Source organism: Marinobacter sp. SS21, assembly GCF_028369065.1.
In the GTDB taxonomy this organism is placed as follows: Bacteria; Pseudomonadota; Gammaproteobacteria; order Pseudomonadales; family Oleiphilaceae; genus Marinobacter.
The window spans coordinates 229416-285010 of the sequence record NZ_JAQNDA010000003.1 but is presented as its reverse complement, the minus strand read 5'-3'; the positions used below and the strand labels follow the sequence as shown (position 1 = coordinate 285010).

58 protein-coding genes (1 of these 58 only partly in view) are annotated in these 55595 nt (G+C 58.6%); 25 read left to right on the top strand and 33 right to left on the bottom strand.

Annotated features, from left to right (window positions below):
- Window positions 1-138: 138 nt before the first annotated feature.
- From ccoP to ccoN, 4 genes are read right to left on the bottom strand one after another with little or no spacing between them, the layout of a single operon-like run.
- Window positions 139-1029, bottom strand: coding sequence for a cytochrome-c oxidase, cbb3-type subunit III (gene ccoP, locus N6L25_RS05770; protein ID WP_271978801.1), 891 nt, complete (start codon window positions 1027-1029; stop codon window positions 139-141).
- Window positions 1026-1211, bottom strand: coding sequence for a cbb3-type cytochrome oxidase subunit 3 (locus N6L25_RS05765; RefSeq protein WP_271978800.1), 186 nt, complete (start codon window positions 1209-1211; stop codon window positions 1026-1028). The genes ccoP and N6L25_RS05765 overlap by 4 nt, the downstream gene beginning before the upstream one ends.
- Window positions 1212-1216: 5 nt before the next feature.
- Entirely contained in the window at window positions 1217-1825 is a 609-nt protein-coding gene (ccoO, locus tag N6L25_RS05760) for a cytochrome-c oxidase, cbb3-type subunit II (protein ID WP_271978799.1), read from the bottom strand.
- Window positions 1826-1842: 17 nt separating this feature from the next.
- On the bottom strand, window positions 1843-3273 hold the full coding sequence (ccoN, locus tag N6L25_RS05755) for a cytochrome-c oxidase, cbb3-type subunit I (protein ID WP_271978798.1): 1431 nt from the start codon (window positions 3271-3273) through the stop codon (window positions 1843-1845).
- Window positions 3274-3571: 298 nt separating this feature from the next.
- Between ccoN and N6L25_RS05750 the strand changes: the two genes are divergently transcribed.
- Complete coding sequence (locus N6L25_RS05750) at window positions 3572-4237, top strand: alpha/beta family hydrolase (protein ID WP_271978797.1); 666 nt, start codon at window positions 3572-3574, stop codon at window positions 4235-4237.
- Here N6L25_RS05750 and N6L25_RS05745 read toward each other — a convergent pair.
- Both N6L25_RS05745 and N6L25_RS05740 read right to left on the bottom strand, forming a co-directional pair.
- A complete protein-coding gene (locus N6L25_RS05745) occupies window positions 4234-6081 on the bottom strand; it encodes a sensor domain-containing diguanylate cyclase (RefSeq protein WP_271978795.1) in 1848 nt (615 codons plus the stop codon). The genes N6L25_RS05750 and N6L25_RS05745 overlap by 4 nt on opposite strands.
- Before the next feature lie 234 nt (window positions 6082-6315).
- On the bottom strand, window positions 6316-6606 hold the full coding sequence (locus N6L25_RS05740; protein ID WP_271978794.1) for an antibiotic biosynthesis monooxygenase family protein: 291 nt from the start codon (window positions 6604-6606) through the stop codon (window positions 6316-6318).
- 125 nt (window positions 6607-6731) lie between these two features.
- On the opposite strand from N6L25_RS05740, the gene tusA reads away from it, so the two are divergent.
- Window positions 6732-6971 carry a sulfurtransferase TusA gene (tusA, locus tag N6L25_RS05735; protein WP_271978793.1) on the top strand — a complete coding sequence of 80 codons (240 nt, stop codon included), beginning with the start codon at window positions 6732-6734 and terminating at the stop codon, window positions 6969-6971.
- On the opposite strand, the gene dsbD is transcribed toward tusA, so the two are convergent.
- Complete coding sequence (dsbD, locus tag N6L25_RS05730) at window positions 6952-8820, bottom strand: protein-disulfide reductase DsbD (RefSeq protein ID WP_271978792.1); 1869 nt, start codon at window positions 8818-8820, stop codon at window positions 6952-6954. The genes tusA and dsbD overlap by 20 nt on opposite strands.
- 166 nt (window positions 8821-8986) lie before the next feature.
- On the opposite strand from dsbD, the gene N6L25_RS05725 reads away from it, so the two are divergent.
- From N6L25_RS05725 to pdxB, 3 genes are read left to right on the top strand one after another with little or no spacing between them, the layout of a single operon-like run.
- Window positions 8987-9517: an elongation factor P hydroxylase gene (locus tag N6L25_RS05725; RefSeq protein WP_271978791.1), complete on the top strand. Its 531-nt coding sequence runs from the start codon at window positions 8987-8989 to the stop codon at window positions 9515-9517.
- Between the two features lie 22 nt (window positions 9518-9539).
- Window positions 9540-10886 carry a DEAD/DEAH box helicase gene (locus tag N6L25_RS05720; protein WP_271978790.1) on the top strand — a complete coding sequence of 449 codons (1347 nt, stop codon included), beginning with the start codon at window positions 9540-9542 and terminating at the stop codon, window positions 10884-10886.
- 17 nt (window positions 10887-10903) lie between these two features.
- Window positions 10904-12049, top strand: coding sequence for a 4-phosphoerythronate dehydrogenase PdxB (gene pdxB / locus N6L25_RS05715; RefSeq protein WP_271978789.1), 1146 nt, complete (start codon window positions 10904-10906; stop codon window positions 12047-12049).
- Window positions 12050-12075: 26 nt separating this feature from the next.
- Here the strand turns inward: pdxB and N6L25_RS05710 are convergent, their stop codons facing one another.
- The 4 genes from N6L25_RS05710 to N6L25_RS05695 all read right to left on the bottom strand — a co-directional run bounded on the left by N6L25_RS05710 (window position 12076) and on the right by N6L25_RS05695 (window position 15187).
- Window positions 12076-12255 carry a PA1571 family protein gene (locus N6L25_RS05710; RefSeq protein ID WP_334312385.1) on the bottom strand — a complete coding sequence of 60 codons (180 nt, stop codon included), beginning with the start codon at window positions 12253-12255 and terminating at the stop codon, window positions 12076-12078.
- A 227-nt stretch (window positions 12256-12482) separates the two neighbouring features.
- Window positions 12483-13364 (bottom strand): protease HtpX, encoded by an 882-nt coding sequence (gene htpX, locus N6L25_RS05705; protein WP_271978787.1) that lies wholly within the window; start codon window positions 13362-13364, stop codon window positions 12483-12485.
- Window positions 13365-13472: 108 nt separating this feature from the next.
- The gene (locus N6L25_RS05700; RefSeq protein WP_271978786.1) at window positions 13473-13961 is read right to left on the bottom strand and encodes a hypothetical protein; all 489 of its coding nucleotides are present in this window, start codon (window positions 13959-13961) and stop codon (window positions 13473-13475) included.
- An 11-nt stretch (window positions 13962-13972) separates the two neighbouring features.
- A complete protein-coding gene (locus N6L25_RS05695) occupies window positions 13973-15187 on the bottom strand; it encodes a pyridoxal phosphate-dependent aminotransferase (RefSeq protein ID WP_271978785.1) in 1215 nt (404 codons plus the stop codon).
- Between the two features lie 298 nt (window positions 15188-15485).
- Between N6L25_RS05695 and N6L25_RS05690 the strand changes: the two genes are divergently transcribed.
- Together N6L25_RS05690 and N6L25_RS05685 are read left to right on the top strand one after the other, a co-directional pair.
- On the top strand, window positions 15486-15971 hold the full coding sequence (locus tag N6L25_RS05690) for a glutathione peroxidase (RefSeq protein WP_271978784.1): 486 nt from the start codon (window positions 15486-15488) through the stop codon (window positions 15969-15971).
- A 5-nt stretch (window positions 15972-15976) separates the two neighbouring features.
- The gene (locus tag N6L25_RS05685) at window positions 15977-16450 is read left to right on the top strand and encodes a MarR family winged helix-turn-helix transcriptional regulator (RefSeq protein ID WP_271978783.1); all 474 of its coding nucleotides are present in this window, start codon (window positions 15977-15979) and stop codon (window positions 16448-16450) included.
- Here the strand turns inward: N6L25_RS05685 and N6L25_RS05680 are convergent.
- Together N6L25_RS05680 and N6L25_RS05675 are read right to left on the bottom strand one after the other, a co-directional pair.
- A complete protein-coding gene (locus N6L25_RS05680; RefSeq protein ID WP_442915215.1) occupies window positions 16398-18665 on the bottom strand; it encodes an ATP-binding protein in 2268 nt (755 codons plus the stop codon). The two genes, N6L25_RS05685 and N6L25_RS05680, sit on opposite strands and share 53 nt — an antisense overlap.
- 113 nt (window positions 18666-18778) lie before the next feature.
- A complete protein-coding gene (locus N6L25_RS05675; protein ID WP_271978781.1) occupies window positions 18779-19552 on the bottom strand; it encodes a hypothetical protein in 774 nt (257 codons plus the stop codon).
- A gap of 236 nt (window positions 19553-19788) precedes the next feature.
- Here N6L25_RS05675 and N6L25_RS05670 point away from each other — a divergent pair, with 236 nt between their 5' ends.
- Window positions 19789-20820, top strand: coding sequence for a LysR family transcriptional regulator (locus N6L25_RS05670; RefSeq protein WP_271978780.1), 1032 nt, complete (start codon window positions 19789-19791; stop codon window positions 20818-20820).
- A 49-nt stretch (window positions 20821-20869) separates the two neighbouring features.
- On the opposite strand, the gene N6L25_RS05665 is transcribed toward N6L25_RS05670, so the two are convergent.
- The 7 genes from N6L25_RS05665 to N6L25_RS05635 form a co-directional block, all read right to left on the bottom strand.
- Entirely contained in the window at window positions 20870-21835 is a 966-nt protein-coding gene (locus N6L25_RS05665) for a GNAT family N-acetyltransferase (protein ID WP_271978779.1), read from the bottom strand.
- Complete coding sequence (locus N6L25_RS05660; protein WP_271978778.1) at window positions 21832-22983, bottom strand: cupin domain-containing protein; 1152 nt, start codon at window positions 22981-22983, stop codon at window positions 21832-21834. Before N6L25_RS05660 ends, N6L25_RS05665 begins: the two co-directional genes overlap by 4 nt.
- 3 nt (window positions 22984-22986) lie before the next feature.
- A complete protein-coding gene (gene purB, locus N6L25_RS05655; protein ID WP_271978777.1) occupies window positions 22987-24354 on the bottom strand; it encodes an adenylosuccinate lyase in 1368 nt (455 codons plus the stop codon).
- A 66-nt stretch (window positions 24355-24420) separates the two neighbouring features.
- Window positions 24421-25062: a high frequency lysogenization protein HflD gene (gene hflD, locus N6L25_RS05650; RefSeq protein WP_271978776.1), complete on the bottom strand. Its 642-nt coding sequence runs from the start codon at window positions 25060-25062 to the stop codon at window positions 24421-24423.
- Entirely contained in the window at window positions 25059-26219 is a 1161-nt protein-coding gene (mnmA, locus tag N6L25_RS05645) for a tRNA 2-thiouridine(34) synthase MnmA (protein WP_271978775.1), read from the bottom strand. Before mnmA ends, hflD begins: the two co-directional genes overlap by 4 nt.
- Before the next feature lie 48 nt (window positions 26220-26267).
- Entirely contained in the window at window positions 26268-26717 is a 450-nt protein-coding gene (locus N6L25_RS05640; RefSeq protein WP_271978774.1) for an NUDIX hydrolase, read from the bottom strand.
- Window positions 26714-27361, bottom strand: a complete 648-nt coding sequence (locus N6L25_RS05635) for a pseudouridine synthase (RefSeq protein WP_271978773.1) — start codon at window positions 27359-27361, stop codon at window positions 26714-26716. Before N6L25_RS05635 ends, N6L25_RS05640 begins: the two co-directional genes overlap by 4 nt.
- A gap of 239 nt (window positions 27362-27600) precedes the next feature.
- On the opposite strand from N6L25_RS05635, the gene icd reads away from it, so the two are divergent.
- Window positions 27601-28863, top strand: a complete 1263-nt coding sequence (gene icd / locus N6L25_RS05630; protein WP_271978955.1) for an NADP-dependent isocitrate dehydrogenase — start codon at window positions 27601-27603, stop codon at window positions 28861-28863.
- 136 nt (window positions 28864-28999) lie between these two features.
- Here icd and N6L25_RS05625 read toward each other — a convergent pair whose 3' ends face one another.
- Window positions 29000-29293, bottom strand: a complete 294-nt coding sequence (locus tag N6L25_RS05625) for a cold shock domain-containing protein (protein WP_271978772.1) — start codon at window positions 29291-29293, stop codon at window positions 29000-29002.
- Window positions 29294-29649: 356 nt separating this feature from the next.
- Between N6L25_RS05625 and clpS the strand changes: the two genes are divergently transcribed.
- From clpS to N6L25_RS05610, 3 genes are all read left to right on the top strand, one after another.
- Window positions 29650-30009: an ATP-dependent Clp protease adapter ClpS gene (clpS, locus tag N6L25_RS05620; protein WP_271978771.1), complete on the top strand. Its 360-nt coding sequence runs from the start codon at window positions 29650-29652 to the stop codon at window positions 30007-30009.
- Between the two features lie 18 nt (window positions 30010-30027).
- Window positions 30028-32301, top strand: coding sequence for an ATP-dependent Clp protease ATP-binding subunit ClpA (clpA, locus tag N6L25_RS05615; protein ID WP_271978770.1), 2274 nt, complete (start codon window positions 30028-30030; stop codon window positions 32299-32301).
- A gap of 259 nt (window positions 32302-32560) precedes the next feature.
- The gene (locus N6L25_RS05610) at window positions 32561-33592 is read left to right on the top strand and encodes a putative solute-binding protein (protein ID WP_271978769.1); all 1032 of its coding nucleotides are present in this window, start codon (window positions 32561-32563) and stop codon (window positions 33590-33592) included.
- 66 nt (window positions 33593-33658) lie between these two features.
- On the opposite strand, the gene infA is transcribed toward N6L25_RS05610, so the two are convergent.
- The 9 genes from infA to N6L25_RS05565 all read right to left on the bottom strand — a co-directional run bounded on the left by infA (window position 33659) and on the right by N6L25_RS05565 (window position 40559).
- Complete coding sequence (infA, locus tag N6L25_RS05605) at window positions 33659-33877, bottom strand: translation initiation factor IF-1 (RefSeq protein WP_007350942.1); 219 nt, start codon at window positions 33875-33877, stop codon at window positions 33659-33661.
- Window positions 33878-33998: 121 nt separating this feature from the next.
- A complete protein-coding gene (locus tag N6L25_RS05600) occupies window positions 33999-34712 on the bottom strand; it encodes an arginyltransferase (protein ID WP_271978763.1) in 714 nt (237 codons plus the stop codon).
- A complete protein-coding gene (gene aat / locus N6L25_RS05595) occupies window positions 34713-35426 on the bottom strand; it encodes a leucyl/phenylalanyl-tRNA--protein transferase (RefSeq protein ID WP_271978761.1) in 714 nt (237 codons plus the stop codon).
- A 68-nt stretch (window positions 35427-35494) separates the two neighbouring features.
- Window positions 35495-36448 carry a thioredoxin-disulfide reductase gene (gene trxB / locus N6L25_RS05590; protein WP_271978759.1) on the bottom strand — a complete coding sequence of 318 codons (954 nt, stop codon included), beginning with the start codon at window positions 36446-36448 and terminating at the stop codon, window positions 35495-35497.
- A 179-nt stretch (window positions 36449-36627) separates the two neighbouring features.
- Window positions 36628-37539, bottom strand: coding sequence for an AAA family ATPase (locus N6L25_RS05585; RefSeq protein WP_271978757.1), 912 nt, complete (start codon window positions 37537-37539; stop codon window positions 36628-36630).
- 7 nt (window positions 37540-37546) lie between these two features.
- The gene (locus N6L25_RS05580) at window positions 37547-38464 is read right to left on the bottom strand and encodes a carbon-nitrogen hydrolase (protein ID WP_271978755.1); all 918 of its coding nucleotides are present in this window, start codon (window positions 38462-38464) and stop codon (window positions 37547-37549) included.
- A gap of 7 nt (window positions 38465-38471) precedes the next feature.
- Window positions 38472-39461 (bottom strand): agmatine deiminase family protein, encoded by a 990-nt coding sequence (locus N6L25_RS05575; RefSeq protein WP_442915208.1) that lies wholly within the window; start codon window positions 39459-39461, stop codon window positions 38472-38474.
- 168 nt (window positions 39462-39629) lie between these two features.
- Window positions 39630-39935 (bottom strand): hypothetical protein, encoded by a 306-nt coding sequence (locus tag N6L25_RS05570; protein ID WP_271978753.1) that lies wholly within the window; start codon window positions 39933-39935, stop codon window positions 39630-39632.
- 48 nt (window positions 39936-39983) lie between these two features.
- Window positions 39984-40559: a PilZ domain-containing protein gene (locus N6L25_RS05565; protein ID WP_271978752.1), complete on the bottom strand. Its 576-nt coding sequence runs from the start codon at window positions 40557-40559 to the stop codon at window positions 39984-39986.
- 106 nt (window positions 40560-40665) lie between these two features.
- Here N6L25_RS05565 and N6L25_RS05560 point away from each other — a divergent pair, with 106 nt between their 5' ends.
- Both N6L25_RS05560 and N6L25_RS05555 read left to right on the top strand, forming a co-directional pair.
- Window positions 40666-41907: a lipoprotein-releasing ABC transporter permease subunit gene (locus N6L25_RS05560; RefSeq protein ID WP_271978750.1), complete on the top strand. Its 1242-nt coding sequence runs from the start codon at window positions 40666-40668 to the stop codon at window positions 41905-41907.
- A complete protein-coding gene (locus N6L25_RS05555) occupies window positions 41900-42619 on the top strand; it encodes an ABC transporter ATP-binding protein (protein WP_271978748.1) in 720 nt (239 codons plus the stop codon). The genes N6L25_RS05560 and N6L25_RS05555 overlap by 8 nt, the downstream gene beginning before the upstream one ends.
- A gap of 9 nt (window positions 42620-42628) precedes the next feature.
- On the opposite strand, the gene N6L25_RS05550 is transcribed toward N6L25_RS05555, so the two are convergent.
- Window positions 42629-43156, bottom strand: coding sequence for a DUF2062 domain-containing protein (locus N6L25_RS05550; RefSeq protein ID WP_271978746.1), 528 nt, complete (start codon window positions 43154-43156; stop codon window positions 42629-42631).
- A 195-nt stretch (window positions 43157-43351) separates the two neighbouring features.
- Here N6L25_RS05550 and N6L25_RS05545 point away from each other — a divergent pair, with 195 nt between their 5' ends.
- The 9 genes from N6L25_RS05545 to murB all read left to right on the top strand — a co-directional run bounded on the left by N6L25_RS05545 (window position 43352) and on the right by murB (window position 52216).
- Window positions 43352-45763: a DNA internalization-related competence protein ComEC/Rec2 gene (locus tag N6L25_RS05545; RefSeq protein ID WP_334312384.1), complete on the top strand. Its 2412-nt coding sequence runs from the start codon at window positions 43352-43354 to the stop codon at window positions 45761-45763.
- 72 nt (window positions 45764-45835) lie between these two features.
- A complete protein-coding gene (locus N6L25_RS05540) occupies window positions 45836-46462 on the top strand; it encodes a MotA/TolQ/ExbB proton channel family protein (protein ID WP_271978744.1) in 627 nt (208 codons plus the stop codon).
- A 5-nt stretch (window positions 46463-46467) separates the two neighbouring features.
- Entirely contained in the window at window positions 46468-46890 is a 423-nt protein-coding gene (locus N6L25_RS05535; protein WP_271978742.1) for an ExbD/TolR family protein, read from the top strand.
- Window positions 46877-48652, top strand: coding sequence for a lipid A export permease/ATP-binding protein MsbA (gene msbA / locus N6L25_RS05530; RefSeq protein WP_271978740.1), 1776 nt, complete (start codon window positions 46877-46879; stop codon window positions 48650-48652). The genes N6L25_RS05535 and msbA overlap by 14 nt, the downstream gene beginning before the upstream one ends.
- Window positions 48649-49677 carry a tetraacyldisaccharide 4'-kinase gene (lpxK, locus tag N6L25_RS05525; RefSeq protein ID WP_271978738.1) on the top strand — a complete coding sequence of 343 codons (1029 nt, stop codon included), beginning with the start codon at window positions 48649-48651 and terminating at the stop codon, window positions 49675-49677. Before msbA ends, lpxK begins: the two co-directional genes overlap by 4 nt.
- A 2-nt stretch (window positions 49678-49679) precedes the next feature.
- A complete protein-coding gene (locus tag N6L25_RS05520) occupies window positions 49680-49868 on the top strand; it encodes a Trm112 family protein (protein ID WP_271978736.1) in 189 nt (62 codons plus the stop codon).
- 38 nt (window positions 49869-49906) lie between these two features.
- Window positions 49907-50677: a 3-deoxy-manno-octulosonate cytidylyltransferase gene (kdsB, locus tag N6L25_RS05515; RefSeq protein WP_271978734.1), complete on the top strand. Its 771-nt coding sequence runs from the start codon at window positions 49907-49909 to the stop codon at window positions 50675-50677.
- A 16-nt stretch (window positions 50678-50693) separates the two neighbouring features.
- Window positions 50694-51176, top strand: coding sequence for a low molecular weight protein-tyrosine-phosphatase (locus tag N6L25_RS05510; protein ID WP_271978732.1), 483 nt, complete (start codon window positions 50694-50696; stop codon window positions 51174-51176).
- Window positions 51173-52216 (top strand): UDP-N-acetylmuramate dehydrogenase, encoded by a 1044-nt coding sequence (gene murB / locus N6L25_RS05505; RefSeq protein WP_271978730.1) that lies wholly within the window; start codon window positions 51173-51175, stop codon window positions 52214-52216. Before N6L25_RS05510 ends, murB begins: the two co-directional genes overlap by 4 nt.
- A 93-nt stretch (window positions 52217-52309) precedes the next feature.
- Here the strand turns inward: murB and N6L25_RS05500 are convergent, their stop codons facing one another.
- A complete protein-coding gene (locus tag N6L25_RS05500) occupies window positions 52310-54046 on the bottom strand; it encodes a proline--tRNA ligase (protein WP_271978728.1) in 1737 nt (578 codons plus the stop codon).
- Window positions 54047-54201: 155 nt separating this feature from the next.
- On the opposite strand from N6L25_RS05500, the gene N6L25_RS05495 reads away from it, so the two are divergent.
- Complete coding sequence (locus N6L25_RS05495; RefSeq protein WP_271978951.1) at window positions 54202-54615, top strand: PaaI family thioesterase; 414 nt, start codon at window positions 54202-54204, stop codon at window positions 54613-54615.
- A gap of 17 nt (window positions 54616-54632) precedes the next feature.
- Entirely contained in the window at window positions 54633-55256 is a 624-nt protein-coding gene (locus tag N6L25_RS05490) for a TetR/AcrR family transcriptional regulator (RefSeq protein WP_271978726.1), read from the top strand.
- Here N6L25_RS05490 and N6L25_RS05485 read toward each other — a convergent pair.
- Window positions 55253-55595 carry the 3' portion of an Lrp/AsnC family transcriptional regulator gene (locus tag N6L25_RS05485; protein ID WP_271978724.1) on the bottom strand. Its footprint extends 167 nt past the window's final position, so only the last 343 of its 510 coding nucleotides appear in the window; its start codon lies off the right edge, out of view — the gene reads right to left on this strand; its stop codon occupies window positions 55253-55255. The two genes, N6L25_RS05490 and N6L25_RS05485, sit on opposite strands and share 4 nt — an antisense overlap.

The following is a 55595-nucleotide window of genomic DNA, read 5'->3' as shown; positions in this document are numbered from 1 at the left end:
CCAGGCTGGGTGCCGGCTTTGGGGGGGTGTGCTTGGCGTCAGTCGGGCGTTTTAAGTCTTTTCAAGCCTGTACCCGAGCAAGTCGGACACAGGGTTCAAAAGACTCGGACGCTGTCACACAGACAGCGTCCGAGTACTTTAGTTCGACAGGCTGTAGACGTAGGCGGCGAGGATATGGATCTGGTCTTCGCTCAACCGTCCGCTCTGAGCCGGCATCTGGTTTTGACGGCCGTACATGACCGTATCCTTGATGCGGTCGTAGGTGCTGCCATAGAGCCAGACGTTGTCGGTCAGGTTGGGGGCGCCCATGGCCAGCGTACCCTTGGCATCCTGGCCATGACAGGCGGCGCAGGCCTGGGCAAACACCTGCTTGCCGGCTTCGGCCGCTTCCGCGTCAACGGCGCGCTCGCTGAAGCTCAGCACGTAGTTGACCACCTGGTCGACTTGCTGGGCGTTCATGTTTGGCATCATGCCCTTGGCCGGCATGGCACCTTGGCGTCCCTGGGTGATGGTGTGGAGGATGGTGTCCGGATCGCCACCGTACAGCCAGTCCTCGTCCGTCAGGTTGGGGAAGCCGATGGAGCCACGGCCAGCAGAACCATGACACACCGCGCAGTTGTTGGCGAACAGACGCTGACCCATCTTCATGGCTTCGTCGTTCTGCGCCAGTTCCGGGATAGCGGTGTTGCCGTATTGCGCGTAGATCTCGCTGTAACGGGCCTCGGCCTGTTGGACTTCCTTTTCCCACTGGTTGTGCTGAGTCCAGCCAAACAGCCCCTTGAAGCTGCCCAGTCCCGGGTACAGCGCCAGGTAACCCAGCGCGAAGATGCAGGTGGTGATAAACAGGTAATACCACCACTTCGGCATCGGGTTGTCGTACTCCTCGATGCCATCGAAGGAATGGCCTGTGGTCCGGTCGGTTTCTGTATCCGTGGTCTGACCTTTACGGACTGCAACCAGCAGCCACCAGCAACCAAAGATGGTACCGAGCACGATCGCACTGATCCAGATGCTCCAGAAGGTACTCATTGTTTCTTCTCCGTTTTTTCGTTTTCCAGGGTACGGCGATCAATGTCGTCATCGTCAAAGGGCAGGTTTGCCGCTTCGTCGTTGGGCTTCTTGCGGCGGGCGCTGTACGCCCACCAGCAGATACCCAAAAAGGCAATCATGACCAGAAGGGTATGGATACCGCGTACCTCATTAATATCCATTGCAATCACCGTTTGGTGGAAATCACTGTTCCCAGCTGCTGCAGGTAGGCAACAAGGGCTTCGATTTCATACTTGCCTTCCACCTCGGCAGTCGCATTGGCAATCTGCTCGTCGGTGTAGGGCACGCCCAGCTTGCGCATGACCGTCAGCTTGGTGGCGGTGTCAGTGTGGTCAATCTTGTTCTCGAACAGCCAGGGGAAAGCCGGCATGTTGGATTCAGGAACCACACTGCGGGGATCGAACAGGTGCATACGCTGCCAGGCATCGGAATAGCGACCGCCGACCCGCGCAAGGTCCGGACCGGTGCGCTTGGAGCCCCACAAGAACGGATGCTCATAGACGTATTCGCCGGCCACCGAGTAATGACCGTAGCGCTCGGTTTCAGCACGGAACGGACGGATCATCTGGGTGTGACAAACGTGGCAACCCTCGCGAATGTAAATGTCGCGGCCTTCTAGCTCAAGAGCGCTCAGTGGCTCCAGGCCTTCAATTGGCTCATTGGTTTCCTTCAGGAAAAACAGGGGCACCACTTCGACCAGAAAGCCGCCGCTGATGACCAGAACGATCAGCAGGGCCATGAGGCCAATATTCTTTTCTACAATGTCGTGTCTCATTGGTCTCTCTACTCCTCTCAGGCGGCCTGCGGCGTTGCGTCGTCAACCGCTACGGCATCTTTCTGCTTGATGGTCATGCGGACGTTGTAGGCCATCACAAGCATGCCGGAGACAAAGATTACGCCGCCCAACCAACGGACGAAGTAGCCTGGGCCGGAGGCTTCCAGGGCTTCCACGAAGCTGTAGGTCAGGGTGCCGTCGCTGTTAACCGCGCGCCACATCAGACCCTGCATGATGCCGTTGACCCACATGGCGACGATGTACAGGACGGTGCCCGCGGTAGCCAGCCAGAAATGCAGGTTGATCAGTGCGGTGCTGTACATCTCACGCACGCCCCACAGCTTCGGAACCAGATGGTAGATGGCACCGATACTGATCATGGCAACCCAGCCCAGGGCGCCGGAGTGAACGTGACCGATGGTCCAGTCCGTGTTGTGAGAGAGCGCGTTAACCGTCTTGATGGCCATCATCGGACCTTCGAAGGTGGACATGCCGTAGAACGACAGGGACACCACCAGGAAACGCAGAATCGGGTCGGTGCGCAGTTTGTGCCAGGCTCCGGACAGGGTCATCATGCCGTTGATCATGCCGCCCCAGCTCGGTGCCAGCAGAATCAGGGACATGACCATGCCAGCGGTCTGAGCCCAGTCGGGCAGTGCGCTGTAGTGCAGGTGGTGACCACCAGCCCAGACGTAAGTGGCGATCAGTGCCCAGAAATGCACGATGGACAGACGGTAGGAATAAACCGGACGACCCGCCTGCTTGGGAACGAAGTAGTACATCATGCCCAGGAAACCAGCGGTCAGGAAGAAGCCTACTGCGTTATGGCCCCACCACCACTGCATCATGGCGTCGGTTACGCCGGCATACAGGGAGTAGGATTTGAACGCGCTGACCGGCAACGCGAGGTTGTTGCCGATATGCAGTACCGCTACGGTAATGATGAACGCGCCGTAGAACCAGTTGGCAACGTAAATGTGCGGCGCCTTCCGCTTGACGACGGTGCCGAAGAAAACGATGGCGTAGGAAATCCAGACCACGGCGATCAGGATGTCGATCGGCCATTCCAGCTCAGCGTACTCTTTGGTGGAGGTAAGGCCTTGTGGCAGTGTGAGAACCGCAGACACCAGCACAGCTTGCCAGCCCCAGAAGGTAAACTGGGCCAGGCCGTCAGAGAACAGGCGTGCCTGACAGGTACGCTGTACAACATAGTATGAAGTTGCAAACAGGGCACTTCCACCAAAGCCGAAGATGACGGCATTAGTGTGCAGCGGCCGTAGCCGGCCGAAGTGGGTAAAGGGCAGGTCCAGGTTTACTGAGGGCCAGACGAGTTGTGCTGCAATCAGCACACCCAGGCTCATCCCGATAATACCCCATACCACTGTCATGATGGCGAATTGTCTCACCACCTTGTAGTTGTATGTCAGGTTTGGATTTACTGTGCTCATAGCCTTACCAATGGATTTAGAGTGGGGAAATGTGCGGGCGCAAGTATGGAGAAACCGTGACGGCTTTGCAATGACTCAGGTCAAGTCGGCGGCGCCCGTCAAAATCACTCAAATCAGCAACCTGGGCCGTAATGTCTAAGGAGAACCGTGACTTGGCCGTGGTAAGCTGAGCGCTCCCGACTGAACGAAATTGACGACGGGATCGGGCCGGCAGGGCTCGTTGATTTCTCAGGGTTCCTTAGTGTATCGAAAGTGTGTCGAAAGGATAATCGTAAATGGAGGTCAGGTGAATTCTACAGTGGGATATACGACTAAAGCGCAAGGTGGTGATTCCGAAGCGGTCCTGCTGCTCGCGCACGGCGCCGGCGCGCCGGCGGATTCGCCGTTTATGGTGCAGCTGGCGGCAGCCCTGGCCCGGCGTGGGGTGAGCGTGGTGCGGATGGAGTTTCCGTACATGCAGAAGCGGCGGGAGGACGGTCGCAAGCGTCCGCCGGATCGAGCGGAAAAGTTGCTGACCAGCTTTCGTGATCACATCGCCCGGCAGCGAGAGGAAATCGGACCGGAAACGCCGTTGTTTATTGGCGGTAAGTCCATGGGCGGGCGTATGGCGAGTTTGTTGGCCGCCGAAGCGGAGGACTGCGGATCGTTCAAGGGCACTCTGTGTTTTGGATACCCGTTTCATCCGCCGGGGAAGCTCGACAAGTGGCGGGTGGCTCATTTTGCTCACCTCTGGTGTCCGGCCTGTGTGATCCAGGGAACCCGCGATCCATTCGGCAAACCTGAGGAAATTCGGGAGCGGCTGGAAGGGGAGCTGCCCTTCGAGTTGCATTGGCTGCAGGGTGGTAATCACGATTTTCAGCCGTTGAAGGCATCCGGCCTGAGCCAGGACGACCTGATCGAAGAGGCGGCGGAGCTGGCCACCCGCTTTATTCGACGCGTTCTTGAATGCGATTCGCCGGCCTAATCTGCGGTAACCGCGAGGGCCGTTTCGGTGCGGTTTCTGCCGAGGGCTTTGGCGCGGTAAAGCGCCTGATCCGCACGTTCGAATAAATGCCGCTCGGTTTCCCCCGGTGTCGAGGTGGCAATGCCTGCGCTTAGCGTGAGGCGAACACGTTGGCCTTCCTCTCCAACCATCGCCACTCGCGACATATCGTCCAGAATTTTTCGGCAAACCCGGTGGGCGCCGCTTTCATCGGTATCGGGTAGTAACAAGGCGAATTCCTCGCCGCCGAAGCGCGCCACGACATCCTGAGGGCGATGAATGTTCCGGGCAAGTACCTCGGCGATGGCGGCCAGACAGCGATCGCCAAAGGCATGGCCATAGCGATCGTTGACCTGCTTGAAATGGTCTGCGTCTAGCAACACCAATGACAGCGGCTTGCCAGTGCGCCTGGATTCGGCCAGCAGTTGGCTGAACATGGCGTCCAGGAAGCGACGGTTATTGAGCCCGGTAAGACCGTCCTGGGTGGTCAGTTCCTCCAGTCTCTGGTTCGCCAGCTCCAGATCCGCCATGGCGGCGCGCAATTGGGCTGTTCGTTGTTGCACCTGCTGCTCCAGGCGTAATTTTGCATCATGCTCGACGGCAAGGAGCTGATTGTTAAGCAGGCGCCAGCGTTGAACCATGGCGTAGTTCAACAGGACGATCTGGCCGCCAATGGCGGCTTGCATGGTCATTTCATGGGACAGGAAATCCGGCAGGAAGCCGAAGGCCGCCAGCGCATAGGAACTGGTTCCGAGTACCATCAGCGACCAGGACAGTACGTACCACTTGGCGTGTGCATACCCACTGCGCCATCGCAGCACGCCGATGACAAAGAGATTGCAGATGACGATCAGGGCAAACAGGGTATTGATCTTGATGGCCGTGGTGTAGTTCAGCTCAAAGACCAGTAGCAACAGCAGCAAGCTGATGGCGCTTTGCGCCGACAGTAGGCGGGACGTGGCGGAGCGGTTCTGTTTAACTTCCAGGAACGAGCGCCCGAACAGATTCATCGACAGTGCGCAGAGCGCTATCAGCAAGGGGATGGCGGTGTTGGCCATCAGTGGCATGCCTGGCCATAGATGTTGGTAGGCAAACCCGCCCATGGCGAATAGGAACAGCCCCATCGCAATCATGTAAAAGGCGTTGTAGAAATAATAGGTGGTGCGGGAACTGACGAACAGCAGCAGGTTAAAGATCGCAAATATCGAGATGGCGCCGTAGAAAAGTCCGTGGGTGAGGGTGAGATTATTGCTGTAAGAGACTAATTCGTCGGTGGTTATAAGGGACAGGGGGACGTTGAGAGCGCCGCTGCTACGCAGTTTGATGGTGATGCGTTTCGCCTCGCCTTCCTCCAGCGCGATGGGCAACAGGTAATAGCGGTAGTCTATGCCCCGGGAGTCGAACGGCCGCTGATCGCCGGTTTCGATCCGCTGATGGCCTTCGCCGCTGTCGATCATCAGCGTGACATAGTCCAGCGGGGCGTAGTTCAGCTTGAGATACCAGAATCCGGCCCTGTCAGACGGGTTGTGGACATTCAAGCGGATCCAATAGGTGGCGTCGGTCTGGGTAAACGCCAGCTCCTGTCCAGCTGCGGAGTGCCAGTTGTGAGCGCTGGAGAGCAGTTCCGGGTATTCGGCTTGCCAATTCGCATCCCCCTGTGGGATCGCCAGATAGCACAGGTAACTGAGCAGGTTTGCCCGTTGCAGCGGATCCGTCGGCGCTACCGAAGGGCATTGACTCGATTCGTTGGCGGGTGCGGCGAAAAGGCTGGCTGGCCAAAGCAGCAAGGCCAGGAGCAGCGCCGGCAACGGCAAGGTGCGGTCCATAGACACTATACCCGAGAAATGAAGGGGGCAGTGTAGCCGATCCGGATGGGTACGGATGTTAAACAGATTCAAATTAGCGCATGGAGCGGAACGGAGTGAAAATCGCCAGGCCGTTTAGGGGGGCAGGTGCGCTGGCACGGCCTGGCAGCCGTCGATTGGCCGGGGACAATCGACACGTTTCGCGTCGCTGGATGGACGCCTTGGCAAACCGATAGGGTATTGCCCCGAAGCGAGTTAGTGACCGCTCTGTTCCAGGATGGTAATTTTTTCGTCCCGATCCATCATCGGTATAATCTCCGTCATCAGGTCCTTGCGGGTTTCGGACCGGTACCAGCGGTCCCAGTCGGCGACGGAGCGCCAGTTGGCAAGGGTCAAGCGGTGGTTGGGATCCAGCGTGTCCACCAGTGTTTCGCCAGAGATGAAACCAGGGGCGCACACGGCTTGCTGGAGTATTCTGCGTGAACGGGTCTCGTACGGTTCCTCCAGGGTTTCGGCGATATGGCGTTCTATCAATACGCGAATCATGCAGAACCTCACTACTGATCGTTGGGCTGGGATCAAGGGCCCTCGTGGTGCGACCCTTTTAGGTATCTATAAACAGTAATTTAGCACGATATTTTGAATTTTCCCTGTGACAGGAGGAAGTCAGTTTGGAAACACCATCGCATGAGGCGGAGCTGGACGCGCGCGGGTTGTTTTGCCCCGAGCCGGTGATGCTGTTGCACGGCCGAATTACCGAAGTTGCCCCGGGGGACATTCTTAAGGTGATCGCAACGGATCCATCCACCACCCGGGACATCCCCCGGTTCTGCCAGTTCCTGAACCATGAGCTTGTGGCCCAGGATATTGGCGGCCCCGAGTATGTCTACTTTATCCGGCGGGGCGACTAGTGTTCAGGGCGGAAGCCTTGGCCAGGTGGCCGAGAAACTCGGCGTGGCTCATTTCGCCCAAGACTCTTAACGTCGCAGCTTCATTGCCGTCCCGCCGGAAGAACAGGATGGCTGGCGGGCCGAACAGCCCCCACTCGTTTAGCAAGGCCTGTTGCGCCGGCGTATTGTCGGTGAGATCCAGCTGAAGCAGGGTATAGGGCGCCAGGGCCTGCCGCACGTCGGGGGCTGTGAACACTTCGCGCTCCATGATCTTGCAGGAAATGCACCAGTCAGCATAGAAATCCAGCATAACCGGCCGGCCCTGTGTACTGGCGCGCCGCAGTTCCGAGCGGAGCTGCTCTGGTGACGATAGCCGCAGAAACTGCGGGTCGTCCTGCGGTTGTCCTGCGGGCGTTGCGGTTTGCATGGTAAACGGCGCCAGCGGTTTGAGTGGGTCGTTGGCACCGGTCATGGCGCCAGCCAGCAAGGCCAGGCCATAGGCAAAGAGCACCAGTCCCAGTCCTTTCCAGGTTCGCTGCCAGCCCGCCCTGGCGGTGTCGAAAGCGCCGAGCTGAACGCCGGTCACGGCTGCCAGCACTCCCCAAAGAATCAGCGCCGCCCAGTCAGCGACCAATCGTTCAATCAGCCAGATCGCAACGCCCAGCAGCATGATGCCGTAAATCGATTTGACCACGTTCATCCACTGGCCGGACGCTGGCAGGAAACGACGGCCACCGACCGCCACCAGAATGAGCGGCAGGCCCATGCCCAGCCCCAGCGCGAACAGTGCCACGCCGCCAACGACCGCATCTTGTGTGGTGCTGATGTACAGCAGGCTGCCGGCCAGGGGCGCCGAGACACAGGGCGAGACGATCAGTGAGGAAATGGCGCCAATGGCGAACAGGCTGGCCACCCGGCCTCCGGTGAGCTTGTGGCTGGCCTGGTTCAATCGGTCGCGAATGAAGCGGGGAAGCTGAAGGTCGTAGAGATTGAACATGGAGAGGGCAAAGGCGATAAACAGGGCCGCGAAACCGCTCAGCACCCAGGGTGATTGCAGCTGCGCCTGGAGGTTGAAGCTGGCGCCCAGTAGTCCTGTGATCACGCCTGCCAGGGCGTAGGTGAGTGCCATACCGAGGACGTAACTGGCGGACAGCAGCAGCGCATGTGCGGTGGTCTGGGTGTTGCGGCTGGATACCAGTGCCGAGATGATGGGCACCATTGGCAATACGCAGGGGGTAAAGGTCAAGCCGAGTCCGAGGGCGAGAAAAACCCCGGCAATGGCCAGTATTGATCGATCGGCCAGAAACCCAGCCAGGCCTGCGGCGGTTTCGGTATCCTGGGGGAGCGAGCGGGCAGTGTCCGCCGCAACGTTAGGAGACGGTTCGCTGTTTGCGGGGAAAAACAGGGCCTCCCGGGTTTGTGGCGGGTAGCACAGGCCCGCCTCGGCACAGCCCTGGTAGGTGACCTGGAAGGTGGTTTCGGTGAGGTGGTCGGGCAGCTCAACCGGAAGGGTGGCGGTAACGGGGTCGTAGAAGACCGTCACCTCACCGAAATAGTCATCTTCTGTCACCGTGCCCGACCGACTGAACGCCGGAGAGCCCATCCGAACCTGGTCATTATCGGGCTGGATTGTGATCCGGTCCTTGTACAGGTAATGTCCCGGTGCCACATTCCATGTGAGTACCAGGTTGTTGCCTTCGGTGGTGAAGTTGAATGGCAGGGCATCATCAACCGGGAGGAACTCCATCTGGCTTGACCCAAACAGACTGCCCGGCAGGGCAGCCTGGCTGGCGAAGGGTAAGGTCAAGGAGATTGCCACGAAGAACAGGGTGAACCAGTGATTGGTAAGGGTCCGGATTGCTGAGGCCATAGAGTCTGTGGTCTTTTGGTAAACTCGAAACGGTTGTCGGGTATGTGCCTGACAATTGTCGGTGCATCGGGAAGACACCGGGCTGCGGCGAAAGTTCCCTCTGGTATTGCGGGCCCTAAAGCCGCACAATAGCCGATCCATGAAGCACCATCCAACTGATCTTATCATGCTGTTCAACGACTTGTTCCGGGAACGCTACCGGACAGTTCTGGTCCGCGGCGGCGCTGAACCCGAGTATGTGCCGGAAGTTGGTGCACAGCAGCCCGCACAGGTTATCTTTGCTCACGGCTATTATGCCAGTGCATTGCATGAAATCAGTCACTGGTGCATTGCCGGTGAGCACCGGCGCACGCTGCCGGATTACGGTTACTGGTATTGTCCCGATGGCCGTACCAGGGAACAGCAAACTGCGTTCGAACAGGTGGAAGTCAAGCCTCAGGCGCTGGAATGGTTGTTTTCTGTTGCGGCGGGTTTCCGATTCCACATCAGTGTTGATAACCTGTCCGGTAATGGCGCCGCTGACGAAGCGGGCTTTAGGCGCAGAGTAAGGGCCCAGGCGAATAGGTACCTGGAACTGGGGCTGCCGGCGCGGGCTGTTCAGTTTTTTCAAACACTCAAGACATTTTATGGCACGGCAGACCGGTTTGCAGCAGCGTGGCAGGCTGACGACCCAGACGCGGCACCCGTGAACCAATGACTGCAAGGTATTCTGACTGCTTATGACAACATCGACCCCCCAGGCCACGACGCCTGCAACTGCTGAGGCAGAAGTTGAGGCTTCAGCACCCTCTACCAGCTCCGATGTGCGATTCAAGGACTTGAACCTGGATTCTCGTCTGCTTAACGCCATCACCGATATCGGTTTTACCCACTGCACCCCAATACAGGCAGAAACCCTGCCCTTTACGCTGGCTTGCGAAGACCTGATCGGGCAAGCCCAGACCGGCACCGGCAAAACGGCCGCGTTTCTGATTACCGCCATTCAGAGCCTGTTGGAAATTCCAGTGCCGGCGAAAGACCGTTTTGCCTCTGAGCCCCGGGTGCTGGCATTGGCGCCGACCCGAGAACTTGCGCTGCAGATTGCCAAGGACGCGGAGCAGCTCTGCGGCTACACCGGGCACAATGTGGTCACCGTGGTGGGCGGAATGAATTACGACAAGCAGCGAGACCAGTTGCAGAACGAGATTGTCGATATCCTGGTGGCGACGCCGGGACGATTGATCGATTTCCTCGGCTCCCAGGATGTGTTTCTGGATCAAGTCGACCTGCTGATCCTTGACGAGGCGGATCGCATGCTGGACATGGGATTTATCCCGGACGTCAAGCGCATCATTCGCAAGTGCCCGGCCAAGGAAGACCGGCAAACTCTGCTGTTCAGTGCCACCTTCAATCAGGATGTGCTCAACCTGGCCTCCATGTGGACTGGGAATGCCGAATTCGTTGAAATCGAACCGGAACAGAAGACTGCGGAACGGGTTGAACAGACGGTCTACCTGGTCAGTGAGGATGACAAGCTGACGGTGCTGGCGAACTATCTCAAGCGCCCTGGCGTGGACAAGGCCATCGTCTTTGCCAACCGGCGCGATCAGTGTCGCGACCTGGAGCAGAACCTGCTGAATCAGGGTGTCAAGGTGGCCATGATGTCTGGTGAAATCGCCCAGAACAAACGCCTTAAGACCCTGGACCAATTCAAGCGCGGCGCCATCCAGGTGCTGGTCGCCACCGATGTCGCCGGGCGCGGGATTCACGTTGATGGTGTCACCCACGTATTTAATTACAACCTGCCGGAGAACGCTGAGGATTACGTCCATCGGATCGGTCGGACCGGCCGTGCCGGTCAGCACGGAATCTCGGTCAGCCTGGCCGGAGAGGATGATTCTTTCTCCTTGCCGGTGATCGAAAAGTACATCAGCCAGAAACTGAGTGCGATCGTTCCGGAAGAAGATCTGATGGCGCCCCTCGCCAAGCCGCCAATTCCCCGTCGCCGCGGTGGCGGCGGTGGCGGTCGCAGACCGTCCGGGGGTAGGCCATCCGGAGGGCGCAGACCTCGTCAAGGCCGGAGCTGAGGAGACCGGAATACCGCATGTTGATTGTAGCCGACGAAAACATACCACTGCTGGATTCCTTCTTCGGGGATATTGGACGAATACACCGAGTTTCCGGTCGATCCATGACCGCTGAGGACGTGTGCGAGGCCGATATCCTGCTGGTCCGCTCGGTAACCCGGGTGAACCAGGCGCTGCTAGAGGGTAGCCGGGTCAAGTTTGTGGGCACCGCGACCATCGGCACCGATCATGTTGATGAAGACTGGCTGCTGTCCCGCGGCATTTCGTTCTGCGCGGCGCCGGGCTGTAACGCCAACAGCGTCGCCGAATATGTGCTCAGTGTGCTGTCGCTGTATGCCGAGCGCCGCGGCTTGGGCGACTGGAGCGAGTTGACGGTGGGTGTCGTCGGCGTCGGCAACGTCGGCGGCGAACTGGCTCGCAAGCTCGATCGCCTCGGGTTCGCCGTCAAACTGTGTGACCCACCGCGTGCGGCTGCGGAAGAGGGCGACTTCGTCGAGCTTGAAGAAGCCCTCGCTTGCGACGTTGTCACACTGCACACCCCGCTGACGTCAACCGGCGAACACGCCACCCACCACTTGATAGACGAGGCCAGGCTGTCGAGACTGGGGCGTAACCAGCTCCTGATTAACACCAGTCGCGGTGGCGTTATCGATGAATCGGCCTTGCTGAACCGTTTGGCCGGCCCTGATGCCCCAACGGTGGCGTTGGACGTCTGGCGGGGCGAGCCCGCGATTAACCCGGATCTGGTCAATCGGGTGTGGCTGGCAACCCCTCATATCGCGGGATACAGCCTGGAGGGCAAGGTTCAGGGCAGTGAGATGATCTATCAGTCGGTTTGCCGGTATCTTGGGCTACCGGCGCGTAAGAAGGCCGGGCAGTTTCTGCCAGAACCTGCGCTGAGCAAGCTGGCTTTTACCAGTTCGGCAGATGAGGTGGGTGCTGCGGTGACCGCCATGCGCTGTTGCTACGATCCTCGTCGGGATGATGCCGAGCTAAGGCGGAGCATGTGGCAAGACGAACCGCATCGAAGAGCTACCTTCGACCGGCTCCGTCGCGATTATCCGGTACGCCGTGAGTTTTCCAGCGTGAAAATTCAGCTCAAAGGCTCCAGCCGGTCATCCCAGGACACCTTTCGCGCGCTTGGCTTCAAGCTGAAAATTTGAGGTCTGTTTGCGGCTGGGTCTGAGCGTCAGGCCGTCGCCCGTCGCTCTGACGCTTTCTCTTCGCCATTCAATAGTGCTTCCAGTGACAGCCGGACCATGGTTTCTGTAATGGGGATCTCACGTCCGTCCGACAGAACAATGGCTGCACCGTTCATCCAGGATTCTGGCGATTGCTTTTGTTGTAGCACGGTATTTCCCTCTCTCATTTGTGTGACACTCCGGGATTCTGAGTTTCCACTCCTTTGGCTCGGTTCAACACTACCTTCCGATTGTGTCGGAAATATGACCTCTGCTCTGTGACGGAAGCAGCACTCTGGCCAGGAGTATGCCAGAGGGTTGGTTGGTTATCTATTGTACAAAAGGAGTGCGGGAGGGGCAGCGATACGGTCGCACCGGCGGGCGGAATGAACCCGCCGATGCAAGTGTTAAGTGGCTAAAGGGCGGCTTGCTTAAGTGCCTCGATTCGGCTGTCGAGTGGGGGGTGGGTCATGAACAGCGCGCTCAGTCCGCCGCGGGCGCCCCGGTTGATGCCAAATGCCTGGAGTGTATCGGGCATCTGATCGGGAATTTCACTTTCCTGTTTGAGTCGCGACAGCGCATTGATCATGGCGCCGCGTCCAGCCAGTTGGGCGCCGGCAATGTCGGCCCGGTATTCCCGGCGACGGGAAAACCAGAACACGATCGTGCTGGCCAGGATACCCAACACGATTTCAGCCACAAAGCTGACCACGAAGAAGCCAATACCGTGGCCTTCCTCGTTACGAAATACTACCCGATCGACCACCGAGCCAATCACCCGGGAGGCGAAGATGACAAAGGTGTTGACCACGCCTTGAATCAGCGCAAGGGTCACCATGTCACCGTTGGCGACGTGGCCAATTTCATGGCCAAGCACCGCTCGTATCTCGTCCTTGTTAAAACGGCTCAGCAGACCCTCGCTGACGGCGACCAGTGCCGCATTTCGGTTCCAGCCAGTGGCGAAGGCGTTGGATTGTTGGGCTGGGAAAATGGCGACGTCCGGCATACCGATGCCGGCATTCCTGGCCAGCTCGGCCACCGTGTCCATCAGCCAGCGTTCGGCCGGGGAATGGGGTGCGTCAATAATTCGGGCGCGGGTGCTCCACTTGGCCATGGGTTTGGACATGAGCAGGGAGATTAGCGCGCCTGCGAAGCCGAATACCGCGGCGAAGATGAGCAGGGGGCCGAACTGGAGGCCATTGGCGGCGAGATAGCTGTCGACGCCCAGCAATCTCAGGGAAATGCTGGCCACCAGAATGACCGCAAGGTTGGTGGCAAGAAACAGCAAAATTCGCATGGTTTGTCCCTTCCTGAAACGAATCGGAGCGACGGCGCTGAGGCCCTCGACACCCCATTATATCGGGATGATGTGAGCGCCCTTCAAGCGGTTAGCAGCGAAAATAATTCAGCGGGCGGCAGACCCAGCGGGGGCTTGGTGGCCGCTGAAGAGTGAGGCTTGTATGACCTGGCCAACCCTGGAAGAGTGGCCACTTCGCAATGCTTGGCGAATCAGGTAGATAAATGTGGCGTAATCCGACCGTAGGGATGGTGGCGCGGCCTCGGCCTCGGCCAAGGCGGTGGGGGCAATCTCGGCGATCAGTTCCGGACTGGCTGGCGCACTCAGGCGGACCAGGGCGGCCTGGGTCAGCACTGCCTGATCCAGGGCCTCCTGTCGGATGGTGTCGACATAACGCAGCAGGCCTTCCTCCGCCAGCCACAGCAACGCCCCAAAACAGGCCATGTGACGCCGGCTGTGCAGGCCGAACTCATCGGGTTGGTCCGGCCCCGCAATGTCTTCCACAAACAGATTCGTCCGTCTTGGGAAGGCATTGTAAAGCTGAACCAGGGCAATGGCGGTGTCTTTGTAGAACTCTTCGATGTGAATGTCGGCCATGCCCGCTCCTGTTACTGCTGGTAGCTGGATAGGAAGTGGGCCAGTCGCTTCATGGCGTCTGCCAGGGTGTCCTCTCTGGGCAGGAACACCACTCGCAGGTGCTGCCGGTCGTCGATGTTGAAGGCGGACCCCTGGACTAACAGGATGCGTTCCTGAAGCAGCAGGTCCAGCACCAGTTTCTCATCATTGACGATGGGGAAGCGTTTCGGGTCCAGTTTCGGGAACAGGTACAGAGCCCCTTTCGGTTTGACACAACTGACACCGGGGATGTCATTGAGCAATGACCAGGCGGTTTCCCGCTGTTCATACAGCCGGCCACCGGGGGCGACGAGATCGTTGATGGACTGGTAGCCGCCCAGTGCCGTCTGGATCGCGAGCTGGGCGGGAACATTGGCGCACAGTCGCATGTTCGAGAGCATTTCAATGCCCTCGATCAGGTCGGTTGCCCGGTGTTTCGCGCCGCTGATGATCATCCAGCCGGAGCGGTAGCCGGCAGCCCGGTAGTTTTTGGAGAGGCCGTTGTAAGTAAGGAACAGTACATCGTCTGCCAGCGAGGCGGTGGAAATGTGCTGGGTACCGTCATAGAGGATCTTGTCGTAGATCTCATCGGATAACACGATCAGGTTGTGTTGGCGAGCCAATTCAATGACCTGTTCCAGCAGCTCCTTCGAGTAGACTGCACCCGTTGGGTTGTTGGGGTTGATCAGCACAATGGCTCGGGTACGGCTGGTGATCTTCTGGCGGATGTCATCGAGATCCGGATACCAGTCCTGTTCCTCATCGCAGCGGTAGTGCACCGGCTTGCCGCTGGACAGCGTTACGGCGGCGGTCCAGAGCGGGTAATCCGGGGCTGGAATCAGCACTTCGTCGCCGGTATTGAGAAGCGCCTGCATGGACATGACGATCAGTTCGCTGACCCCGTTGCCGAGGAAAATATCGTCGATGTCGACCTTGTCGATGCCCCGTTGCTGGCAGTAATGCATGACCGCTTTGCGGGCCGAGAAAAGTCCTTTGGATTCAACATAACCCTGGGCCTGGGGCATGTTGTAAATCACATCCTGCTGAATTTCCTCGGGCACGTCGAGCTCGAAAGCGGCTGGGTTGCCGATGTTGAGCTTGAGCACCCGATGGCCTTCTTCTTCAAGCCGACGGGCCTCACGCAGAACCACGCCGCGAATTTCGTAGCATACGTTATCCAGCTTGGCGGACTTCAGGTAGTTCTGCATAAAGGTCGGCTTCCCGTTGGTGGTTCCAAAGATCCTATTCTATCGGAGCGGGCGAGGGCGGCAACAGGGGTGAAGTGATCAATTGTGGCGAAAACGGTACAGAACCCAGATATTTATCCGGTACAGCTCGAAACCGGGTGTTGCAATCATGCAGTGCAATTAGTATTGTGCCATATTATATTTTGCACAATATAAATTGCGGCGATTGAATTTAAGCGAACGATGCAATCGAATCCGACGAAAGAAACGAAAGAAACGAAAGAAACGAAAGAAACGAAAGAAAGGAGAGCAGCGAATCATGACCACGCAGTCGCTTTATGACATCGAAGTGCAGGACATCAAAGGCGCCAGTCATTCCATGGCGGAGTACAAGGGTAAGGTGTTGCTGGTTGTCAACACCGCCAGCAAGTGCGGGTTTACGCCGCAGTTTGAAGGCCTGCAAGGGCTGTATGCCGATCTCAATGGTCGGGGCCTGGAAGTGCTGGGGTTTCCCTGCAACCAGTTCATGAGTCAGGATCCCGCAGACAACGACGCCATCAGTCAGTTCTGTAGCCTGAATTACGGCGTGGATTTCCCGATGTTTGCCAAGATTGAGGTGAACGGGCCCGATGCCCATCCACTTTACCGCTTCCTCAAGTCTCAGGCCAAAGGCATGCTGGGTTCCGAGAAGATCAAATGGAATTTCACCAAGTTTCTGATTAATAAGGACGGGCAGGTGGTCAAGCGCTATCCGCCGACCGCCAAACCGGAAGCCATTCGAGGCGATATTGAAAAACTGCTGTGAAGACCATGACCACTGACGCCGACCCGTTGTTGGCGTTGGATAATCAGCTCTGCTTCGCCATCTACGCGGCAAATCGGGCCGTCACCGCCCGTTATCGGCCGTTGCTGGCGGAGCTGGGGCTGACCTATCCGCAGTATCTGGTGATGTTGGTGCTCTGGCAGGCAGACCGTGATGGGGAGCGGGTTAGGGTCTCGGATATTGGCCAGCGCCTGCGGCTCGATACCGGGACCTTGACGCCGTTGCTGAAGCGTCTGCAGGGGGCTGCGTTGGTAGAGCGCCGGCGGGACAGTAGTGATGAGCGGGTGGTCACGATTGCCTTAACGGGGCGTGGCCGCGAGTTGCGCCGGCGCGCCGTCGCAATCCCTGAGCAACTGATGTGCAGCAGCGGTATCGATCCGCAGCGCCTGGAGGCGCTTCGCGAGGAGCTCAGGAGCCTGCTGGCTGCGCTGGATCGTGCTGACGGCTCCAGCGTTGGATGACCGCTAGCAGATCCTGCCGGTTGTAGGGTTTGGTGATGTAGTCGTTCATTCCGGCGGCAAAGCAGTCGTCACGATCACCCTGCATCACGTTGGCAGTAACGGCAATGATCGGCAAGTCCTTCCAGCCCGGATTTTCGCGGATCCTGCGGGTTGCAGTGTAGCCGTCCATCACTGGCATCTGGCAATCCATGAGCACAATGTCATAGTCCTGCATCTCCAGCGCCTTCAGCGCAATTTGGCCATTCTCAACCACGTCGACGATGTGCCCCATTTTCTTCAGCATGGTGCTGGCCACGAGCTGGTTGACCTGATTGTCCTCCACTAGCAACAGGGTGAGCGGCCGAGCGCGTTCCCGCTCGCTGAGCGAAGGAGCTGTTGGCTCGGTGCGGGCGGGCCCAGGCTGGCAGAGGGCCCGGTGCAGAGCCTCCCGCTGCAGTGGGAGGGTGACGGAACTCTGGAACGGCTGTGCCGTGTAAGTACCGCTGCTGTCGAGCCAAATCACCCGCTCTCCTTGCCAGCTGTCGGCAAGGTCGCTGAACTCCGATGGCTCGGGCACGGTAATCAGGACGCCGCGATTCGGGGTGTTGGGGGATCGAATGGGTATGCCCCAGGCACGCAGTTGCTTTTCCACCGCCGTGCGGTGTGGGTGTTCCCGGGGCAGGGCAAGAGTCACCCCGTTGCTTCTCAGCTCGTCGGTAACGGCGCTGAGCTTGCCTTGATCCAGGTCCGGTTTGTGGGACGGAAGGGACAAGATGACGGTAAAGTGGGTGCCGCGATCTGGCTCTGAGTCCAACAGGATCTGACCGTGCATCCGTTCTACCAATTGCCGGCACAGAGTCAGGCCCAGACCGGTTCCACCGTACAGGCGGGTGGTGTCGGAGTCGGCTTGGGCAAATGGCGCAAAAATGCGGTTGAGGCCTTCAGCGGACATGCCGATGCCGGTATCGATAACTTCCAGTCGAACCTTGCCGTTGGCCTGCTTTACCTGAATGCGAACTTCACCGGTGTTGGTGAACTTGATGGCATTGCTAAGCAGGTTGTTGATGATCTGCCGGGTACGAGTGGGATCCCCAAGGAACGTCTCCGCCAGATCCGGTTCAAGGTCGGCCACCAGGTCAATGTGCTTGCGGCGGGCCTGTTGGGCATGGAGCGCGGCACACTCTTCCACCAGTCGTCGCAGGCTGAACGGAATCACCTCCAGGTTCAGTTTGCCGGCTTCGACCTTGGAAATGTCGAGGATGTCATTGAGCAAACCCAGCAGGCTTTGGCCTGCGTTGTAGGCGATCTCCAGGCGATCACGCTGACCAGTTGCCAGCTCGCCTTCCAGTGCCAGGGAAAGCATACCCAGTACACCGTTGAGGGGGGTGCGTATTTCATGACTCATATTGGCAAGAAACGCTGCCCGAGAGCGAGCCCGGCGAACGGCGTCCTCCTTGGCCTTGATCAACGCACGGTTGCCTCGCTGTAAGGCTTCGTTCTTTTCAGAAATTTCCCGAGTACGATCGACAACTTCGGATTCCAGTTGGCTGGAGTAATTTTTCATTGCGGTTTCCGCCGCACGAAGCTGTGCCAGACTGGAGTCGATGGTACCCAGGTGGTCATTGACGATGTTAATCATCAGGCCGATTTCATCGTCCAGATGTTTCAGTGGCACTGGCAGGCGAATTTTCTCGGGTGACTCCGTATCTACTTTGCTCAGTGCTTTTACCACCTTGAGCATCGGCTTGGTGAGCATGAAGTAAAACAACAACAGCAGCATGACCGAGAGCACCAGGCTTTTGATAAAGCCGCTGGCTAGCGTATAGCCGGCGCGTTGCAGAAAACTCAGACCATAGTGATAGGTATCGATGGTAATGGCGAGTTGCCCCAGGGGGATGTTGGCCAACTGTGGGACGCTCAGTTGGTCAGCGTAGAAGCGGCTGGAGCCGAACAGCAAGTCACTAACCCAGCGGTACCTGGAATCGGGACTGCTCTCGCTGGCTGCCGCGAGGGTACGGCCATCCGGATCGATGATGCGGGTGTCGATGATGGCTGGATGCTGCAGCAATCCGTCCAGGAGTTCCTCTGCGAGCCGCACGTCGATGTTGTAGGCAATCTGTGACGCTGGGCTGCGGCTGATCTTCATGAGGGCCTGGATATCTTCGTCCATGGCTTCGCGAGCCTGGAAAAAGTCCAGAGTTACCTGCGACAGATTCAGCACCAGCCCCAGAGCCATGGCCAACAGCACGGTATTGCGAGTAAGACGGTACGAAAGGCGTTTGGTGAGCCGAGCAGTCACTGAGCGTTGGATCCCGTTATCTAATTGTTGTCTGGAAGGCCGGCGCCAGGTTATTCATCATAGTCGGCTTTTTTCTTCCATTTGTCGTCTTCGAGAAAGGTACCCCATTCCTTATCCAGACGATTTTGCTCTTCAGTAACCGGTTTCGCCTGCCCCTCGCTGAGTTGGCCTTCGAGTTCTTTAATTCGTGTGCGCAGGCTCTTGATCACTTTCGCCGCCAAGGGATTGTCCTTCGATTTGCCCATTTCGGTGCAGGCCAAATGATACTCATGAATGGCCTTGCGTTTTTCGTTTTGACGCAACAGTTCCCGGGCCTGGAATATGTGGAGGTCGGCGTGGGTTTTATGCACCAGGAACAACACATACCTCAGGTTTTTCTTCGTCGTCGCGTTGTCCAGTTCGCCGGCTTTGTTAAGGCTTTCAATGAGCTTGAAAAGGTTTTCCAGTAATTCCTTTATCCGAGTGGATTTTGCCGGGGAATCGATTCGCAATGGCGGTCGCTGATCTTGATCGTCTTTGACCTTCTGTTGGCGTTGGCGCGCTTCTGCCAGCCAGTCTGCCACCGGTAGTGCGGTGCCGAGCTTTTCCAGGTTTTGGCAGGACGCTTCCATGCGTTGGAGCAGTATCAGTTTGAGCTCATTGGTCAAGTACTGGCTTGGCAGCTCGTCGAGCAGAATTGAAGTGCGCTTGTAGCCATCCTCAAAGGCTTTGGCTTTGCGTGCGCGTTCAATTTTCGCTCGCTCGCGAAGTTGGGTGACGGCGATGGCTGCAATTGACAGGGCCACGATTGCGGCCAGCAGCCCGATAATCAGGGTGGTATCCATAGTAACTGAGCGTGCTCCGAATCGCCCCCAACGAAGAGGCAGCATTATCTATTGAATGTAGAGCATACAGAAAATCCCACAAGCTGCCGAAAGATTAGCAGAAAGCGGATTGGCCAATCGCCATAGGGTACACCTTTCGGGGCTTTCTATCATTGCTGTGTATTGGTACGCTCTAGACTATTGATGCTGTGAATGCACACATGAGAGGCGGCCCGTTCGCCGCGAGAAACAAAGCGATGGATATTTCCCGAGTTGATCTGAATCTGCTGGTGTATCTTGACGTGCTGTTGCGGGAGCGGAATGTAACCAAAGCGGCCAACCACCTGGGCATAACGCAGCCCGCCATGAGCAACGGCCTGCGCCGGCTGAGAGACCTGTTTGGGGATCCACTGCTGGTACGCACCAGCGAAGGCATGACCGCCACCGAGCGGGCGACGGAGCTGCAGCCGCTGGTGCGCAGTATTCTGTCAGACATTGAGCAGGCGGTTCAGGAAAAGACGCCGTTTTCGGCCGGTGAGAGCCAGCGTGTGTTTCGGATCATGGCCAGTGACTATGCCGAATCCTGCCTGATGCCGCGGGTGCTGCGGCGGATTCGACAAGAAGCCCCTAATGTGACTCTGGATGTATTGACGCCCAGCGATGTCAGCTTCCTGGATGTGGAGCAGGGGCGTCTGGACATGGCGATTAACCGCTTTGACAAATTGCCCCAGTCTTTTCATCAGAAAACCTTGTGGACCGAGTACTTCGCCTGCCTGATGAATGCCCGCAATCCGATTCTGCGCCAGCCGTTCACTCTTGACAGCTATCTGGACGCTAGCCACATCTGGGTCAGTAAGACCGGATTTGGCGTTGGTGTCGGCGTCAATCCGAAGGATGTGCAGCGGCTGGGCTGGGTTGATGAGGCGCTGTCACTGATTGGCCATAAGCGGCAGATTTCGGTGTTCACCCGGCATTACCAGGTGGCCATGCTACTGGCCGAGCAACATGACCTGATTGCGACCTTGCCGTGTCGCGCGGCCTGGTTGCAAAAGGACAACGCCAACCTGGTGGTCAAGGCCCCGCCTTTCGAGATTCCTCCATTTGAGCTGAAGATGGCCTGGAGCCCGCTTCTCCAGCACAATCCGGACCACCAGTGGTTGCGTCGTCTGATTGTGGAAGTGGCGGAAGAGGTCGACACCGAGTTCGCACCGTTCGGTGGGCGCTTCGAGGGGGCTTGGCAAGCCTCCGACGCCAAAGGGTTAAAAGGGTTAACTGAGCCGTCGGAATAGCCGGTGCGCGCCCTGCCGCTGACGCCCGGTTTGCGTTGCCCGGGCCGGACTAAATGCCGAGTTGGCGAAATTCCTTCGATGGGCTAGCCACGTCCCACATCCGCTGGAACGCCTCAGCCATCAGCTTGGCCCGGCCTCCTGCGGCCAACAGGGCCAGACCCGCGGGTTTGCCGAACTCATGCCGGAAGAGCACCGCTTCCCGATCGGCAATCATGAACGGTTGATCCTCGAAGGGGTGATCCTCGCTGATCGTGCGGAGCTCTATCTTGCTGGGCAAGCGTTTCATTAACTCGACAATCTGGTGGCGCTTCTTCACCAACGGCTTGTCGTCGTGAATCAGCAATCGTATTTCACTGAGCCGATGTCGACGGGCGAGCGCTGACAGGATTTCACGGAAGCGCTGGCGATCATAGAGATCATGCTCCAGTTCCCGGTCGTACAGCCAAAGCTTCTGCCGGGCCTGATTGGCCACCGAGTCCATGACCTGTACCAGCTGCTGTTCGGAAGCGACCGGCCAGCTGCCATGATCCTTGCCCATCACCATGGGGGCGGGACGCCGATCAAGTTCTGGCAGTATCAGGTCCGGGGCCAGACACCGCATATCGAGGTGGGGGATGCCGGCATCGTCGTAGGGCAGCGAGCAGACGTGGAAGCCAAAGCGCTGATAGAAGGCGACGGCGTGTTCCTGTGCCGAAAGATAAAGATCCTGAAAATGGCCCTGGGCCTCCGTCAGCATCTGTCGCATAAGATGGTCTCCGATCCCCTGGCCACGATGGCTGGGCAGCACCGCCATGCGACCGATGTGGGCGGTGTCGGTCACCGACGGGTACATTCTCGAGACCCCGACCGGCAGGTTCTCCGCGGTGACCGCCACGAAATGGTCGGCTATTTCATCGGTATCGTCCCATTCCAGTTCAGGCGGCACCCCTTGTTCTTCGATGAACACCTTCTGCCGGATATCTTTCAGCGATTGAGGGGCCAGCTGCCAGCTGTATTTCCGGATTCGGATCTTCATTCGAAATACAGGCTGCCCTGATTGTGCAGGGCGGTCACCAACTCGGCCAGGGCAGGCTCTTCGAGTAAAGGAACTAGCAGATCGGCATCGACGTTGGCGGACCGGCACAGAATGGGAGCCAGTTCTCTGGCCTCACCGCGTAACAGGTAGCGCTCACCATCGACAAACAGTGCGGTTTCGTCGTCCAGTTCATGGAAGGCGAAACGGGAGCCTTCGTTCCACCGCAGCGGCTCCTGGTGCCTGAGACGTTCAAGCAGCGCGTCTGGCGCCAGCGGGTCTTCGGCCGGCACAACAATGTCCAGGCTCTTCGGCGCGGTGGAGAACTGGCCAAACCAGAGCGCCAATTGCCGTCGGTCCGACAGCTTGTCGCGAATCATGGCCTCCAGCTCGCCAATTACCTGCGGGCCGATGGCACCGGGATTGTTCTGGGGTTTGAGTCCTGGATCGGTGAAATGTTGGGAGGCGTCCGTCTGGCTGCACAGGAAATCGGTGTAACCGGTCAGGATATCGTCCATGGAAGGGGCACGAAAGCCGATGGACAGCGTAATGCAGTCATTCAGGGCAACGCCGTGATGGCCGATCCCGGGCGGGAGGTACAGCATGTCGCCGGGCTCCAGCACGACCGTTTCCTCGCCGTCCCAGCTGCTGAGGATACGCAGCGGCGTACCCTCGACCCGGGGGGCGGTGTGATCGCAGTGGCCGCCGAAGGTCCATTCGCGCTGGCCCTCGACCTGCAGCAGAAAAACGTCGTACTGATCGTAGTGGGGGCCAACACTGCCACCTTGCGGGGCGTAGCTGGCCATGATGTCATCCAGGCGCCAGTTAGGAATGAAGCGAAATGCCTCCAGCACGTCCGCAATCTCCGGCGCCCAATGATCCAGCCCCTGAATGAGCAGGGTCCAGTGGGTCGGAGGCAGAGACGCAAAGCGTTCCGGTGTAAATGGGCCGTTGTGCAGCTGCCAGGGTTTGCCTTCGTCCTGTTCGATCACGATGCGGGATTCGACCGCGTCCTCGCAGGCCAATCCGGCCAGTTCATCTGCCGTTATCGGGCAGCGGTAGCCTGGCAGCGCCTGGCGGATCACCAGCGGCTTCTTCTGCCAGTAGTCGCGCAGGAATGCCTCTGTCGTGAGTCCGCCTAGTACGTCCATGGATCAGATCGCCCCGGCCTGGTCTGTTGCGTTACCGATGTAGCGTGCCGGGGTCAGGGCAAGCAGCTCAGTCTTGGCTTCTTGCGGAATATCCAGTTTCTCGACGAAGTCACGGATCACCTCGGCCGTCATGGCCTTACCGCGGGTGAGGTCCTTGAGCTTTTCGTACGGCTTTTCGATGTTGTACCGGCGCATCACGGTCTGGATGGGCTCGGCCAGGACTTCCCAGGCGTTGTCCAGGTCCTCCGCCAGGCGACCGGGGTTTACTTCCAGTTTGCCCAGGCCTTTGAGGGTGGCCTCGTAGGCAATCAGGCTGTGAGCGAAGCCGACGCCCAAGTTGCGCAGCACGGTGGAATCGGTCAGGTCCCGTTGCCAGCGAGAGATCGGCAGCTTGGCGGACAGGTGAGCCAGCAGTGCATTGGCGATGCCGAGGTTGCCTTCGGAATTCTCGAAATCGATCGGGTTAACCTTGTGCGGCATGGTGGACGAACCCACTTCGCCTTCCACGGTTTTTTGCTTGAAATAGCCCAGGGAGATGTAGCCCCAGATATCCCGATCCAGATCGATCAGGATGGTGTTGAACCGGGCTACCGCATCGAACAACTCAGCAATGTAGTCGTGTGGTTCAATCTGGGTGGTGTACGGGTTCCAGCTCAGTCCAAGAGCTTCAACGAAGGCCTTGGCGTTGGCGGACCAGTCGATGTGGGGGTAGGCGGACAAGTGGGCGTTGTAGTTGCCCACGGCACCGTTGATCTTGCCCAGCAGCTCAACGCCCTGGATCTGTTTTAGCTGCCGTTGCAGGCGGAAGACCACGTTTGCCAGTTCCTTGCCCACGGTGCTGGGAGAGGCGGTCTGACCATGGGTGCGGGACAGCATGGGGAGGTTGGCGTGTTGCTTGGCCAGCTCGCTAAGCCTGTCGATTACCCGTTCCATGGCCGGCAGCAGGCCTTCATGCAGGCCTTCCCGTAGCATCAGGCCGTGGGACAGGTTATTGATGTCTTCCGAGGTACAGGCAAAGTGTACGAACTCGGTGACCGCATTGAGTTCCGGTACGCCGGCAATCTTCTCTTTGATGAAATATTCCACTGCCTTGACGTCATGATTGGTGGTGCGCTCGATGGTCTTTACCCGTTCCGCGTCCGCTAGGCTGAAATCGTTGACGATGGAATCCAGCACCTGATGGGCGGCGTCCGAGAAGCCCGGCACCTCGTCGATGGCGGAGTGTTCGGAGAGTTGCTGCAGCCAGCGGATTTCAACGGTTACCCGGTTTCTGATCAAGCCGTATTCACTGAACATGTTGCGGAAGACGCTGACTTTGCTGCCATAGCGTCCATCGACCGGTGAAATGGCGGTCAGGGCGGTGAGTTCCATCGAAAACCTCTCAAATCATCAAAGAAAAAACAGGGTTAATTATGATACACCAGCCGTGACCGGTAATCAGTCGTAAACCGACCTATTCGCCTGCTCTGCAAGCGCTTTTGCCGAAACGACGGTCTTGCGGCGGGTAAAAATGAGTTGCCAGCGACGACCGCCGGTCTGGCGCCAGAGCACGGCCGAGCGAATGCCGGCCAGCAGTAATGCGCGGATCTTGGCGGCGTTCTCGTCGATTCTCAACACGTTCGGATCCCCGGTCACCTGGATCCGTGGGCGCAACGTGCTGATGGTGTCCGTGTAGATCGACGCCAGGTTGCTGATCAGGTTGCTGTGGCTGTAGCCGAAATGGTCAGCGGTATGACGGGCCTGATCAATCCGGCTACCAATAATGTCCAGCATGTCGCGGTTGCGATTAAGCTTGGATTCCAGGTGCATCAGGTTGAGGGTATAGCGCAAGATTTCAACCTCCTGGCGTTGACTCTGTTCGCTCAGCACGTTGGCCAAGGTGGCCAGGCCTTCCCGCAGGTCCTTGAGCTCGCCGTATACGCCGAGGGTTGAGTCCGGCGCGGTCGCAAACAGCGAGCGAAGGCTGGTTTCCAGGCTGGAGTCGGCGCAGCGACCGGTGTGGGCGATCTGTTGCACCAGGGCGGTCGCCTGGCAGATCCCGGCCAGGGCCAGGGTCTGATCCTGCAGTGAGCGGCTCATACAGAGGCTCCGTTGGCGGTGGCGTTTTTGGGGGCGGCTTCGCCGTCGCGCCAGGTCTGCTCGATAACGCCACCACCCAGACACACCTCGCCATCGTAGAAGACCACGGACTGGCCAGGGGTCACGGCGCGTTGGGGCTGGTCGAATTCGACCCGTACGCCGCCGTTGCCCGCATTCACCATCACCCGGCAGTCCTGGTCAGGCTGTCGGTAGCGGGTCTTGGCCTTGCAATGGAATTCCTCTGCTGGTGCCTGACCGGCTACCCAGTCAATAGCGCCGCTGAGCAACCCTCTGGAAAACAGCAGGGGATGGTTCTTGCCCTGAACCGCCAGCAGCACGTTACGTTGCAGATCCTTGTCGGCAACGTACCAGGGGTCGTCATTGAAATGGCGGAGGCCACCGATGCCCAGGCCCTGACGCTGGCCAATGGTGTGGTACATCAGACCCTGATGGCGGCCGATGATCTGGCCGTCGGGGGTTTCAATGTCGCCCGGTTGAGCGGGCAGGTACTGTTTCAGGAAGTCACGGAATTTCCGTTCGCCAATGAAACAGATGCCGGTTGAGTCTTTCTTGTCGTGGGTCACGAACCCCTGTGCCTCGGCGATACGCCGCACCTCCGGCTTCTCCAGCTCGCCAACCGGGAACAGGGTGCGGGCGATGCGATCACCCGACACAGCATGCAGGAAATAGCTCTGGTCCTTGTTTGGATCCAGCCCCTTTAACAGTTGCGCTCGCTGAGGATCACCGGACAGAAGGCGCTGGCGGGTGTAATGGCCGGTGGCAATGAAGTCGGCGCCCAGGGTCACGGCGTAGTCCAGAAAGGCGCGGAATTTGACTTCCTTGTTACACAGGATGTCGGGATTGGGGGTGCGACCGGCACTGTATTCCGCGAGGAAGTGTTCGAATACCCGGTCCCAGTATTCGGCGGCAAAACTGGCGGTATGCAGGGGGATTCCAATGGCATCCGCGACCGCCTGGGCATCGGCAAGATCGGCCATGGCGGTGCAGTATTCGGTACCGTCGTCCTCGTCCCAGTTCTTCATGAACAGGCCTTCCACCTGGTAGCCCTTGGACTTCAGGAGCCAAGCCGCTACGGAAGAGTCGACGCCGCCAGACATGCCGACGATCACGCGGGTGTTTTCGGGTGCTTTGGTCATTGCTGTGCCGATGCTGGTAAAACGCCGAAGTGTACCACCGAAGTGGGCCTACGTCTGCGGGTCGACAATGACGTCCAGCGGATAACGGCGGCCATTTCGGAAATCCTCTATACAGCGCAGAACCAGGGGGCTGCGGAGTTGCTCCTGGCGGGCGCGGAGTTCTTCCAGGGACAGCCAGTGGGTGGCGATGATGTCGGTGTCGAGGTGATCCGTCAGCTTTTTCACCGCTCGTGCCGAGAAGCAGAGCCGATAGTAGGTGACGCCATTGGCGGGCGCCTTATAGGTATAAAGGCCGAGAAAGTGCTGGACTTCCACTTGCCAGCCGGTCTCTTCCAGCGATTCCCGGATCGCGGCGTCGAGTATGGCCTCATCTTCTTCGATGTGGCCCGCCGGCTGGTTCAGCACAATGCGTCCCTGACTGCGCTCTTCCACCAGCAGGTACCGTTGTTGGTCGTCCTGCACGACGACTGCGACGGTGGCGTGGGGTGTCCAGGTCATGATTTCGAAGCCCCCCTGGGCTGAGTGCGGGCGTTCTGGTGGGACCGACGCTGGCGTTGCGCGCCGTTTCGGGTTGGTCGTCTCGGAGTCTTGGTTACCGGCAGGTGTACGTCGACCGTTATGCTTTCTCCAGGCGCCAGATCCTCCAGACTCCAGTTGCCGATGCGAATCCGGATCAGCCGCAAGGTCGGGAATCCCACCGCTGCCGTCATCCGCCGGACCTGGCGGTTGCGGCCTTCCGTTAGGGTGAGCTCGATCCAGGAGGTGGGCTGGTTCGGTCGCTGGCGGATGGGGGGTGTTCGGGGCCATACAGTCGGCGCTTCCAGGCGGCGTGCCTGGGCTGGGCGGGTAGGGCCATCCTTGAGCTCGACACCGTCGGCAAGCCGGTTGAGGGCGGCCTGATGGATATCGCCTTCAACCTGTACCCAATAGGTTTTCGGCATCTTTTTGCTGGGGGCGGCAATACGATGCTGTAGCTGACCGTTGCCGGTCAGTAGCACCAATCCCTCAGAGTCGTAGTCCAAGCGCCCGGCGGGGTAGACCTCCGGTGTCGCAACGTAGTTTGCCAGGGTCTCGCGCCCCTGGTCGTCGGTGAACTGGCACAGAACCTGAAAAGGCTTGTTAAGTAATATCAAGGTGGCCATGGCTTACTGGGCGCAGACAAAGCGCACTGGGGGCTCCGAGGTTGTTAGTGGGACTGTACTAAGCTTTAGAGAGCCGTACGGCCGCACCAGGATTACCACGGTGGGGGCTGAACTGGCTGCGGGCGTGGTTCAAGGGCTCGTTGCTGGAACTATATCGCAGCTACGGCGTCGCTTTAAATACGGTAGGCGTGCGCGCCCGCCAACAGCTCAGTACTGGCGTGATAACGGGAGGCTGGATAATGGCCTATAGCAAGGTTGTGAAACCGGTGGACGGTGACCGAATCGTCGTTAACGCTGATCTTTCCCTCACGGTGCCCAGCCATCCGATCATCCCCTTTATCGAAGGCGATGGTATCGGGGCGGACATCACGCCGGTGATGCGGCGCGTGGTGAATGCCGCCGTGGAAAAGGCGTATGGAAACAAACGGGCGATCGCATGGATGGAGGTGTATTGCGGTCAGAAGGCCACCGAAATCTATGGTGCGGATGCCTGGCTCCCGGACGAGACCCTGGAGGCGCTGCGGGATTTTTCGGTGAGCATCAAAGGGCCTCTGACCACGCCCGTGGGAGGCGGGTATCGTTCGCTGAACGTAACCTTGCGCCAGGAGCTGGATTTATACGCCTGCATCCGGCCGGTGCGTTATTTCAAAGGCGTGCCAAGCCCGGTCAGCCATCCCGAATTGACCGACATGGTGATCTTTCGCGAGAACTCGGAAGATATCTACGCGGGTATCGAGTGGGCGGCGGATTCGGAGGATGCAAAGAAGCTGATCCGCTTCTTGCAAGATGAAATGGGCGTGACAAGCATCCGGTTTCCGGAAGGCTGCGGTATCGGCATCAAGCCGGTTTCGAAGGAGGGCACGCAGCGATTGGTTCGCAAGGCCATCCAGTACGCCATCGATACCAATCGGCCTTCGGTCACCCTGGTCCACAAAGGCAACATCATGAAGTATACCGAGGGCGCCTTCAAAAACTGGGGATATGAGCTGGCGGCAGCGCGGTTTGGCGCTGAGCCGCTGGATGGCGGGCCTTGGCATGTGATGCGAAATCCGCATACCGGGGAGGACATCGTGATCAAGGATGTGATTGCCGACGCCTTCCTGCAGCAAATTCTGATGCGGCCGGACGAGTACAGTGTGATTGCAACCCTCAATCTCAATGGCGACTACATTTCCGACGCTTTGGCCGCGGAAGTGGGCGGCATCGGGATTGCGCCGGGTGCCAACATCGGGGGCTCAATTGCGAATTTTGAGGCGACCCATGGCACGGCTCCAAAATACGCCGGGCAGGACAAGGTCAATCCGGGTTCGTTGATTTTGTCGGCCGAGATGATGTTGCGGCACTTGGGGTGGGCGGAGGCCGCCGACCTGATCATCACCGGTATGGAGGGAGCCATCGCCGCGAAGACCGTGACCTACGATTTCGAGCGTCTGATGCCGGATGCCAAGCTGCTTAAGTGCTCAGAATTCGGCGAGGCGGTCATCGCAAACATGGATGAATAGGCGAACGAAGCACTCCGCTCACGAAAAATGATGAGCGAATAACCGGGTAGGGCGCACAAAGCGCCCCGTTCGATCTCCGGATCTGTCTATCCGAAAACCGTGTCGAAAGATATGAGTTGCCGCCTGAATACGTGTTTCAGGCGTTCACCGCTCGTGGGTGTTGCGTAACATTGGAATCGTCGGCAGCCTGCTTGGCTTCACCACTATTTTCCCGTTTCGCTGGTTGCTCCACCGGTACAATGTTGACCGCGTGGATGCCTTTGTCGCTAGGCTTTTTATCAAAGGTAACCGCCTGGCCAGCTTTGAGGGTCTTGTACCCTTCCATTTGCACCGATGAAAAGTGGGCAAACAGATCGTCGCTGCAGCCATCTTCGATAATGAAGCCGTAGCCCTTGGCGTTATTGAACCACTTCACTTTGCCTTGAGGCATTTTGAACTCCCCTGTTCCGTCATTATCACCATTATTATTGGTATGAAGGCCGTGATCCGGTCTTTACCAAGCCGCTCTCGGCTTCCATCCGGTAGCAGGCCAAGATACGTCTTCGGCATTCGTGTTACAGAAATTACATCGCGTAACACGAATTAACATAGCAAGGGATACTCTCGGCCAATATTCGGTCATAGTCAATAGTATTGGTCACCGGAATAGCTGGTTGGAATGCGCACCGAGACGTTATTATGGTGTTATTGATAACCAGCTCACGCTGTCTTTGGGGGGAAGCCCTTGAAAACAGGGTGGGATGAATCCACTTTCAAAAAAATGGCATCGATTTCCGGTACCGAATCATGCGGACTATCCAAAATTCTCTACTAGTATTAAATCAAGGGAGCGAAGAAGAGCCTGGGCATCATGAAGATCTCAGTCTTGCCCCGGAAAAACCGGCCCTCAAGCGCCCAGCGCGCTATCGGGTTGTGTTGCTGAACGACGATTACACCCCCATGGACTTCGTGGTGGATGTATTGATGAAGTTCTTTGGGATGAATGAAGAAAAGGCGACCCAGGTGATGCTGCTCGTCCATACGCAGGGAAAAGCCGTATGCGGGGTATTTACCCGTGACATCGCGGAAACGAAAGCTGCACAGGTGAACCAGTATTCCTCGGAATGCGAACATCCGCTGCTGTGCGAGATTGAACGTGCGGACTGATAGACCTTGGGGTGGCCCATGCTGAGCAAAGATCTTGAAAATACGCTGAATACGGCCTTTAAAAATGCCCGCGACAAACGCCATGAATTCATGACGGTTGAACATCTGCTGCTGGCGTTGCTGGATAACGATTCAGCCGTTAGCGTCCTGAAGGCCTGTGGTGCTGACCTGCAACAGTTACAGGAAGAGTTGGTTGAATTTGTAGATTCCACGACACCGCTGATCCCTAGCAGTGATAGTGACCGCGAAACACAGCCGACCCTCGGGTTCCAGCGTGTGCTACAGCGGGCGGTGTTTCATGTACAGTCGTCGGGTAAAAAGGAAGTGACCGGCGCCAATGTCCTGGTCGCCATTTTCAGCGAGCAGGAAAGCCAGGCTGTTTATGTGTTGAAGAAGCAGAACATTGCCCGGATCGATGTGGTGAATTTCGTATCGCACGGAATCTCCCGCGTCCAGGGTGCCGACGACCAGGAAGGCGGCGCCGACCAGGCTTCCCATGAGGAAGGGACGGAAGACGGTACCTCCAGCAAGCCGCTGGAAAGCTATGCGACCAATCTGAACGAACAGGCCCGCCAGGGCCGGATCGATCCACTTATCGGCCGGGAGCATGAGGTTGAGCGGGTGGTCCAGATTTTGGTGCGTCGGCGCAAGAACAACCCACTTCTGGTGGGTGAGGCTGGCGTTGGCAAGACCGCCATTGCCGAAGGCCTGGCTCGCCGTATCGTGGACAGTCAGGTGCCGGAAATCATCTCTGACGCAGTGGTTTACTCCCTGGACCTTGGCGCCTTGCTGGCCGGCACCAAATACCGGGGCGATTTCGAGAAACGCCTGAAGGGGCTGCTGGCGGACTTGAAAAAAGAAACGCACGCCATTCTCTTTATCGACGAAATCCACACCATTATTGGCGCCGGCTCCGCGTCTGGCGGGGTGATGGATGCCTCCAACCTGTTGAAGCCCATGCTCAGTTCCGGCGAAATCCGTTGCATTGGTTCGACGACCTTTTCAGAGTTTCGGGGCATTTTTGAGAAGGACAGTGCACTGGCACGCCGCTTCCAGAAGATCGATGTCAATGAGCCGAGCGTGGAGGATACCTATCAGATTCTGCGGGGGTTGAAACCTCATTTCGAGAAACATCATGAGCTCAAGTATACCGATGAGGCGCTCAGGGTGGCGGCGGAGTTAGCGGATCGGTACATCAGCGACCGGCATTTGCCGGACAAGGCGATCGACGTTATTGATGAGGCAGGTGCGCGTCAGCGGCTGCAGCCGGTGGGCAAGCGCAAGAAAGTGATCGGCGTGTCGGCGATTGAGGACGTGGTCGCGACCATTGCCCGCATTCCGCCGAAAAATGTCTCCACCAGCGACAAAGACCTGCTGCGCAATCTTGAGCGGGACTTGAAAATGGTGGTGTTCGGACAAGACACCGCCATCGAGTCCCTATCCACCGCCATCAAGCTGGCCCGAGCCGGTTTGAAGGCGCCGGAAAAACCGGAGGGGGCATTCCTGTTTGCCGGGCCCACCGGGGTTGGTAAAACCGAGGTGACTCGCCAGCTGGCCAAGGTGTTGGGCATTGAGCTGGTCCGGTTCGATATGTCCGAATACATGGAGCGGCACACAGTATCCAGGCTGATTGGCGCACCTCCCGGCTACGTAGGTTACGATCAGGGCGGTTTGCTCACCGAGGCCGTCAACAAGCATCCGCACTGTGTACTGTTGCTGGATGAGATCGAAAAGGCGCACCCGGAAGTGTTCAATTTGTTGCTCCAGGTGATGGATCACGGGACGCTCACGGACAACAACGGTCGTAAGGCGGACTTCCGTCACGTCATCCTGGTGATGACCACTAACGCGGGTGCCGAAAGCATGGCTCGTCGTTCCATTGGCTTCAGTGAACAAGACCATCGCACGGATGGCATGGAGATCATTAGTAAGACCTTCACGCCGGAGTTTCGTAACCGCCTCGACGGCATCATTCAATTCGGAGACCTGGATAAGGCAACGATCACCCACGTCGTTGATAAGTTCCTCACCGAACTGCAGGCCCAGCTGGACGAAAAGCATGTCGTGCTTCACGTTGATGAAGCGGCCAAGCAATGGCTGGCGGAGAAAGGCTATGACGTTACCATGGGCGCTCGCCCAATGGCACGACTGATACAGGACAAGATCAAGCGTCCTCTGGCGGAGCAGATCCTGTTTGGGGCGTTGTCTGATCGCGGTGGTGAGGTCAACATCCATCTGGATGACGATGAGCTGGTATTTGATTACGAAAATGAGCCGGCCGAAGCCGTGTAGTGAGAGCCCCCGGGAGGGGGCCTTCCTGTAAATGCCAATGAAGAGCCACACCAGATAGTCGGTGTGGTTTTTTTTGTGGCACATTTGGCCGACAGGCGAAAATTCTACGTTGCTGCTGTCAATTCCTTTCTTTCGACAATATGACATGGTTCCTTACGAAATCGTAGGATTCCCTGCGCCGGTTGCACTTTACTGGTTGATCCCGCGTTAAAGTGCATTCTGAATGTCCTCCAACAATAATGATAAGGAGATGAGTCGAATGAAGTTGTCCCTCGCAGTCCTGCTCGGCATTGTCCTAGCGTTCAGTATGTCCACCGCCAGCGCCTTGGAACGCAAGCAATTTTGTGTGTTCGATATTGGTGGCGCCAGTGGCTTCGTCTACAAGACCCTGGAAAACTACAGGCGTGAGGTCGCCGGAGAAGGGGTCCAGCTCAGTATGCGACCGTTCACTGATGAAGAAGCGGTGATTGCTGAGTTTAATGAAGGAAACTGTGACCTGATTGCGGTGACCGATATTGGGGTCCGCAGGTTCAATGACTTTACCTCGTCCATCAGCGCGATTGGTGCAATTCCCCGTTATGAAGATCTGAAGGTCCTGATGCACATTCTCGCTAGCCCGAGGGTGGCTGAGCATCTCGAAAACGAGTCACACCAGATTCTTGGGGTGGTTCCCATGGGCGCGGCGTACCTGTTCGTCAATGACCGGACCCTCGATCATGTCGATGAGATACAGGGCAAGCGGGTGAGTGTCTTTGAGGGCCATCATGATGCCAATTTCATGATCAACCATCTTGGTGGCGTTGCGGTGCCTGCCAAAACCTCCAACTTCTCCCAAATGTTCAATAATGGCGAGGTAGACATCAGCTATGCGCCAGTTGCAGCCTACGAGTTGCTGGAGATGTTTCGTGGTATGGGCGATACCGGAGGTATCGTTCGTTATCCGGTTGGGCAGGTGACAACCCAGTTGGTGGCGCGAACAGGCGAGTTTGATGAGCGGTTTGTGCGCAAGTCACGCCGGATCGTGTCCCGGCTCTATTCAGAGGCCATGCGCATCGTTCGGGAGTTTGAGGATCGGGTGCCGGAAGAGCGCTGGGTGGATATTTCTCCCGAGGCGGTACTCGGCTATCAGGAAATGTTGCGAGGGGTTCGTGTGAGCCTGAAAGAATCTTCCGATGAAGACGCGGTGCTGGCGGCGGCTGCCTATAATGAGGATATGATGACCATCTTGCGCAAGGTGCGTTGCTACACCAATCCCGGTGGCCAGGAGTGCGCCGCCGAGGATAGGGAATAACCGGTCCCGAAATCCTGCTCCACAAAAAAAGCCCCGAAGTTCGGGGCTTTTTCAGATGTCAACCCATTAACGGGCGCGATACACAATGCGGCCCTTGCTCAGGTCGTAAGGGGTCAGCTCAACTTTGACCTTGTCGCCTGTCAGGATACGGATGTAGTTTTTGCGCATCTTTCCTGAAATGTGAGCGGTGACAACGTGGCCGTTGCTGAGCTCCACTCGGAACATGGTGTTGGGCAGCGTATCGATAATGACGCCTTCCATTTCAATGACATCTGTCTTCGCCATTCAGTAGAAACCTCGTTTGGTGGACTTTGCGAAATTTTAAATTGCGCAATTCTGCCTGAATTATAGCCGTTTGGCAAAAGGCCTGATGTCGGAAAGCGTGATCCCCCAGCGGATACGACCTCTACGTGGGTTCGAGTTCCTGCCAGTGTCCTTCGATGAGCGCCTCGATGGGCTTGAATCGGGTCTTGTAATTCATCTTGCGGCAGGCTTTGATCCAGTAACCCAAATAGAGATAGCTGCCACCACGCCGACGGACTTCCTCGATTTGCCAAAGAATGGCGAAGGTGCCCAGGCTGCGTCGTTCCTCGCTCGGGTCGAAGACAGTGTATATGGCGGAAAGGCCGTCTTCCAGGGCGTCGACTACCGCGAGGCCCACCAGGCGTCCCTGTTTGCGCATTTCCAGGAAATGGGTGTCGGTAGCGCCTTCCACAAGAAACGAGGTGAATTGCTCTCTGGAAGGGGGGTACATATCACCGTCGGCATGTCGCTGCTGAATGTAGAGCTCGTAGAGCTGGTAATACTCTTCGAAAAAGCCCGCTGGCACCAGCTCGCAATCAAGGTCTGTATTGCGGCTGAGCACCCGGCGCTGCCCGCGGTCCAGACGGAATAGATTGGCGTTCAGCCTGACCGGGATACAGGCGCTGCAGGATTCACAGTGGGGGCGGTAGTAATGGGAGCCGCTGCGTCGGAAACCCAGGGCGGTCAGCTGGCTGTACAGTCGTTTGTTGATGTCGGCGCGGGGATCCACAAACATGGTGACCGCCTCGCGATCTGGCAGGTAACTGCAGTCGTGAGGGGGGGTAGCAAAGAACGCCAGGGTTTTCAGGTTGGTCATTCACGCCTCCGGCCCCGTCCAGCGCCACTGGAAGTTCCAATCCCGCTGGACTGGTGGTCTGTCGACACTTGCTTCCAGTATAGATAAAAACTCGGCGCGTGGAATGCATCGTGCGCCCATCCGTAATAGGTGACCGCTTTCAACCTGGCAGTCAATGAGGTTGTAGCCCCATGCACCGAGCTGCCCCGCCAGGTGTACCATCAACGCCTTGGAGGCATTGGTTTCCAGCGAAAACATCGATTCGCCGAAGAAGCATCGCCCCAGCGCGAGGCCGTACATGCCGCCCACGAGCCGGCCATCCTGATTCCAGGCCTCAATGGAATGCACGATGCCTTTCTGGTGAAGGCGGGAGTATGCCTCGGTCATTTCGTCCGTAATCCAGGTGCCTTCCTGGCGGCTTTCGGCGCACAGGCGGATAACCTCTGGGAATGCCTGATCGGCGGTAATTCGAAAGCGCTGTTGATTGAGCGTGCGCCGCAGGCTGCGGGACACGTGAATCTCTTCGGGGAAAAGCACACAGCGGGGGTTGGGGGACCACCACAGAATGGGCTGGTCGTCGCTGTACCAGGGAAAGATGCCTTGGCGGTAGGCCAGTACCAGGCGGTCCGGTGACAAATCTCCGCCGAGCGCCAATAAACCATCGGGGTCTTCTAAGGCCTGATCAGCCGGAGGGAACCAGAGACGGTCGGGGTCTATCCAGGGTAGCGTCGCCATCCGCTTCTTCGGGCTGGTGAATGAGAGGGGCTGAAGCCTTCAGCCCCTTAAGCTCAGTGTAGCCGCGGTCAGTCCTGTTGATCCAGGAAACGTTCGGCGTCCAGTGCCGCCATGCAGCCGAAGCCGGCGGAGGTTACGGCCTGACGGTAGACGTGGTCAGCCACGTCACCTGCTGCGAACACGCCGGAGACGCTGGTTTCGGTGGCCATGCCGTTGAGGCCGGAGCGGATCTGCACATAGCCGTTTTTCATCTCCAGCTGACCCTCGAACAGATCAGTGTTCGGCTTGTGGCCGATGGCGATGAACACGCCCGCAAGATCGATTTCCTGCGTGCTGTCGTCCTTGGTGCTCTTGATCCGCATACCGGTTACGCCAGTCTCGTCACCCAGGACCTCGTCCAGGGTGTGATCCCAGACGATGCGAATGTTGCCATTTTCCGCCTTCTCGAACAGCTTGTCCTGAAGGATCTTCTCGGCCCGGAGCTTGTCGCGGCGATGAACCAGGGTGACTTCCTCGGCAATGTTGGACAGATACAGGGCTTCTTCAACCGCGGTATTGCCGCCGCCGAGCACCGCAACTTTTTGCTTGCGATAGAAGAAACCGTCGCAGGTCGCACAGGCGGACACGCCCTTGCCCTTGAACGCTTCTTCCGAGTCCAGTCCGAGGTACATGGCGGACGCGCCGGTGGCGATGATCAAGGCGTCGCAGGTGTATTCGCCGTGATCGCCCTTGAGACGGAAGGGACGGCTTTGCACGTCGGCTTCGTTAATGAAGTCGTAAACAATGTTGGTTTCAAAGCGTTCGGCATGCTTGAGCATGCGCTGCATCAGTTCCGGGCCCTGAACGCCGTCGTTATCGCCTGGCCAGTTATCGACGTCGGTGGTGGTGGTGAGCTGACCGCCCACCTCGATACCGGTAATCAGGGTCGGGTTCAGGTTGGCGCGGGCGGCATAGACCGCAGCGCTATAGCCGGCGGGGCCTGAGCCCAGGATGATCAGTCGGGAATGCTTGCTTTCACTCATTGCACTTCTCTCGATTCAAGTCGGTGTCTGTAACCTGGAAGCGGAGCTCGGGCGCCGCTCGGAATAGGGTATTTTTAACTGGAGGTGGTGAAGCCTATCACGACCAGCACGGCTTCTCATTTGATTTGATTAATGCCGATGATAAATCCTGGCTATGTGAGCCGGAATATCCGGTCTCTCTACTCTATGACCGATACTGAACTGAGCAATTGCCGAACGCGATCCGTACTTTTACTGGATTCACCCTGTTCCAGACGATGACCGGCGACGGCCGGAAAAACCGCCTGAATGTCGTCCGGGAGTACGTGGTGGCGGCCATTCATCAACGCCCAGGCCTTCGCCGCCCTGACCAGTCCCAATCCTGCTCGGGGCGACAGGCCATAGAGCAAGCCTGGCATGCGCCGGCTCTGTTCCAGCAAGCGCTGAACATAGTCCAGCAGTGGCGGGCTGGTGCTGACGCGGTCCACGCCGTCCTGGAGCGTCGCCAGGTTCTGTTCGGATAGTTGCGGTAGCATCTGTTCCGTCAGCACGCGGCGGTCTTCCCCTTCAAGCAGTTCCCGCTCCGCCCGGGGATCGGGATAGCCCAGCTGCAGGCGCATCAGAAATCGGTCGAGTTGAGACTCGGGCAGGGGGAAAGTGCCTCCTTGCTCGACCGGGTTCTGGGTGGCAATGACAAAAAAGGGCAGTGGCAGAGGGCGGGTCTCGCCCTCGATCGACACCTGGCGTTCTTCCATGGCCTCCAGCAGGGCGCTTTGAGTGCGGGGGGAGGCCCGGTTAATTTCGTCAGCCAGCACCACCTGGGCAAAGATGGGGCCTTGGTGGAACACCAGGGCGCCCGCTTCCTTGTCGTACATGGAAAACCCAAGCACATCCGCCGGGAGCAGGTCATTGGTGAACTGGATACGTTGGTAGCTCAGCCCCATCACCTTGGCGAGTGCGTGCGACAGGGTGGTCTTGCCCATGCCTGGAATATCTTCGATCAGCAAGTGGCCGCGGGCGAGCAGTCCGCAGACGGCCAGTCGTACCTGTTGCTCCTTGCCGAGCAGGATGGTGTTGAGCTGGTCGACGACGCCGTCAATCAGTTTCTTCATTGGTTGGTCAGTCCCGTACCCGCTTCATAATGTCGCCGTAGGCCTCAATGCGTCGATCCCGAAGGTAGGGCCAGATTCGGCGTACTGCTTCGCTACGCCGGGTGTCTATGTCGACGGTGAGTACGGCTTCGCCCTGGTGGTTGGCGCGTGCGAGGAACTCACCCTGGGGGCCGCAGACAAAGCTGTTGCCCCAGAAGCGAATGCCCTCGCCCTGGCCGCTGGGATCGGGCTCAGTACCGATACGGTTCGGTGCAATGACCGGAAGGTTGTTGGCGACGGCGTGCCCGCGCTGTACGGTCACCCAGGCGTCCAGCTGGCGGGCTCTTTCGTCCTCTGGGTCGGTCATGTCCCAACCGATGGCGGTGGGGTAGATCAGCAGTTCGGCACCCGCCAGTGCCATGAGTCGGGCCGCTTCCGGGTACCACTGATCCCAGCAGACCAGCACGCCGAGCTTGCCGACCGAGGTCTGGATCGGGGTGAAGCCGCTGGAGCCGTCGTTACGGGTGGCGTCACCGGGGGTGAAGTAGAACTTCTCGTAGAACCCGGGATCGTCGGGAATATGCATTTTGCGATACAGGCCCGCGAGGCTGCCGTCAGAATCGAAGACCACTGCTGTGTTGTGGTAAACCCCATTCATCCGACGCTCGAAAATCGAGCCAACCAGTACGATACCAAGCTCTCTGGCCAGCGCCGCCAGCCGTTCGCTGCTGGGACCCGGAATGGGCTCGGCCAGTTCGAAGATGGCGGTGTCCTCGGACTGGCAGAAATACAGCGTAGCGTGCAGTTCCTGCAGAACCACCAGTTGGGCGCCTTCTTTCGCGGCCTGTCGTACCAGCCGTTCGCTGGTGGCCAGGCTTTGCTGTTTGTCAGCGCTGCAGGCCTGCTGTACGGCAGCGACCCGCAATTGGGAAGAAGCAGTGGTCAAGATCGTGTTACTCCGAGGGAATTTGCATGGTCACGCAATGCAGGCTGCCATGTTGCTTGATCAGGGCGCGACAGTTGATCGGGATGATTTCCCGTTCAGGGAACAGGCCGGCCAATATCTCGATGGCTTCGCCATCCTGGGGTACGTCGTAGATCGGCAGCAGGATGGCCTGATTGATGATCAGGAAATTGGCGTAGGTGGCTGGCAGCCGTTCGCCGTCATCATCGTAGATGGCTTCCGGCCAGGGAAGTGGCGTTAGCTGGAAAGGCCGACCATTCGCCTGCTGGAACTGCTCCAGCTCTTCTTTCATGGCGTTGAGGGCGGGGTAGTGCTCATCGCCTGGGTCCGGGCAGCTAACGTAACAGATGCCGTCCGGCGCATAGAAGCGGGCCAGGGTGTCGATGTGGCTGTCGGTGTCGTCACCGGCCAAATAACCGTGATTGAGCCAGAGCACCCGCTTCGCACCTAGATGCTCGCCGAGGGCGGATTCGATATCTGCCCGGTCGAGGCTGGGGTTGCGGGTGGGGGTGAGGAGGCATTCACTGGTCGTCAGAATGGTACCTTCGCCATTGGACTCGATGGAGCCGCCCTCCAGTACCAGATTGACTGCCTGCAACGGTAACGCACCGAATCCGCCGGCATTGGCGAGGCGTTGGTTCAGTTGGTCGTCCTTGGCATGGGGGAATTTTCCGCCCCAGGCATTGAAGCTGAAATCCAGCAGCGCCAGGCCGTGGCGTCCCTTGACGGCGATCGGGCCGTGATCTCGGGCCCAGGTATCGTCGGCCGGAGCCGAAATGGTCGTGAGCCGTCCCGACAGTTCCTCTGCCTGGATGGCTTGTTGCAACGTGGATTCGACCCGAGCCAGTTGATCGGCGTCTTCGCAGCTGACGATCAGGTTCTGATATCTCAGAACGCTCCTGGCGATGTCAAAGAACACCGGCTCCACTTCGTCAAGGATGTCGCACCAGTCTGTACCGGCATGAGGCCAGGTGAGCATAACTGCCTGCTGTGGCGCCCACTCAGCAGGCATTAAGGATGTTGGGCTCAAATCGCAACCACCTTCATTAAGCAGTATTGGAGGGCTGACATTCTAACGGCTCCAGAGCCGTGCGTCAGGAGTTCCGGAACCGTTTTTTTGTTACGCTCGGAGCGGATTTGTAACGGCTCACCGTTTGGGTTTCATCACCGAATGAATGACGTGATCGTATTCGAAGTAAACCGTGAATTCCGGATAGTGCCACTGGGTAATCGGTGGCTCGCCAACCGGCCCGGAAATCTGTTGCGGATTGCCGTAGCTGTTCCGAACGGCAGCCTGACTCTGGCCGGTCCGGGGCAGGTTGGTGGCGCCGCGTTCGGCCTGAGTCATGACCGGAACCCGGACCTCTTCGGCGGCCACCGGGGTGGCCAGGGAGGCACTCAGCGCCAGGGCGCCGGCCAGGCCAATCAGTCCGGAAGTTAGCTGTTTGCTCATGGGGGCGATACTCCTGCAGTTTTTTGTGTTATTCGCTCTCGGGCGATTTTAATTTTTCTTGCGCTGCCGAACCTGCCATTTCATCACATGCCGCGCAATCTGTTGCCGGTCACTGTCGTGAATGGAGGTGAATTGCGTGCGGATGCGACTGCCGCCCTGGCGGTCGGGTATGGCATCGATCACTTCGGCCACCGCCTGCGGCCTGAACAGCTCGGGCGGCAGGGTCATTCTGACCGCCAGCTGATCGCCGGCCTGGTAGGCCGTGCCGGTGATGAAAAAGGCGATGCCTCCTTCGCTAAGAGTAACATCTTGCCATTGCTCCTGTTGCAACGGATTTTGTTCAAAGGCCATAATGCGCGCCAGCGTATCGAGCTTCCCATTCAGGGATTTGATCAGGGTAGTCAGCAATCGATCTTGTTCGGCAAGACTGGCCAGGTGAAGCCGAATGTCCTGGTCCAGTCGTCGCAGTTCGTCCCTGAGGCCGTTCAGGTGCCCTTCATTGAACGGGTCGTTGAGGCCGGAATGTCCAGGCTCCAACTTCCGAATCTCCAGACCGATTCGGTCTTGAATGCGGAAATAGTCTCGTCGGTCAGGTAGTGACCCGTTGGACGGGGCTTCAGCCATGATCGCTCCACGTTTTTTGTTATGTTACACAAGTTTAGCAGCTTCCGCCCGGACTGTGAGCCGACAGCGGGCTAAACCCAATCAAGGTGTAAACAGGCTCCGCCACATGTTCAGACCACTGTCACTTTATATCGGGTTGCGGTACACCGCAGCCAAACGTCGAAATCATTTCATCTCCTTTATTTCCATGACCTCGATGATCGGTCTGATGCTGGGGGTGGCGGTTCTGATTATCGTATTGTCCGTGATGAACGGATTCGATCGGGAATTGAAACAGCGGATTCTGGGCATGGTTCCCCATGCTGTTATCCGCGGCGACGATGTGCTTAGCAACTGGCAAGCGGTGGACGCGTCGGTAAGTGGACACCCTGAGGTTCGGGCCGCGGCTCCGTTCATCCAGGGCCAGGGCATGATTACCGGCGGCGGCAACGTACGGGGGGTTCTGCTGAACGGTATTTTGCCCGAGGAAGAGCGCCAGGTGTCCATCATCGAGAATCATATGGTGGAAGGTGCCCTGGACGACCTTCGCAGCGGTGAGTTCGGCATTATCATCGGCCGGTTGATGGCGGCCAGTTTGAGGTTGCAGGTGGGGGATAAAGTGACGGTTGTGTTGCCGGAAGCCTCAGTCACGCCAGCGGGTGTGTTGCCCCGTCTCAAGCGCTTCACCGTGAAGGGGGTGTTCAGTGTCGGCGCCGAGCTGGATGGCAACTACACCTTGATCCACATGGATGACGCCGCCAAATTGATGCGGACCAATGGCCTGGCCCACGGCGTGCGCCTGCTGGTGGACGATCTGTTTCGGGCGCCCCGGGTGGCCGAGGAAGCCGCCATGGCTCTGGGAGGGCGTTTTTTCGTTTCCGACTGGACTCGTACCCACGGCAACCTGTTCCAGGCGATCCGTATGGAAAAAACGATGATTGGCCTGTTGCTGATGTTCATCGTGGCGGTGGCCGCGTTCAACATCGTATCCACGCTGGTCATGGTGGTCACCGATAAAACGTCCGATATCGCGATCCTTCGCACCATGGGGGCAACCCCCGGACGCATCATGCGGATCTTCATCGTACAGGGGGCGGTCATCGGCATGGTCGGTACCGTGGTCGGCACCTTGCTGGGTGTGGTTGGGGCCTACAACATCAGTGACTTTATCGGCTGGGTCGAGCGCCTGATGGGGCATCAGTTCCTCAACGCCGATGTGTATTTCATCAGCTATTTGCCGTCCCAGTTACAGTGGGTCGACGTTGGCATCATCAGCGGTGCCGGCTTGCTGATGAGCTTGCTGGCGACCATCTATCCGGCCTGGCGTGCGTCCCGGGTCGATCCTGCGGAGGCCCTGCGATATGAATAATCAACGACAGGACGCGGTGCCGGGTGTGCCGGTTATTTGCTGCTCCGGGGTGACCCGTACCTACAAAGAAGGGCCCACCGAGCTGACGATCTTTTCCGACATTTCGCTGACGGTATCACCCGGAGAGACCGTTGCCATTGTTGGCAGCAGTGGCGCGGGTAAAACGACATTACTGAACCTGTTGGGGGGGCTGGACCGGCCCTCGTCCGGTCACATCGAGATTTGCGGCCGGGACATTCACCGTATGAGCGAAGCCGGTCGGGCGCGTTTTCGCAACCGACATCTGGGGTTCGTCTACCAGTTCCACCATTTGCTGCCAGAATTCAGTGCCCTGGAAAACGTGATGATGCCCTGTGCGCTCGGCGGCATGTCAGCCCAACCCGCTGCGGACAAGGCTCGCGAGTTGTTGGCTCGGGTCGGTTTGGATCAGCGCCTGGCGCACAAGCCAGGCGAGCTTTCCGGGGGCGAGCGGCAGCGGGTGGCGATAGCCCGGGCGCTGGTCAATGAGCCCGAGTGCGTCCTGATGGACGAGCCAACCGGCAATCTGGATGAGCACACCGGCGACAGCGTGCGTCAACTGATTGAGTCGCTGCGGGACCAGCTGGGTATTGCATTTGTCATGGTCACCCACGACCTGAAAATGGCGAACAGCCTAGGGCGGGTGTTGCGGCTGGAGCAAGGGCGGTTGGAGACGGTAGCCTCTGCCGGATGAGGGCAGCGGTCAGCCTTCGCGCTGGCATCGTCTCAGCTGTCGTTCACGCCAGTGGGCGCGGACTCTTCGCCGCCACAGGTACTGGATGAACAGATAGCAGAGGCAGCTGGCCAGGGTCGCCACAATCAGGGAGCCGAAATACAGCGGAATGCCGATCTCCACCAGGCTTTCGCTGATCCAGCCCCAGGACAGCTCGAACTGAAAGTGCATCACCGGCCGGTCCAGCAGCCAGGCACCCACCTTATAGTTGAAATAAAACAGCGGTGGCATGGTGAGCGGGTTGCTGATCCAGACCAGCACCACTGACAACGGCAGGTTGGCGTTGAACCAAATGGCGCAGAACGCGGCGGCAACCATTTGAAACGGCATTGGAATCAAGCAGAAGAAGATTCCGATCAGGATCGCGCGGGCGACACAATGGCGGTTGATGTGCCACAGGTTGGGTTCGTGAAGGATATCACCCAGAAAGTGCAGCGCCTGGATGGAGCGGACTCTATCCGGCGTGGGCAGGTATCGTTTCATGAACTGCTTCGGCATTGGAAGTTCTGCCTGTTCCATTTACGGATATTGGGGTCCACTCAAGTATAGGAGCAGAACTCTTCAACTCTAGTGACTCGTCTGGTTAATTCGTTAACCGACTGCGTGACGCTGAGGCCTCATTGGCTCAGTAGGTTAACGAATTAACCAGACGGGACACCATGCATCGGACACGGATTGTCCGGGGATTCATACATGCGGGCAGGGATTACCGCTTTTTCATGCGGCGTTATATTACTGTATTGGCTCGACTTCATTCCACCTCTGATGTGGCTGGGAACGGGGTTTGTTGTGCTGCTGGTTGCATCCCGCATTTCCGCCATGCAAACCCTGCGCGGGGCTTTGTTGGTCATGGCGGCATTGATCGGCGGCCTTGGTTGGGCAGCCCTGGCCGCCGGAGACCGACTTGAACGATCCTTGCCTGTGGATCTGGAGGGACGGTTGCTGAAGGTTGAGGGCTATCTTTGTGATATTCCCTCGCCCGGAGTTTATAACAGTGTCCGGTTCAGCCTTTGCGTTGAACGCTGGCTGTCACTGGATGGCTCCGTCGCTGATCGATCCAGATTGCCTCGGAAGCTGCGATTGGCGTGGTATGGCGAAGAGGCCACCCTGATGCTGCCACATCGAATGCAAGCCCAGGTTGTGCTCAAACGCCCTCATGGATCGGTCAATCCGGTGGGTTTTCGTTACGAATCCTGGTTATTCCGCCACAACTATCGGGCGACGGGCACACTACGCCAAATCGACATCGTTGCAGATACCACCTGTGCGCCAGAGTGCCAGTACCACCGTATGCGCAATACGCTGGCGCACCGTCTCCATGCCACGCTCATGGCAGCCGACCACCACCCTCTGGCAGAAGCGTTAATGATCGGGTACCGGGGCTGGTTAACGCCGGACCACTGGCGGGTCTTCAAGGATACCGGCACGATTCACCTGGTTGCGATTTCAGGACTGCATTTAGGTCTAATCGCGGTGTTCGTTGGCATCGCGGTGCGCTGGGTATTGCGCTGGCTGCCCAGACACTGGTTGTCCCCGCACCGGCAACGGCTGGTTCTGGTGGGGGTGGTATTGCTGGTCAGCTTGGCTTTTGCCCTGCTGGCAGGGTTTACGGTGCCGACCCGGCGAGCGCTGGCGATGGTGGCGGTGGCCAGTTGGCTGGCACTTCGGGCGCGTCAGGTCAGCGCCTGGTCTGGATGGTTGCTGGCCTTGACGCTGGTACTGGTGTTTGATCCCTTCGCGCCGATGGACCAGGGCTTCTGGTTGTCATTCCTGGCGGTGGCCATCCTGATTCTGGCCTTTGCTCGACGCTTGCGGCCGGCATCCTGGCTGGGCGCGCTGGTGATTGCCCAATTTGCGGTGTTCGCCGGGCTGTGGCCGGTGCTTGCGTGGTCGGGACAGGCGACGTCACCGGTCAGCGGCTTGGCCAACCTGGTGGCCATTCCCTGGTTGTCCCTTGTCGTGATGCCGGTACTGCTGGTGGGCGGCTGCGTGTTGGCCATTGCGCCGGGCCTGAGCGGCTGGGTTGGAGGTCTGTTCGACCTGGTGTTGGGCCTGCTCTGGCATTGGTTGGCCGGACTGTCGGCCTTGCCGGTCAGTGACTTGGGCGGTGGTGCTGTGTTGGCAGCGCTGGTGGCATTGGCCGTGCTGCTATGCCTCGTGCTACCGGATCGGCGAGTCCGTCTGGCAACAGCGACAGCGGTGTTGGTCTGGTTTGTCGTGGGGGTGACGCTGGAGTCCTCGCAACCCCTTGCCAATGAGTACGTCAGCCAACCGGAAATTTGGTTCTGGGACGTCGGGCAGGGCACATCGGTCCTGCTTCGTCACGAGCGATCCGTCTTGCTCTACGATACCGGACCAGAGTCGCCGTCGGGCCATTCGGCGGTGGCTGGCGTGATATTGCCCAATCTTCAGCGACTGGGGGTTAAAACGCTGGATCATTTGGTGATCAGTCACGGTGACAGCGATCACGCCGGCGGCCTCCCGATGTTGTTCACGGCCTTGCCGGTTGATCGTGTGGTGAGTGGTGAGCCCGAGCGTGTGTCATCGCTTTGGCGAGACGGACGCTCGCCGCCGGTATTGCCCTGCGAATCGGGACAGGTCTTCATGGTCGGTCAGTTGGAAGTTCGCCTCTGGCAATACCAACCGCCAGACGGGCGGCCTCCCGCTGGGAATGACGCGTCTTGCGTCCTGGCGGCTCGATACGCCGGCACCGAAGTGATCTTGCCGGGCGATATCAGTCGCGACGTCGAGCATTCCTATCTGGTTGAACATGCCCTTTATCGTGCGCTTGACCCTCCGCAACGTGGCCAACGCCTTGTGCTGGCTCCGCACCACGGCAGCAAAACCTCGTCCGGACCGCGCTGGGTGGCGCAACTGCTGCCAGACTTGGTGGTTTTTAGCGCTGGGTATCGCCATCGCTTCGGTCATCCCCATGACCAGGTGGTCGACCGCTACCGGGCGGCGGGCAGCAAGAGTTATAACACGGCTTATTCCGGTGCCCTGCGTGTGGTGATTTCCGGTTTGGAGGTGGTGGTTGAGGAAAGCCGTTCAGCCGCTCCGTTCTGGGTCGATTCGACGGATGTGGTGAGCGGTCACGGACGGTGACATTCCGGGTGTGGCCTCCCTCCCCAGCTATGCTAAAGTAGCGCGGCTTGTAAACAAACAGGGAGACCAAGCGTGTTCGAGCTTTTGAAAGCTGGTGGCATCCTGATGGTGCCGATTGTTGCCTGTTCCATTCTCGCCCTCGCCATCATTCTTGAGCGATTCTGGACGCTGCGGGCGTCCCGCATCACCCCGGAACACACGATCAACGAGCTCTGGCGCTGGATCAAGAAGAAAGAGCTGAACAGCCGAAAGCTCAAAGCGTTGCAGGGGTCTTCTCCTCTTGGCCGAATTCTGGCCAGTGGCTTGATGAACGCCAAGCATGGCCGTGAAATCATGAAGGAGAGCATCGAGCATGAGGCCAGTCAGGTGATCCATGACCTGGAGCGCTTCCTCAACCCGCTTGGTACGGTGGCAACCATCACGCCATTGCTGGGGCTGCTCGGCACGGTGATCGGGATGATCAAGGTGTTCGCCGAGATTCAGCTGGCCGGGGTGGGCAACGCGGGTAACCTGGCCGGCGGTATTTCCGAAGCCTTGATCACGACCGCCGCCGGATTGAGCGTGGCCATTCCTTCGTTGATTTGTCATCGCTACTTCATTCGCCGGGTGGATGAACTGGTGGTTGGCATGGAGCAGGAAGCCATCAAGCTGGTGGAAGTTGTCCATGGTGACCGTGAAATCGACGTGGAAGGAGCCTGAGCGCCGTGAAATTCAAGCGCCAGAGGAGTCAGGAGGTCGGTGTAGACCTGACGCCGCTGATTGATGTGGTGTTTCTGCTACTTATATTCTTTATGGTTTCCACGACCTTCACCCGGGAAAGTCACCTTCAGGTGGATTTGCCGGAAGCCGATGGCGAGGTGGCCGAAACCGAGATCCGTCAGATAGATGTGGTCATCAATGCCCAGGGCCAGTATCGGGTCAACGAACGCACGCTGGTGAACAACCGTCTGGAAACCCTGGAGCGGGCGATTCGTGAATTGGCAAATGGTGACACCAGCTTGCCGTTCATTATTACTGCCGATGCCAACACACCCCACCAGTTTGTGGTCCGCGCGATGGACGTTGCCGGCCGCCTGGGATTCGCCAAACTAAGCATTACAACCGAGCGCAGCAGTGAAGAACCTTGACCCAAACCTGGTCCTAGCCCAGACGCCTGCAAGCAACTGGCAGACCTATAAGCGATTGCTGTCCTATGTCCGTCCGTTCTGGGTGGCCTTTTCGTTGGCGGTGGTGGGGAATGTCATCTACGCCGCCGCATCCACAGGCATGGCTGCGGCCATGGAGTACGTTATTGAAGCCATCGAGAACCCAACCGACCAGAACCGTCTGCTGTTAACGGCGTTAATTGTTGGGATCTTCGCGTTCCGTGGCGTCGGTACGTTTATGAGTCAGTATTTTATCAGTTACGTTGGTCGTAATGTGATCAATGTGCTGAGAAATCAGGTGTTTGAGCGGCTGATGTCGCTCCCTTCCCGCTACTTTGACGACAACGCCTCCGGGCGTCTGGTGTCGAAGCTGACGTTCAATGTTGAGCAGGTGGCGGATGCCACCACCAACGCGGTGACCATTACCCTGCGGGAAGGGTTGACCATCCTCGGCCTGCTGAGTTTCATGCTGTATACCAACTGGAAACTCACCGCGGTGTTCGTCATTGTCGGGCCGATTATCGGGCTGATCGTGAGCTATGTCAGCAAGCGGTTTCGCAAGCTCAGCAAACGCATCCAGAGTTCCATGGGCGACATCACCCACGTTGCCTCGGAGAGCATTTCCGGTTACCGGGTGGTTCGAACCTTTGGGGGCGAGGATTATGAGCGAGACCGCTTTCGCGCGGTCAGCCGGCGGAATCTGACTCAGAGCCTGAAAATGACCTCCACCCAGGCGATCAGCGTGCCGGTGATCCAGGTACTGGTGGCGCTCGCCATAGCGTCACTGGTTTGGTTGATGTTGGCGCCAGAGATCCGCGGCACCATGACGACCGGTGAACTGATCGCCTTTATCACCGCGGCAACGACCATGGCCAAGCCCATCCGCCAGGTAACCTCGGTGCATGCCAAGATCCAGAAAGGCGTGGCCGCTGCCCACGACGTGTTCAATACCATGGACGAGGAGCCCGAGGCGGATCATGGCACCTTTGCACCGGATCGGGTGCGGGGTGATATTCGATTCGACAACGTCAGTTTCCGCTACCGTGATCAGCTGGACGACGTGTTGAAGGGAATTAGTCTGGATATTCCGGCGGGACAGAGTGTGGCGCTGGTGGGACGATCCGGCAGTGGCAAATCCACGCTGGTGAGCTTGCTACCGCGTTTCTATGACCATACCGGCGGTTCGATCTGTATCGACGGCCACCCGCTCAACGATTTCGCCCTGGCTTCACTGCGTGGGCAGATCGCCCTGGTCACCCAGAATGTGGTGCTGTTCAACGACACCATCGCCGCGAACATTGCTTACGGCGCCTTGCGGGATTGCAGCCGGGAGGAGATCCGGGAGGCCGCCGCCAAGGCCCATGCCCTGGAGTTTATCGACCGGATGCCGGACGGTCTCGATACCGTCATCGGCGACAACGGTGTCATGCTGTCGGGCGGCCAGCGCCAGCGACTGGCGATTGCCCGGGCGCTACTGAAGAATGCACCTGTGCTGATTCTGGATGAGGCGACTTCCGCGTTGGATACCGAGTCGGAGCGTCATATCCAGGAGGCGCTGGAAACGGTCATGCAGGGCCGAACCACACTGGTGATTGCGCACCGCCTGTCAACCATCGAGAACGCCGATCGTATCGTGGTCATGGACGCCGGCAGCATCGTGGAATCCGGTACTCATGAGGAGCTGCTGGCCGCAGGGCGCGCCTACGCCCAGCTCCACCAGATGCAATTCAGCGAATCGGTATGACGGCACCGGTTGATCGCCTTTGGTACGGCTCTGGTCGGCCGTTATGGCCGTTGTGGCCGCTGGCCTGGCTGTTTCGTTGGATATCTGCGCGCCGCCGCCAGAAATTACTGACGGTCGCCGCGCCGTCGGAATTGCCGGTGCCCGTGGTGGTGGTAGGCAACATCACGGCGGGTGGTACCGGAAAGTCTCCCTTGACCGCCTGGCTGGTGACCGCACTGCGAGCACGAGGCTGGCGTCCGGTGATCCTGAGCCGGGGCTACGGCGGCCAGGCCGACAGCCACCCACTGCTGGTCAACGACGCTATCTCGGCGGAGCAAGCCGGTGATGAGCCAGTCATGCTATGGCAGCAGACCGGGTGTCCTGTGGTGGTCGATCCCAAGCGGTATCGAGGCGGTCATTGGGCGCTGCAACAGAGGCTGGGTGATATCCTGGTGTGCGACGACGGCCTGCAACACTACGCCCTGCCGCGTGACATCGAGCTGGCGGTGTTCGATGGTGCACGAGGGCTGGGTAATGGCGCTCCCATTCCGGTCGGGCCGTTGCGGGAACCCGCCAGTCGATTGAACTCGGTGGATTACGTCATCACCAATGGTGCTGAGCCGCTGGCGCTCAATCATCCGCATCAGTATTGCATGACCTTGACGCCTGGCCGGCTGCGCCATTTGCATTCCTCTGACCAGCATCCGCCAGGCTGGCTGCAGGGGCGTAAGGTACGGGCGGTGGCCGGTATCGGCAATCCCCAGCGATTTTTCGATACACTGATGGAGCTGGGGGCGAAGGTGCGTCCGCTGGGCTTGCCCGATCACCATCGGTTCAAGCCGTCCGATCTGACGCTGGAGCCGGATGAGGTGCTGGTGGTGACGGCCAAGGATGCGGTGAAGTGCGCGTCCCTGGCGCCTCAGGCTACCTGGGTCCTGGATGTGACCGCGGAGTTGCCGGATGCCTTTTTGACTTCGTTGTTGGCCCGGCTGTCTGGGCTGGGGTCCGAAAAGGGTGACTCTACTTTGAATGAGCTGCGAGATTAGATATGGATAAAAAACTGTTGGCAATGTTGGCTTGCCCAGTGTGCAAAGGCGACCTTATTTTCGATCAGGAGCGCCAGGAACTTATTTGTTACAACGACGCCATGGCATTCCCCGTTCGTGAGGGCATTCCGGTGATGCTGGCGGTCGAGGCTCGGACCCTGTCCACCGATGAACGGCTGGCCAAGCGTTGATTCTCGACGATGGTGACTTGATGAAACAGGAATAAGGTATGTCTTTTTCGGTTGTAATTCCGGCTCGTTATGCGTCTACCCGGCTTCCAGGTAAACCTTTGGCGGACATTGCCGGCAAGCCGATGATACAGCACGTTTACGATCGGGCCTCGGAGAGCGGAGCCTCCCGAATCGTGGTGGCGACGGACGATGAACGCATTCGCGCCGCCTGTGCCGACTTTGGCGCCGAGGTGGTGATGACGTCCCCGGACCATGCCAGTGGCACGGATCGCCTGGAAGAGGTTGCCCGAACGCTGGGATTTGCCGAGGACCACTGCATTGTAAATGTGCAGGGCGACGAGCCGCTGTTGCCAGCAGCGCTTATCGACCAGGTGGCGGCTAACCTGGTTCAGCATCCGGACGCCTCCATCGCCACGCTGTGCGAGGCCATTCTGGAGCCGGACGCGTTATTCAATCCCAATGTGGTCAAGGTGGTCTTCGATCATCGCGGCATGGCCCATTATTTCAGCCGCGCACCGATTCCCTGGGCGCGTGACGAGTGGTCCGCTGGTGCGGTGCCGGACAGGTTGCCCACCAGCATCGGCTATTACCGGCACATCGGGATTTATGGATATCGGGTCAAATTGTTGCAGGATTTTGTAACCTGGGCCCCGGCGCCCATTGAGGTGACCGAATCGCTGGAGCAGTTGAGGGCCTTGTTTAACGGCGCGCGCATACATGTTTCCCAAGCCTGCCAGCAGCCCCCGGCGGGGGTGGATACCGAGGCGGATCTGGAGCGGGTACGCCGGCTGTTCGCGAAGGACCTTTGAGTGAAGGGATACGGCGATGTCTGACAAGGTGCGAGTTCTGTTTGTCTGCCTGGGCAATATTTGCCGGTCGCCGACTGCTGAAGGTGTGTTTCAGCAAGCGGTGGATGCTGCGGGAATGCAGACCCTTATCGAGGTGGATTCCTGTGGCACCGGTTCCTGGCATGTGGGTAAGGCACCGGATAGCCGCGCAATCGAGGCGGCGCGTCGTCGGGGCATCGACATCAGCCATCTGCGTGCCCGCCAGTTCCAGCCGAACGATCTGACGCAATTCGATTACATTCTGGTGATGGACCGTCAGAATCTGGCCGACGTCAAAGACCTGTGGCATCGTGACGGTGGTACCGAGCCCAGGCTGTTCCTCGAATTCGCCAATACCAGTGGATCGTTGGAAGTCCCAGACCCGTACTTCGGTGGTGTCCAGGGATTTGAGCGGGTGTTGGACCTGATCGAGTCGGCCAGTCAGGGCCTCATTGCCACCATTAGGGAGAAGCAGGCGTGAAAAGCGGTCTGGTCGTGCAAGAGTCGGTCAGCCTGATGCCCAGGAACACGCTGCGGGTTGAGGTGATGGCGCGGTATTACACCAACGTCACCTCGGTGGAACAGCTGCGGCAGGCCCTGGCCTGGGCGGACGAGCGTGGCCTGGAAACGCTGATTCTGGGCGGCGGCAGCAATTTGGTCTTTGCCGACGATGTGGATGCCCTGGTCATCCACATGGCCATCGCTGGTTGTCATTGGGCAAATGCGGCAAATGGCGAGGCCACGCTTGTGCTTGGTGCCGGTGAGTGCTGGCATGAGGCGGTGCTTTATGCCGCCGCAGCCGGATACCGGGGCATTGAAAATCTGGCGCTGATTCCGGGCACCGCCGGTGCCGCTCCGATTCAGAATATCGGGGCCTATGGCGTCGAGTTGAGCGACACCCTGGTCAGTGTCACGGCGCTCGATAGCGAATCGCAGGATATAGTGAAGCTATCCAATGAAGCCTGCGAATTTGCCTATCGGGACAGTCTGTTCAAGCGCCAGCCCGGTCGCTACATCATTCTGGAGATCGCGATGCAGTTGTCCAGAACACGCTCGCTGGCGCTCGGTTATGGCGATTTGCAGCAGTATTTTTCCGGGCGGGAGCCCGCTCGTGCTCTAACTCCGGCGGACGTGGCGCAGGGGGTGATGGCCATCCGCCGCCGCAAACTCCCTGATCCCGCACAGTTGCCCAATGTCGGCAGTTTTTTCAAGAATGCCATCGTGCCGCAGGATACCTGGGAACAGCTCCGTGCCGATCATCCCGATATGGTGGCTTACCCCGCCGATCACAGCGTCAAGCTCGCCGCCGCCTGGCTGATCGATCAATGTGGCTGGAAAGGCTATCGCGAAGACAAGGTTGGAGTGCATAACCGACAGGCGCTGGTGCTGATCAACCACAACGGGGGCACAGGGGCAGACATCTTAGCCTTGGCGCGGCGAATCCGTGATGATGTGCAGGCGAGATTTGGCGTCGAGCTGGAAATGGAGCCCCGGGTCGTGCCGGCCGGGCTCGGGCTCTGACTGATCAGAATCTGACGTAGCTTGCGCAGACAAACTGCAAGCCCGGAACCGGACAGCGGCGATTCCGGGCTTGCGGTATGGACGAGCCTGAAGTTACAGGCCCGGTCTGGGCGAGGCGTTGACGATGAAAGGCAGCGCTTGCTCAAGCGGGATGTCCTGACGGTCGGCGTCACGCCGTCCCTTGTATTCCAGGGTTCCTGCGGTGAGCCCTCGGTCGGATACCACGAAACGATGGGGGATGCCGATCAGCTCCATGTCCGCGAATTTCACGCCGGGGCGTTCATTGCGATCATCCAGCAGTACGTCGTAGCCGGCCTGACGCAATTGGGTGTACAGGATTTCGGCGGCTTCCATCACGGCGGGAGATTTGTGCGCGTTCAGGGTGACGATCGCCACCTCGAACGGTGCTATGGCGTCTGGCCAAATGATGCCCTTGTCGTCGTGGTTCTGTTCAATGGAGGCGGCGACGATCCGGGAGACGCCGATCCCGTAACAGCCCATTTCAACGATGGCGGTCTTGCCATTCTCATCCAGAACGGTGGCGTTCATGGCCTGGCTGTATTTGTTGCCCAGCTTGAAGATGTGCCCGACTTCGATACCGCGACGAATCTCCAGCGTGCCTTGGCCATCCGGGCTGGCATCGCCCTCGACCACCTTACGCAGATCTTCGACGCGGGGCAGGGGGACATCACGTTCCCAGTTCACCCCAGTCAGGTGGTAGCCCTCCTTGTTTGCACCGCAGACAAAGTCCGCCAGGTGGGCCGCGCTGCGGTCAACGATGACCGGAACCGCCAAGCCTACGGGGCCGATAGAGCCCGGCTTGCAACCCACGACTTGCTCGATCTCTTCGTCGGTTGCCATGGTGAGCGGAGAGGCAACACCGGCCAGGTTTTCCGCCTTGATCTCGTTGAGGCTGTGGTCGCCCCTGAGAACCAGCGCCACCAGCCCGCCGTCGGTGTCCGGCTCTTCGGGTTCGGCCTTGACCAACAGGGTTTTTACGGTCTGTCGCGAGTCTAGCTTGAGGAACTCTGCGACGGCGTCAATGGTCCGCTGCTCGGGCGTGGCCACCTCCGCCATATCCTGGCTCGGTGCGGGCCGGGAGCCAGCGGGTGCGACGGCTTCGGCTTTCTCGATGTTGGCCGCGTAATCACTGTCGCTACTGAATACAATGTCGTCTTCGCCGGAAGAGGCCAGGACGTGGAATTCGTGGGAAGAGCTGCCGCCGATTGAGCCTGAATCAGCCTGCACTGGTCGATAGTCCAGGCCCAGGCGGTCGAAGATGGCGCAGTAGGTCTGGTGCATCAGTTTGTAGGTTTCGTCCAGGGAGGCCTTGTCGAGATGGAACGAGTAGGCGTCCTTCATCAGGAATTCCCGGGCACGCATGATGCCAAAGCGGGGACGGCGTTCGTCACGGAATTTGGTCTGGATCTGATAGAAGTTGGCCGGCAATTCCTTGTAGCTTTTGATCTCATTGCGGATGAGATCGGTAATGACTTCCTCGTGGGTTGGGCCAAAGCAGAAATCACGGCCGTGGCGATCGTTGAGCCGCAACAATTCACCGCCGTACTGCTCCCAACGGCCGGACTCCTGCCACAGCTCAGCGGGTTGCACCGCCGGCATCAAAACTTCTTGAGCGCCGCTCTTGTCCATCTCCTCACGAACAATGCGCTCCACCTTGCGCAGCACCCGAAGGCCCATGGGCAGCCAGGTGTACAATCCCGCCGCCAGTTTGCGGGTCAGGCCGGCCCGCAGCATCAACTGATGGCTGATGACTTCGGCATCTGCCGGGGTTTCTTTCAAGGTGGCAATGAGGTAGCGGCTTGCTCGCATCGTGTCTTCCGTAAGCAATTAAACGGTGAAAATGGTGCCCGCGCCGGATCGGGCCTGATCGGCTCTCCGGCCTGAGCTGCTTTATTTGTGGTTTCGCGGGGGTTATTGTACGGAGCCTGGGTATCAAGGTACAGATTTGAGGGGAGCGTATGAGTCTGACGGCAGCCGAAGTCGAGGAACTGATTCGGGCCGGCGTCCCGATGGCGGACGATTTGGGTTTTAAAGTCGATGAGGTTGGCCAGGGCTACGCCCACACACGGATCACTTTTACCGAGCGATTCATCAGGCCGGGTGGGACAATTTCCGGTCCGGTTCAGATGGCTTTGGCCGATGCGTCCATGTATGCCGCAGTTTTGGCCTCTTTGGGCAAGGTGGAAATGGCGGTAACCAGTAACCTTTCGATCAATTTCCTGCAGAAGCCGGCGCCGTGTGATCTGAAAGCCCAGGCGATTGTTCTGCGGTTGGGCCGACGTCTCGCATTTTGCGAAGTTAGGCTACTCTCAGGAGGAGAAGGAGACGAACAATTGGTAGCGCATGTGACAGGCAGTTACGCGCTACCGGCCACGTAATTTTAAACAGGTTTAGCATGACCGACGATAATATCGATGTAAAACCCCGACGTACTCCCGTGCAAGCCCGCAGTCGTGAGAGGGTCAATAGCATCTTGAAGCACGCAGCGGACATCTTCAATGACGTAGGCGTCGACGGCACCAGCATGTCTGCAATCGCGCGCAAATCCGACATGTCCCTGGCGTCGCTCTACCGCTACTTTCCGAACAAGGCCGCGATCGTCCAGGCGATTGCCGAGACCCATGTTGCGCGTATGGAGCAGGAGATGCGTGATCGGCTGGCGGAAACGGCCGTTGAAGACGCCGTCGATGTGCTTGTCGACCTGTATTACGATTTCTACCGGAATGAACCCGCTTACTCTGCCATCTGGAGCGGTGTCGAATCCATGCCGGAACTCCGTGAGCTCGATCTCAGGGAACTGTACACCAATGCCCGGGACCTGGACGAACGGCTCAAGCAGGAGTTTCCCGATCTGCCCGATGCCAGGCGTTGGAGTGCCAGTCTGCTATTACCCCGGGCTACCGGCACCATGCTGAGGCTGGCCGTGACTTTGCCGGAAGATGAAGCCGATAACCTGGTGGAGGAAATCAAGTCGATGGCTCGGGCTTACATGTTGCAGCTGGCCACTGGCGCCCATTAACCGTTACGCCCCTCCAGGGACAGGTAGCCCAGGGGCAGGGCGGTGCTATCGATCACCCGCCGCAGCACAAAGCTGGAATGCACGCCGCTGACGCCCTGGATGCGGGTAATTCGATTCAACAGAAAGTGATGGTAGTGGTCCATGTCCGGTACCACTACCTTCAGCATGTAGTCTGCGTCCTGGCCCGTAATCAGATAGCACTCCTGCACTTCCGGGTACTCCGCAACCTGTTCCTCGAATGCAGCAAACCGCTCAGGTGTATGGCGGTCCATGCCGATCAGAATGATCGCCGTCAACGAGAGCCCCAGTTTCTTGTGGTCTAACACCGCCACCCGCTTG

Bases quoted from the DNA above. Each gene is read 5' to 3' on its own strand.
- N6L25_RS05610 (WP_271978769.1), top strand. From the start codon at position 32,561: ATGAAGTTGTCCCTCGCAGTCCTGCTCGGCATTGTCCTAGCGTTCAGT.
- N6L25_RS05635 (WP_271978773.1), bottom strand. From the start codon at position 27,361: ATGGCCACCTTGATATTACTTAACAAGCCTTTTCAGGTTCTGTGCCAG.
- clpS (WP_271978771.1), top strand. From the start codon at position 29,650: ATGCGGACTATCCAAAATTCTCTACTAGTATTAAATCAAGGGAGCGAA.
- N6L25_RS05725 (WP_271978791.1), top strand. From the start codon at position 8,987: ATGCTGTTCAACGACTTGTTCCGGGAACGCTACCGGACAGTTCTGGTC.
- N6L25_RS05600 (WP_271978763.1), bottom strand. From the start codon at position 34,712: ATGACCAACCTGAAAACCCTGGCGTTCTTTGCTACCCCCCCTCACGAC.
- N6L25_RS05510 (WP_271978732.1), top strand. From the start codon at position 50,694: ATGTCTGACAAGGTGCGAGTTCTGTTTGTCTGCCTGGGCAATATTTGC.
- ccoP (WP_271978801.1), bottom strand. From the start codon at position 1,029: ATGAGTACCTTCTGGAGCATCTGGATCAGTGCGATCGTGCTCGGTACC.
- N6L25_RS05690 (WP_271978784.1), top strand. From the start codon at position 15,486: ATGACCACGCAGTCGCTTTATGACATCGAAGTGCAGGACATCAAAGGC.
- N6L25_RS05640 (WP_271978774.1), bottom strand. From the start codon at position 26,717: ATGACCTGGACACCCCACGCCACCGTCGCAGTCGTCGTGCAGGACGAC.
- clpA (WP_271978770.1), top strand. From the start codon at position 30,028: ATGCTGAGCAAAGATCTTGAAAATACGCTGAATACGGCCTTTAAAAAT.
- N6L25_RS05490 (WP_271978726.1), top strand. From the start codon at position 54,633: ATGACCGACGATAATATCGATGTAAAACCCCGACGTACTCCCGTGCAA.
- N6L25_RS05555 (WP_271978748.1), top strand. From the start codon at position 41,900: ATGAATAATCAACGACAGGACGCGGTGCCGGGTGTGCCGGTTATTTGC.
- N6L25_RS05545 (WP_334312384.1), top strand. From the start codon at position 43,352: ATGCGGGCAGGGATTACCGCTTTTTCATGCGGCGTTATATTACTGTAT.
- N6L25_RS05720 (WP_271978790.1), top strand. From the start codon at position 9,540: ATGACAACATCGACCCCCCAGGCCACGACGCCTGCAACTGCTGAGGCA.
- hflD (WP_271978776.1), bottom strand. From the start codon at position 25,062: ATGAGCCGCTCACTGCAGGATCAGACCCTGGCCCTGGCCGGGATCTGC.
- N6L25_RS05660 (WP_271978778.1), bottom strand. From the start codon at position 22,983: ATGGACGTACTAGGCGGACTCACGACAGAGGCATTCCTGCGCGACTAC.
- N6L25_RS05575 (WP_442915208.1), bottom strand. From the start codon at position 39,461: ATGCTCACCTGGCCTCATGCCGGTACAGACTGGTGCGACATCCTTGAC.
- htpX (WP_271978787.1), bottom strand. From the start codon at position 13,364: ATGCGAATTTTGCTGTTTCTTGCCACCAACCTTGCGGTCATTCTGGTG.
- trxB (WP_271978759.1), bottom strand. From the start codon at position 36,448: ATGAGTGAAAGCAAGCATTCCCGACTGATCATCCTGGGCTCAGGCCCC.
- infA (WP_007350942.1), bottom strand. From the start codon at position 33,877: ATGGCGAAGACAGATGTCATTGAAATGGAAGGCGTCATTATCGATACG.
- N6L25_RS05685 (WP_271978783.1), top strand. From the start codon at position 15,977: ATGACCACTGACGCCGACCCGTTGTTGGCGTTGGATAATCAGCTCTGC.
- N6L25_RS05560 (WP_271978750.1), top strand. From the start codon at position 40,666: ATGTTCAGACCACTGTCACTTTATATCGGGTTGCGGTACACCGCAGCC.
- N6L25_RS05565 (WP_271978752.1), bottom strand. From the start codon at position 40,559: ATGGCTGAAGCCCCGTCCAACGGGTCACTACCTGACCGACGAGACTAT.
- N6L25_RS05500 (WP_271978728.1), bottom strand. From the start codon at position 54,046: ATGCGAGCAAGCCGCTACCTCATTGCCACCTTGAAAGAAACCCCGGCA.
- N6L25_RS05765 (WP_271978800.1), bottom strand. From the start codon at position 1,211: ATGGATATTAATGAGGTACGCGGTATCCATACCCTTCTGGTCATGATT.
- N6L25_RS05745 (WP_271978795.1), bottom strand. From the start codon at position 6,081: ATGGACCGCACCTTGCCGTTGCCGGCGCTGCTCCTGGCCTTGCTGCTT.
- N6L25_RS05700 (WP_271978786.1), bottom strand. From the start codon at position 13,961: ATGGCCGACATTCACATCGAAGAGTTCTACAAAGACACCGCCATTGCC.
- kdsB (WP_271978734.1), top strand. From the start codon at position 49,907: ATGTCTTTTTCGGTTGTAATTCCGGCTCGTTATGCGTCTACCCGGCTT.
- N6L25_RS05670 (WP_271978780.1), top strand. From the start codon at position 19,789: ATGGATATTTCCCGAGTTGATCTGAATCTGCTGGTGTATCTTGACGTG.
- ccoO (WP_271978799.1), bottom strand. From the start codon at position 1,825: ATGAGACACGACATTGTAGAAAAGAATATTGGCCTCATGGCCCTGCTG.
- N6L25_RS05675 (WP_271978781.1), bottom strand. From the start codon at position 19,552: ATGGATACCACCCTGATTATCGGGCTGCTGGCCGCAATCGTGGCCCTG.
- N6L25_RS05585 (WP_271978757.1), bottom strand. From the start codon at position 37,539: ATGAAGAAACTGATTGACGGCGTCGTCGACCAGCTCAACACCATCCTG.
- ccoN (WP_271978798.1), bottom strand. From the start codon at position 3,273: ATGAGCACAGTAAATCCAAACCTGACATACAACTACAAGGTGGTGAGA.
- N6L25_RS05710 (WP_334312385.1), bottom strand. From the start codon at position 12,255: ATGAGAGAGGGAAATACCGTGCTACAACAAAAGCAATCGCCAGAATCC.
- N6L25_RS05520 (WP_271978736.1), top strand. From the start codon at position 49,680: ATGGATAAAAAACTGTTGGCAATGTTGGCTTGCCCAGTGTGCAAAGGC.
- purB (WP_271978777.1), bottom strand. From the start codon at position 24,354: ATGGAACTCACCGCCCTGACCGCCATTTCACCGGTCGATGGACGCTAT.
- N6L25_RS05625 (WP_271978772.1), bottom strand. From the start codon at position 29,293: ATGCCTCAAGGCAAAGTGAAGTGGTTCAATAACGCCAAGGGCTACGGC.
- N6L25_RS05550 (WP_271978746.1), bottom strand. From the start codon at position 43,156: ATGCCGAAGCAGTTCATGAAACGATACCTGCCCACGCCGGATAGAGTC.
- N6L25_RS05665 (WP_271978779.1), bottom strand. From the start codon at position 21,835: ATGAAGATCCGAATCCGGAAATACAGCTGGCAGCTGGCCCCTCAATCG.
- dsbD (WP_271978792.1), bottom strand. From the start codon at position 8,820: ATGGCCTCAGCAATCCGGACCCTTACCAATCACTGGTTCACCCTGTTC.
- N6L25_RS05695 (WP_271978785.1), bottom strand. From the start codon at position 15,187: ATGCAGAACTACCTGAAGTCCGCCAAGCTGGATAACGTATGCTACGAA.
- N6L25_RS05680 (WP_442915215.1), bottom strand. From the start codon at position 18,665: ATGGCTCTGGGGCTGGTGCTGAATCTGTCGCAGGTAACTCTGGACTTT.
- pdxB (WP_271978789.1), top strand. From the start codon at position 10,904: ATGTTGATTGTAGCCGACGAAAACATACCACTGCTGGATTCCTTCTTC.
- lpxK (WP_271978738.1), top strand. From the start codon at position 48,649: ATGACGGCACCGGTTGATCGCCTTTGGTACGGCTCTGGTCGGCCGTTA.
- mnmA (WP_271978775.1), bottom strand. From the start codon at position 26,219: ATGACCAAAGCACCCGAAAACACCCGCGTGATCGTCGGCATGTCTGGC.
- aat (WP_271978761.1), bottom strand. From the start codon at position 35,426: ATGGCGACGCTACCCTGGATAGACCCCGACCGTCTCTGGTTCCCTCCG.
- icd (WP_271978955.1), top strand. From the start codon at position 27,601: ATGGCCTATAGCAAGGTTGTGAAACCGGTGGACGGTGACCGAATCGTC.
- N6L25_RS05740 (WP_271978794.1), bottom strand. From the start codon at position 6,606: ATGATTCGCGTATTGATAGAACGCCATATCGCCGAAACCCTGGAGGAA.
- N6L25_RS05570 (WP_271978753.1), bottom strand. From the start codon at position 39,935: ATGAGCAAACAGCTAACTTCCGGACTGATTGGCCTGGCCGGCGCCCTG.